At 33.7% G+C, this 57,671-nt stretch carries 58 protein-coding genes, 2 tRNA genes and 11 pseudogenes (2 of these 71 only partly in view); 53 read left to right on the forward strand and 18 right to left on the reverse strand.

Annotation, left to right across the window (positions count from 1 at the left end):
• Positions 1-680 carry the beginning of a murein transglycosylase D gene (gene mltD, locus AC01GB_RS07575; RefSeq protein WP_474451318.1) on the reverse strand. It extends 685 nt beyond the left edge of the window, so 680 of the gene's 1,365 nt are visible here — the first part of the coding sequence; the start codon lies at positions 678-680; the stop codon falls past the left edge of the window.
• An 89-nt stretch (positions 681-769) separates the two neighbouring features.
• A complete protein-coding gene (gene gloB, locus AC01GB_RS07580; RefSeq protein WP_474451319.1) occupies positions 770-1,522 on the reverse strand; it encodes a hydroxyacylglutathione hydrolase in 753 nt (250 codons plus the stop codon).
• A 44-nt stretch (positions 1,523-1,566) separates the two neighbouring features.
• Between gloB and AC01GB_RS07585 the strand changes: the two genes are divergently transcribed.
• Positions 1,567-2,283 (forward strand): methyltransferase domain-containing protein, encoded by a 717-nt coding sequence (locus AC01GB_RS07585; RefSeq protein ID WP_474451320.1) that lies wholly within the window; start codon positions 1,567-1,569, stop codon positions 2,281-2,283.
• Here AC01GB_RS07585 and rnhA read toward each other — a convergent pair.
• Positions 2,280-2,750, reverse strand: a complete 471-nt coding sequence (gene rnhA / locus AC01GB_RS07590) for a ribonuclease HI (protein WP_474451321.1) — start codon at positions 2,748-2,750, stop codon at positions 2,280-2,282. The two genes, AC01GB_RS07585 and rnhA, sit on opposite strands and share 4 nt — an antisense overlap.
• 59 nt (positions 2,751-2,809) lie before the next feature.
• Here rnhA and dnaQ point away from each other — a divergent pair, with 59 nt between their 5' ends.
• The 6 genes and pseudogenes from dnaQ (at position 2,810) to fbaA (ending at position 9,774) form a co-directional block, all read left to right on the forward strand.
• On the forward strand, positions 2,810-3,574 hold the full coding sequence (gene dnaQ / locus AC01GB_RS07595; RefSeq protein WP_474451323.1) for a DNA polymerase III subunit epsilon: 765 nt from the start codon (positions 2,810-2,812) through the stop codon (positions 3,572-3,574).
• A gap of 117 nt (positions 3,575-3,691) precedes the next feature.
• A tRNA-Asp gene (locus AC01GB_RS07600) sits at positions 3,692-3,768 on the forward strand.
• 328 nt (positions 3,769-4,096) lie between these two features.
• On the forward strand, positions 4,097-6,091 hold the full coding sequence (gene tkt, locus AC01GB_RS07605; RefSeq protein ID WP_474451324.1) for a transketolase: 1,995 nt from the start codon (positions 4,097-4,099) through the stop codon (positions 6,089-6,091).
• A gap of 269 nt (positions 6,092-6,360) precedes the next feature.
• Positions 6,361-7,393, forward strand: a pseudogene (gene epd, locus AC01GB_RS07610) (erythrose-4-phosphate dehydrogenase).
• Positions 7,394-7,469: 76 nt separating this feature from the next.
• Positions 7,470-8,633 carry a phosphoglycerate kinase gene (gene pgk, locus AC01GB_RS07615; protein WP_474451326.1) on the forward strand — a complete coding sequence of 388 codons (1,164 nt, stop codon included), beginning with the start codon at positions 7,470-7,472 and terminating at the stop codon, positions 8,631-8,633.
• A 61-nt stretch (positions 8,634-8,694) separates the two neighbouring features.
• Complete coding sequence (gene fbaA, locus AC01GB_RS07620; protein WP_474451328.1) at positions 8,695-9,774, forward strand: class II fructose-bisphosphate aldolase; 1,080 nt, start codon at positions 8,695-8,697, stop codon at positions 9,772-9,774.
• A gap of 641 nt (positions 9,775-10,415) precedes the next feature.
• Here the strand turns inward: fbaA and AC01GB_RS07625 are convergent.
• Positions 10,416-11,234, reverse strand: coding sequence for a hypothetical protein (locus AC01GB_RS07625; protein WP_474451329.1), 819 nt, complete (start codon positions 11,232-11,234; stop codon positions 10,416-10,418).
• Between the two features lie 399 nt (positions 11,235-11,633).
• Between AC01GB_RS07625 and AC01GB_RS07630 the strand changes: the two genes are divergently transcribed.
• Positions 11,634-11,837, forward strand: coding sequence for an asparaginase domain-containing protein (locus AC01GB_RS07630; RefSeq protein ID WP_474452347.1), 204 nt, complete (start codon positions 11,634-11,636; stop codon positions 11,835-11,837).
• 190 nt (positions 11,838-12,027) lie between these two features.
• Here AC01GB_RS07630 and AC01GB_RS07635 read toward each other — a convergent pair whose 3' ends face one another.
• From AC01GB_RS07635 to AC01GB_RS07645, 3 genes and pseudogenes are all read right to left on the reverse strand, one after another.
• Complete coding sequence (locus AC01GB_RS07635) at positions 12,028-12,573, reverse strand: disulfide bond formation protein B (protein ID WP_474451330.1); 546 nt, start codon at positions 12,571-12,573, stop codon at positions 12,028-12,030.
• A gap of 10 nt (positions 12,574-12,583) precedes the next feature.
• On the reverse strand, positions 12,584-12,739 hold the full coding sequence (locus AC01GB_RS07640; RefSeq protein ID WP_474451332.1) for a DUF5993 family protein: 156 nt from the start codon (positions 12,737-12,739) through the stop codon (positions 12,584-12,586).
• Positions 12,740-13,050: 311 nt separating this feature from the next.
• Positions 13,051-14,515, reverse strand: a pseudogene (locus tag AC01GB_RS07645) (NAD-dependent succinate-semialdehyde dehydrogenase).
• 789 nt (positions 14,516-15,304) lie between these two features.
• Here AC01GB_RS07645 and AC01GB_RS07650 point away from each other — a divergent pair.
• A complete protein-coding gene (locus tag AC01GB_RS07650; RefSeq protein ID WP_474451333.1) occupies positions 15,305-17,416 on the forward strand; it encodes a hypothetical protein in 2,112 nt (703 codons plus the stop codon).
• A gap of 523 nt (positions 17,417-17,939) precedes the next feature.
• Here the strand turns inward: AC01GB_RS07650 and AC01GB_RS07655 are convergent.
• A complete protein-coding gene (locus AC01GB_RS07655; protein ID WP_474451335.1) occupies positions 17,940-18,965 on the reverse strand; it encodes a hypothetical protein in 1,026 nt (341 codons plus the stop codon).
• 363 nt (positions 18,966-19,328) lie between these two features.
• Between AC01GB_RS07655 and AC01GB_RS07660 the strand changes: the two genes are divergently transcribed.
• The 4 genes from AC01GB_RS07660 (at position 19,329) to AC01GB_RS07675 (ending at position 24,392) form a co-directional block, all read left to right on the forward strand.
• Complete coding sequence (locus AC01GB_RS07660; RefSeq protein ID WP_474451336.1) at positions 19,329-19,529, forward strand: hypothetical protein; 201 nt, start codon at positions 19,329-19,331, stop codon at positions 19,527-19,529.
• Positions 19,530-19,864: 335 nt separating this feature from the next.
• Positions 19,865-21,577 (forward strand): phosphoethanolamine transferase CptA, encoded by a 1,713-nt coding sequence (cptA, locus tag AC01GB_RS07665; RefSeq protein WP_474451337.1) that lies wholly within the window; start codon positions 19,865-19,867, stop codon positions 21,575-21,577.
• Positions 21,578-22,238: 661 nt separating this feature from the next.
• Entirely contained in the window at positions 22,239-23,534 is a 1,296-nt protein-coding gene (locus AC01GB_RS07670; protein WP_474451338.1) for a dicarboxylate/amino acid:cation symporter, read from the forward strand.
• A gap of 366 nt (positions 23,535-23,900) precedes the next feature.
• Entirely contained in the window at positions 23,901-24,392 is a 492-nt protein-coding gene (locus tag AC01GB_RS07675) for a hypothetical protein (protein WP_474451339.1), read from the forward strand.
• A 622-nt stretch (positions 24,393-25,014) separates the two neighbouring features.
• Here AC01GB_RS07675 and AC01GB_RS07680 read toward each other — a convergent pair.
• Both AC01GB_RS07680 and AC01GB_RS07685 read right to left on the reverse strand, forming a co-directional pair.
• A complete protein-coding gene (locus tag AC01GB_RS07680) occupies positions 25,015-26,430 on the reverse strand; it encodes a M10 family metallopeptidase C-terminal domain-containing protein (protein WP_474451341.1) in 1,416 nt (471 codons plus the stop codon).
• A gap of 50 nt (positions 26,431-26,480) precedes the next feature.
• A complete protein-coding gene (locus tag AC01GB_RS07685) occupies positions 26,481-26,723 on the reverse strand; it encodes a hypothetical protein (protein WP_474451342.1) in 243 nt (80 codons plus the stop codon).
• A gap of 210 nt (positions 26,724-26,933) precedes the next feature.
• On the opposite strand from AC01GB_RS07685, the gene hcp reads away from it, so the two are divergent.
• Positions 26,934-28,586, forward strand: a complete 1,653-nt coding sequence (gene hcp, locus AC01GB_RS07690) for a hydroxylamine reductase (RefSeq protein WP_474451344.1) — start codon at positions 26,934-26,936, stop codon at positions 28,584-28,586.
• 688 nt (positions 28,587-29,274) lie between these two features.
• A complete protein-coding gene (gene crcB / locus AC01GB_RS07695) occupies positions 29,275-29,586 on the forward strand; it encodes a fluoride efflux transporter CrcB (protein ID WP_474451346.1) in 312 nt (103 codons plus the stop codon).
• Positions 29,587-29,687: 101 nt separating this feature from the next.
• Here the strand turns inward: crcB and hemB are convergent, their stop codons facing one another.
• From hemB to AC01GB_RS07715, 4 genes and pseudogenes are all read right to left on the reverse strand, one after another.
• On the reverse strand, positions 29,688-30,665 hold the full coding sequence (gene hemB, locus AC01GB_RS07700; protein ID WP_474451347.1) for a porphobilinogen synthase: 978 nt from the start codon (positions 30,663-30,665) through the stop codon (positions 29,688-29,690).
• A 142-nt stretch (positions 30,666-30,807) separates the two neighbouring features.
• Positions 30,808-32,226: a Na+/H+ antiporter NhaC family protein gene (locus AC01GB_RS07705; RefSeq protein ID WP_474451349.1), complete on the reverse strand. Its 1,419-nt coding sequence runs from the start codon at positions 32,224-32,226 to the stop codon at positions 30,808-30,810.
• A 26-nt stretch (positions 32,227-32,252) separates the two neighbouring features.
• A pseudogene (locus AC01GB_RS07710) lies at positions 32,253-33,113 on the reverse strand (trans-sulfuration enzyme family protein).
• 15 nt (positions 33,114-33,128) lie between these two features.
• Entirely contained in the window at positions 33,129-33,299 is a 171-nt protein-coding gene (locus tag AC01GB_RS07715; protein ID WP_474451350.1) for a hypothetical protein, read from the reverse strand.
• A 1,630-nt stretch (positions 33,300-34,929) separates the two neighbouring features.
• Between AC01GB_RS07715 and AC01GB_RS07720 the strand changes: the two genes are divergently transcribed.
• From AC01GB_RS07720 to AC01GB_RS07895, 37 genes and pseudogenes are all read left to right on the forward strand, one after another.
• Positions 34,930-35,379: a winged helix-turn-helix domain-containing protein gene (locus AC01GB_RS07720; protein ID WP_474451351.1), complete on the forward strand. Its 450-nt coding sequence runs from the start codon at positions 34,930-34,932 to the stop codon at positions 35,377-35,379.
• 138 nt (positions 35,380-35,517) lie between these two features.
• A complete protein-coding gene (locus tag AC01GB_RS07725; RefSeq protein WP_474451353.1) occupies positions 35,518-36,306 on the forward strand; it encodes a helix-turn-helix domain-containing protein in 789 nt (262 codons plus the stop codon).
• Positions 36,278-36,472 (forward strand): hypothetical protein, encoded by a 195-nt coding sequence (locus AC01GB_RS07730; RefSeq protein WP_474451354.1) that lies wholly within the window; start codon positions 36,278-36,280, stop codon positions 36,470-36,472. Before AC01GB_RS07725 ends, AC01GB_RS07730 begins: the two co-directional genes overlap by 29 nt.
• 15 nt (positions 36,473-36,487) lie before the next feature.
• A pseudogene (locus AC01GB_RS07735) lies at positions 36,488-36,667 on the forward strand (EscC/YscC/HrcC family type III secretion system outer membrane ring protein); the annotation flags it as partial.
• A 32-nt stretch (positions 36,668-36,699) separates the two neighbouring features.
• Positions 36,700-36,990: a hypothetical protein gene (locus AC01GB_RS07740; RefSeq protein ID WP_474451355.1), complete on the forward strand. Its 291-nt coding sequence runs from the start codon at positions 36,700-36,702 to the stop codon at positions 36,988-36,990.
• 52 nt (positions 36,991-37,042) lie between these two features.
• Positions 37,043-37,198, forward strand: a pseudogene (locus tag AC01GB_RS07745) (hypothetical protein); the annotation flags it as partial.
• 97 nt (positions 37,199-37,295) lie between these two features.
• Entirely contained in the window at positions 37,296-37,742 is a 447-nt protein-coding gene (locus AC01GB_RS07750; protein WP_474451356.1) for a hypothetical protein, read from the forward strand.
• A gap of 235 nt (positions 37,743-37,977) precedes the next feature.
• Positions 37,978-38,178, forward strand: coding sequence for a hypothetical protein (locus tag AC01GB_RS07755; protein WP_474451358.1), 201 nt, complete (start codon positions 37,978-37,980; stop codon positions 38,176-38,178).
• 139 nt (positions 38,179-38,317) lie between these two features.
• Positions 38,318-38,776, forward strand: coding sequence for a type III secretion system gatekeeper subunit SctW (sctW, locus tag AC01GB_RS07760; protein WP_474451360.1), 459 nt, complete (start codon positions 38,318-38,320; stop codon positions 38,774-38,776).
• A 226-nt stretch (positions 38,777-39,002) separates the two neighbouring features.
• Positions 39,003-41,032, forward strand: a pseudogene (locus AC01GB_RS07765) (EscV/YscV/HrcV family type III secretion system export apparatus protein).
• A gap of 17 nt (positions 41,033-41,049) precedes the next feature.
• A pseudogene (locus AC01GB_RS18100) lies at positions 41,050-41,259 on the forward strand (InvB/SpaK family type III secretion system chaperone).
• 191 nt (positions 41,260-41,450) lie between these two features.
• Entirely contained in the window at positions 41,451-41,819 is a 369-nt protein-coding gene (locus AC01GB_RS07770; RefSeq protein ID WP_474451361.1) for a hypothetical protein, read from the forward strand.
• Positions 41,820-41,873: 54 nt separating this feature from the next.
• Positions 41,874-42,604 (forward strand): annotated as a pseudogene (locus AC01GB_RS07775) (hypothetical protein).
• 187 nt (positions 42,605-42,791) lie between these two features.
• Positions 42,792-43,190 carry a hypothetical protein gene (locus tag AC01GB_RS07780; RefSeq protein ID WP_474452348.1) on the forward strand — a complete coding sequence of 133 codons (399 nt, stop codon included), beginning with the start codon at positions 42,792-42,794 and terminating at the stop codon, positions 43,188-43,190.
• A complete protein-coding gene (locus tag AC01GB_RS07785; RefSeq protein ID WP_474451362.1) occupies positions 43,159-43,947 on the forward strand; it encodes a FliM/FliN family flagellar motor switch protein in 789 nt (262 codons plus the stop codon). The genes AC01GB_RS07780 and AC01GB_RS07785 overlap by 32 nt, the downstream gene beginning before the upstream one ends.
• Positions 43,948-43,981: 34 nt before the next feature.
• Positions 43,982-44,356: pseudogene (locus AC01GB_RS07790) on the forward strand (EscR/YscR/HrcR family type III secretion system export apparatus protein); the annotation flags it as partial.
• 24 nt (positions 44,357-44,380) lie between these two features.
• Complete coding sequence (locus AC01GB_RS07795; RefSeq protein WP_474452349.1) at positions 44,381-44,635, forward strand: EscS/YscS/HrcS family type III secretion system export apparatus protein; 255 nt, start codon at positions 44,381-44,383, stop codon at positions 44,633-44,635.
• Positions 44,636-44,727: 92 nt separating this feature from the next.
• On the forward strand, positions 44,728-45,039 hold the full coding sequence (locus AC01GB_RS07800) for a flagellar biosynthetic protein FliR (protein WP_474452350.1): 312 nt from the start codon (positions 44,728-44,730) through the stop codon (positions 45,037-45,039).
• On the forward strand, positions 45,002-45,274 hold the full coding sequence (locus AC01GB_RS07805) for a flagellar biosynthetic protein FliR (protein WP_474452351.1): 273 nt from the start codon (positions 45,002-45,004) through the stop codon (positions 45,272-45,274). The genes AC01GB_RS07800 and AC01GB_RS07805 overlap by 38 nt, the downstream gene beginning before the upstream one ends.
• Before the next feature lie 149 nt (positions 45,275-45,423).
• On the forward strand, positions 45,424-45,534 hold the full coding sequence (locus AC01GB_RS07810) for an EscU/YscU/HrcU family type III secretion system export apparatus switch protein (RefSeq protein WP_474451363.1): 111 nt from the start codon (positions 45,424-45,426) through the stop codon (positions 45,532-45,534).
• Positions 45,535-45,713: 179 nt separating this feature from the next.
• Positions 45,714-45,794: a hypothetical protein gene (locus AC01GB_RS07815; protein ID WP_474452352.1), complete on the forward strand. Its 81-nt coding sequence runs from the start codon at positions 45,714-45,716 to the stop codon at positions 45,792-45,794.
• A 190-nt stretch (positions 45,795-45,984) separates the two neighbouring features.
• A pseudogene (locus tag AC01GB_RS07820) lies at positions 45,985-46,044 on the forward strand (hypothetical protein); the annotation flags it as partial.
• Between the two features lie 9 nt (positions 46,045-46,053).
• Positions 46,054-46,239: a hypothetical protein gene (locus tag AC01GB_RS07825; RefSeq protein WP_474452421.1), complete on the forward strand. Its 186-nt coding sequence runs from the start codon at positions 46,054-46,056 to the stop codon at positions 46,237-46,239.
• Positions 46,209-46,346 carry a hypothetical protein gene (locus tag AC01GB_RS07830; RefSeq protein WP_474451364.1) on the forward strand — a complete coding sequence of 46 codons (138 nt, stop codon included), beginning with the start codon at positions 46,209-46,211 and terminating at the stop codon, positions 46,344-46,346. The genes AC01GB_RS07825 and AC01GB_RS07830 overlap by 31 nt, the downstream gene beginning before the upstream one ends.
• Positions 46,331-46,549 carry an EscU/YscU/HrcU family type III secretion system export apparatus switch protein gene (locus tag AC01GB_RS07835; protein ID WP_474451365.1) on the forward strand — a complete coding sequence of 73 codons (219 nt, stop codon included), beginning with the start codon at positions 46,331-46,333 and terminating at the stop codon, positions 46,547-46,549. Before AC01GB_RS07830 ends, AC01GB_RS07835 begins: the two co-directional genes overlap by 16 nt.
• A 99-nt stretch (positions 46,550-46,648) precedes the next feature.
• On the forward strand, positions 46,649-47,179 hold the full coding sequence (locus tag AC01GB_RS07840; RefSeq protein ID WP_474451366.1) for a SycD/LcrH family type III secretion system chaperone: 531 nt from the start codon (positions 46,649-46,651) through the stop codon (positions 47,177-47,179).
• Positions 47,180-47,209: 30 nt separating this feature from the next.
• Positions 47,210-47,569 (forward strand): hypothetical protein, encoded by a 360-nt coding sequence (locus tag AC01GB_RS07845; RefSeq protein ID WP_474451367.1) that lies wholly within the window; start codon positions 47,210-47,212, stop codon positions 47,567-47,569.
• 367 nt (positions 47,570-47,936) lie between these two features.
• A complete protein-coding gene (locus AC01GB_RS07850; protein WP_474451368.1) occupies positions 47,937-48,209 on the forward strand; it encodes a hypothetical protein in 273 nt (90 codons plus the stop codon).
• Positions 48,210-48,711: 502 nt separating this feature from the next.
• Positions 48,712-49,188: a hypothetical protein gene (locus AC01GB_RS07855; RefSeq protein ID WP_474451369.1), complete on the forward strand. Its 477-nt coding sequence runs from the start codon at positions 48,712-48,714 to the stop codon at positions 49,186-49,188.
• On the forward strand, positions 49,137-49,475 hold the full coding sequence (locus AC01GB_RS07860; protein WP_474451370.1) for a hypothetical protein: 339 nt from the start codon (positions 49,137-49,139) through the stop codon (positions 49,473-49,475). The genes AC01GB_RS07855 and AC01GB_RS07860 overlap by 52 nt, the downstream gene beginning before the upstream one ends.
• An 84-nt stretch (positions 49,476-49,559) precedes the next feature.
• Complete coding sequence (locus AC01GB_RS07865) at positions 49,560-49,784, forward strand: hypothetical protein (RefSeq protein WP_474451371.1); 225 nt, start codon at positions 49,560-49,562, stop codon at positions 49,782-49,784.
• Between the two features lie 57 nt (positions 49,785-49,841).
• A complete protein-coding gene (locus tag AC01GB_RS07870; RefSeq protein WP_474451372.1) occupies positions 49,842-50,321 on the forward strand; it encodes a hypothetical protein in 480 nt (159 codons plus the stop codon).
• A gap of 107 nt (positions 50,322-50,428) precedes the next feature.
• Positions 50,429-50,635 carry a hypothetical protein gene (locus AC01GB_RS07875; protein ID WP_474451373.1) on the forward strand — a complete coding sequence of 69 codons (207 nt, stop codon included), beginning with the start codon at positions 50,429-50,431 and terminating at the stop codon, positions 50,633-50,635.
• A gap of 18 nt (positions 50,636-50,653) precedes the next feature.
• The gene (locus AC01GB_RS07880) at positions 50,654-51,634 is read left to right on the forward strand and encodes a hypothetical protein (RefSeq protein ID WP_474451374.1); all 981 of its coding nucleotides are present in this window, start codon (positions 50,654-50,656) and stop codon (positions 51,632-51,634) included.
• A 5-nt stretch (positions 51,635-51,639) separates the two neighbouring features.
• Positions 51,640-51,978 (forward strand): pentapeptide repeat-containing protein, encoded by a 339-nt coding sequence (locus AC01GB_RS07885; RefSeq protein WP_474451375.1) that lies wholly within the window; start codon positions 51,640-51,642, stop codon positions 51,976-51,978.
• A gap of 41 nt (positions 51,979-52,019) precedes the next feature.
• The gene (locus AC01GB_RS07890; protein ID WP_474451376.1) at positions 52,020-52,766 is read left to right on the forward strand and encodes a pentapeptide repeat-containing protein; all 747 of its coding nucleotides are present in this window, start codon (positions 52,020-52,022) and stop codon (positions 52,764-52,766) included.
• Between the two features lie 78 nt (positions 52,767-52,844).
• Positions 52,845-53,612: a hypothetical protein gene (locus AC01GB_RS07895; RefSeq protein WP_474451377.1), complete on the forward strand. Its 768-nt coding sequence runs from the start codon at positions 52,845-52,847 to the stop codon at positions 53,610-53,612.
• Between the two features lie 619 nt (positions 53,613-54,231).
• On the opposite strand, the gene AC01GB_RS07900 is transcribed toward AC01GB_RS07895, so the two are convergent.
• From AC01GB_RS07900 to mutY, 4 genes and pseudogenes are all read right to left on the reverse strand, one after another.
• Positions 54,232-54,307 (reverse strand) — tRNA-Phe (locus tag AC01GB_RS07900).
• A 182-nt stretch (positions 54,308-54,489) separates the two neighbouring features.
• Positions 54,490-55,456: pseudogene (locus AC01GB_RS07905) on the reverse strand (murein transglycosylase domain-containing protein).
• A 63-nt stretch (positions 55,457-55,519) separates the two neighbouring features.
• Positions 55,520-55,792 carry an oxidative damage protection protein gene (locus AC01GB_RS07910; protein ID WP_474451378.1) on the reverse strand — a complete coding sequence of 91 codons (273 nt, stop codon included), beginning with the start codon at positions 55,790-55,792 and terminating at the stop codon, positions 55,520-55,522.
• Positions 55,793-55,817: 25 nt separating this feature from the next.
• Positions 55,818-56,858, reverse strand: coding sequence for an A/G-specific adenine glycosylase (mutY, locus tag AC01GB_RS07915; protein WP_474451379.1), 1,041 nt, complete (start codon positions 56,856-56,858; stop codon positions 55,818-55,820).
• Between the two features lie 245 nt (positions 56,859-57,103).
• Here mutY and trmB point away from each other — a divergent pair, with 245 nt between their 5' ends.
• Positions 57,104-57,671 carry the 5' portion of a tRNA (guanosine(46)-N7)-methyltransferase TrmB gene (trmB, locus tag AC01GB_RS07920; protein ID WP_474452353.1) on the forward strand. It continues 152 nt past the right edge of the window, so the window shows 568 of its 720 coding nt (coding positions 1-568); it begins with the start codon at positions 57,104-57,106; its stop codon lies beyond the right edge, outside the window.

The following is a 57,671-nucleotide window of genomic DNA, read 5'->3' on the forward strand; positions in this document are numbered from 1 at the left end:
AGAGCCAAAATTTTTGGTACATAATTCATTGTTTCTTTGGGGAGTGATAACGACCAATAATTAGTAGGTAATCCCAGCTCTTCATTTTTCTTGATGGCATTAAGCACACAACCTTCGCCACAATTATAAGCAGCAAGTGTTAGAGGCCAATCACCGTCGAATAGGTTATTTAATCGTTCAAGTAAATTTAGTGCTGCACTAGTCGAGGCAGCGACATCTCTGCGTTCATCAACCCATTTATTTTGTTTTAATCCATATGACTGACCAGTCAATGGAATAATCTGCCATAAACCTGTAGCCTGAGCCTGTGAGGTCGCATGGGGATTAAAAGCACTTTCAACGATAGGAACCAGGGCAAGCTCCATTGGCAGGTGGCGTTGATCAATTTTTTCAACAATCCAGTACATATAAGGCTCTGCGCGTAATGTCACATTCCGCAAATAGCTTTCTTTGGCCAAATAAGATTTGATTTGATTTCTGATCCTGGCATTATCAGGAATATCCATTTTCAGCTCATTACTAATATAACCCCACAAATCATTTTCTATTAAATAGGTTGATTCCCAAGTGGTAGTTTCAATATCTTGATTGGCTGGAGACGGATCTGGTGTTTGCTCATTGGGTGTCATTTGACAACCAACAAGCAGAACAGAGGCGAATAGTATCGCTTTTGTCTTCATTAATGTAATCTATCCTAGGTTGTTATTTATTCAATTGTTTAATAAAGAGGGAATGATACTGATCTCGTTAGCTAATGACAACTATCAATTTAAAAGCGATCTTTTAGTTTGCGAATTTTGGCAAATACATCACAATTTGAACAAGTAGCAGGAGAAAACCCCAATACTTTTTGTAAGTAAGGATCGTCATATCTTAAGAAGATATTGATCTTTTTTTCTACTTTAAGTTGTGATGGCAGTGTGGATTGTTTTTGGGCTCGTTTTTGATTCACGGCTAAAATATAAGCTTTTATTGCTTCATCGTGGGGTAGCAAATAATTGGCAAATACCATATTCGCAGCGGTATATTCATGTGAGCAACAGACTAGCGTCTCATCAGGTAAAGCTTTAAGCGTTTCAAGCGAATGATACATTTGTTCAGCTGTTCCTTCAAAAATACGGCCACAACCACCAGAAAATAGGGTATCACCGCAAAATAGATATGGTTTTTGATAGTAAGCAACATGTCCTAAAGTATGTCCAGGTACGGCAAAAATTTGCCATGAAAAGCCGGCAAAATTTAGCTGCTCTCCACCTTTTATGATACATGTTGCTCCTTTGCTGCTGGTTTCCATTGGACCATAGACGACTAATTCGGGATAATATTTTTGTAATTCTTTGACGCCATCGACGTGATCATGATGGTGGTGAGTAAGTAAAATAGCGACCGGTTTTATAGCATTTTGTTGCAAAAATTGCTGCACTGGCTTAGCAGTACCAGGATCGACAATAATACAGTTACCTTGATAGATTAATAGCCATATATAATTATCAACTAAGGAAGGAATTCTGATAAGCTCCATAATATAATAATGCCTCATAGCTAAAGGGTTAGAAGGATATTACAATGAAGTCAGCTCGTATTGCCCAACGCTCTAAAATGCCTGACTCCTGGGAAGACATTCCATGGGGAGAGTATTATCGTATTGCATTGAACCAGCAGCTACAACCATGGTGGCCAAAAATATTTGGTTTCCATTTATTAAAAATTGGCCAATTGAGTTTACAGATTGATACCCAAGCATCGCTCATTACCCATCAATTTAGCATGAATATAGCTGGAAGTAACTGTCAATTATTAGGTGATCCTAATGAAATACCTTTCGAGGACAAATCGATCGATGCCTGTCTTTTGATACAACAACTATCTTACAGTACTAACCCACATCGGTTATTGCGTGAAGCTGATAGGGTTTTGGTTGATGATGGTTGGCTAATTTTATCTAATTTTAATCCTTTTAGTTTGTTAGGGTTAGGGAAATGTATTCCTCTTTTGCGTAAGCGGCAACCCTATCGTAGTCATATGTTTTCGACCTGGCGTCAACTTGATTGGTTGAGCTTATTGAATTACGAAGTACTGCAGCGACAAAGTTTTCAAATTATACCCTGGATAAATCCTGATCATTTTATCAATAGAAATTTGCAATTTGCCGGTTGTATCAATCTTATCATTGCCCGTAAAAGAACGTTACCGTTGACGCCAACACCCATAAAATTTATGCGAACCAGCATGAAAATAGGTAACACAATGGGGGTTGTTAAGTGTTGGCGCAAACGTCATTAATTTTGTTCCGTTTGGTAGCCGCTATCCTCTTCTGTTGGTGAATTTGCCGCATTTCTTGCTAATTCATCGCATCGCTCATTTTCTGCATGTCCAGCATGGCCTTTGACCCAGTGCCACTCTATTTGGTGTCGAGAAATTGCTGCGTCTAATCGTTGCCATAAATCAACATTCAAAACATGTGATTTATCTGCGCGTCGCCATTGGCGATTTTTCCAGTTGTGGATCCATTGGGTGATACCCTGACGGACATATTGACTATCAGTCGTTAGAATAACCTGGCAGGGTTGTTTAAGCGTTTCCAAACCAATAATGGCAGCCATTAATTCCATACGATTATTGGTGGTACGAAAATACCCTTTGCTTAATGTTTTTTCATGTTTATTATAACGCAGTAAAATACCATAACCGCCTGGGCCTGGATTGCCTAAGCAAGAACCATCGGTGAAAATTTCTACCTGTTTCGTCATTTCTGATAAACTCATTTTATTCGTGATTTATAACCCTAAGTCTGACATAAAAAGGCACTATGAGCACTGTGATTACACGACAAATTGTTCTTGATACGGAAACTACTGGTATGAATAAGCTAGGGATCCATTATGAAGGACATAATATTATTGAAATTGGCGCGGTAGAAGTGATCAATCGCCGCTTAACTGGTCGCCATTTCCATGTTTATATAAAACCAGCACGATTAGTTGATCCTGAAGCTTTCGAAGTTCATGGAATTAGTGATGAGTTTTTGCAAGATAAACCAACTTTTGCTGAAATAGCCGATGAATTTTTAGATTTTATTCGCGGCGCTGAGTTAGTCATCCACAATGCCCCTTTTGATATTGGGTTTATGGATTATGAGTTTTCCAAGTTAAATAGAGATATTCCACCGACAGCAAACTTTTGTCAGATCACTGATAGCTTGGTATTGGCCAGAAAGCTGTTTCCGGGAAAACGGAATAATCTTGATGCTTTATGTGATCGTTATCATATCGATAATTCAAAGCGTACACTCCACGGCGCATTGCTCGATGCAGAGATCTTGGCCGAAGTCTATATGGCAATGACCGGAGGACAAACCTCGTTAGCTTTTTCAGTTGATTCAGAGCCAGGTAGTGAAACCTATACCGATGATATTAAACGAATAGAACGCTCAGCAATGGGATTAACCGTGATTTATGCTAATCAAGAAGAAATTACTGGCCATGAAGCAAAACTGGATCTGATTGAAAAGAAAAGTGGAAAGATTTCACTTTGGCGTTCCGATGATTGCGAAAAGGATCAGGTTAAACATTAATCATTGTTACACTTTTAGCTGAAAAAATGCGCAAATAGTGATTTTTTTTCTAAAAAATATTGACGTATAGATTGCTGATTCGTAGTATCATGGCCGTTCTTAAATCGATTATACCGTGGTGCGGTAGTTCAGTTGGTTAGAATACCGGCCTGTCACGCCGGGGGGCGCGGGTTCAAGTCCCGTCCGCACCGCCAATATTATAAAACCCTGAGTATAAGCCTCGGGGTTTTCTGTATTTTAAGATAATAAACATTCTTTTTGCCAGAAAATCATATCCAATCTCACAGCCTTTTTGCTTAGAAAAAATTATGATATTCGTGTTTTGATTTTCGCTATAGTACAAACAGTGATTGTTATTATTGTTTCATTCACTTATTTTTAATTCTTTTGCTATTGATTAAAATTTTGTTACCGCTGATTATTTAGGGCAGATACCTAGATTAGATTTTAACTGTTAAGATGGCAAAACGACCTTGAGAAAATCAGTATCAAATTTGCTATTTATTCGATTTGGAGTAAACAATGATCACTCGTAAAATCCTTGCTAATGCTATCCGTTTCCTCAGTATGGATGCGGTACAGAAAGCAAAGTCAGGGCATCCAGGTGCGCCAATGGGAATGGCGGATATTGCTGAAGTACTCTGGCGTGACTATCTGGATCATAATCCTGCTGATCCTGATTGGGTAGATTGTGACCGTTTTGTATTATCTAATGGTCATGGTTCTATGATACTTTATAGCTTGCTGCATCTTACCGGTTATGATTTACCGATCAAAGAATTAAAAAATTTTCGCCAACTTCATTCCAAAACACCGGGACATCCCGAATATGGTTATACGCCAGGTGTTGAAACCACGACTGGCCCGCTGGGACAAGGAATTGCAAATGCTGTAGGGTTTGCTATTGCCGAACGAACGTTAGCTGCTCAATTTAATCGTCCAGACCATACTATTGTTGATCATTATACCTATGTATTTATGGGTGATGGTTGCATGATGGAAGGCATTTCGCATGAAGCTTGTTCACTGGCTGGAACATTGAAATTAGGTAAATTGATTGCTTTTTATGATGATAATGGCATTTCAATCGATGGAGAGGTGGAAGGTTGGTTTACAGATAATACTGCTGAACGTTTTGCCGCTTATCATTGGCATGTTATCAAAGGTATTGATGGACATGATCCTGAACAAATCAAGTCAGCAATAGAACAAGCCCGTAAGGTTACCGATAAGCCCTCTCTATTAATCTGCAAAACGATAATTGGTTATGGCTCGCCACGTAAGGCAGGTTCCGAAGAAGCGCATGGTTCACCATTAGGTGAAACTGAGATCGCTGAAACCCGGGCAGCACTAGATTGGTCATATCCACCTTTTGAAATACCAGCAGATATTTATCAAGCCTGGGATGCCCGCGAAATTGGTCAGCAAAAAGAAGCTACCTGGCGTGAAAAATTTGCTGAGTATCAACGGGCTTTTCCGCAACTTGCCGAAGAGTTTATCCGTCGGACCAAAGGTGAATTACCGACTAATTGGCAAGCTGTTGCAAATAATTTGGTTGTGGAATTACAACGGAATCCTGCTAATATTGCCAGCCGTAAAGCCTCACAAAATACGTTGGAGGTTTTTGGTAAGGTATTGCCTGAACTTTTAGGCGGCTCCGCTGATTTAGCTCCCAGTAATTTAACTATGTGGTCAGCGTCTAAGTCAATAAAAGATTCTCCAGCAGGTAATTATATTCACTATGGTGTACGTGAATTTGGTATGTCGGCTATTATGAATGGTATTGCCTTGCATGGTGGTTTTATACCCTATGGTGCAACCTTTTTAATGTTTGTTGAGTATGCACGTAATGCAGTACGCATGGCTGCGTTAATGAAGATTCGCAGTATTTTTGTTTATACTCATGATTCTATTGGTCTGGGTGAGGATGGTCCAACCCATCAACCTGTTGAGCAATTAGCCAGTTTGCGCCTGACGCCTAATATAAGTACTTGGCGTCCTTGTGATCAGGTTGAATCGGCTATTGCCTGGCAGTATGCGATTGAGCGTAATGAGGGGCCAAGTGCGTTGATTTTTTCCCGTCAAAATCTTGAACAACAACCACGTGATACTAAACAGTTAGCCAATATTATTAAAGGGGCTTATGTGCTCAAAGATAGCGAAAAAACACCCGCGCTTATTTTGATTGCAACTGGCTCTGAGGTTGGATTAGCGGTTAGCGCTTATGAAAAATTGACTGCCGAAGGCTATCAAGTACGAGTGGTTTCTATGCCATCAACGGATACTTTTGATAAACAGGACGCCGCTTATCGTGAGTCTGTATTACCCTCTTCAGTTACTGCACGATTAGCTGTTGAGGCGGGTATTGCCGATTATTGGTACAAATATGTTGGCACAACCGGTGGGGTTGTTGGTATGCATACTTTTGGTGAGTCAGCACCGGCAGAGGTTTTATTTAAAGAGTTTGGTTTTAGTGTGGAAAATGTGATAGAGAAGGCTAAAGCTTTATTGCCGTAATTGATGAAAATGATATGAGCGTATTGATCAGCTTTATATGATTAGATACGCTCTTTTTATTTCAGCAGATAATCATGCGCTATTGCGATCTTTTTTTTATGTTGTAGTGCATTTAAATTAAGCTGAAACGTTTCATTTTGGCAAAATTGCTAGATTTATTGATCAAAAGCACACTTTTTATGATTGACGACAAAAATCCTCAGTACAAAAGCTGTAATTATCGGTATTCTTAGCCATTAACAAATCAGTTGTTATATTGAAGGACGAGTATGGTAGTTAGAGTGGCAATTAATGGTTTTGGGCGAATAGGGCGTAGCATCTTAAGAGCGCTTTATGAATCAGATCACCGAGCTCAAATTGCTGTTGTTGCAATTAATGAAATTGCTACTTCGGAAGGAATAGCGCATTTATTAAAGTATGATTCTAGTCATGGCCGATTTGCTTATGATGTGCGCCTGAATAACGATTTGTTAGTTGTAGGTAATGACAGTATTCATCTTTTTCATCAATTTGAGATTGAAAAACTACCATGGCGAGCATTGGATATTGATGTAGTACTCGATTGTACCGGTGTTTATGGCTCAAAGGCCGATGGCTCTGCGCATTTATCAAGTGGCGCAAAAAAGGTGCTATTTTCTCATCCGGGAAGTACTGATCTTGATGCAACTATTGTTTATGGGGTTAATGAAACCAGTTTGAAAAATAGCGATCAACTGGTATCAAACGCATCTTGTACCACAAATTGTATTATTCCTGTGATTAAAATATTAGATGATGCTTTGGATATTGAGTCTGGTACAGTGACAACGATTCACGCTGCAATGAATGATCAGCCGGTTATTGATTCTTATCATCAAGATCTACGTCGTACACGCGCCGCTAGCCAATCTATTATTCCTGTTGACACCAAATTGGCTGCTGGGATCACACGAATATTTCCAAAATTCAAAGATCATTTTGGAAGCGATATCGGTTCGCGTACCAACTATCAATGTAACGGCGATCGACCTCAGTGTGACGGTAAGATCTAAAGTAACGGTAGCTAAAGTCAATCAGCTGTTGCAACAAGCAGCAGAAGGTTCATTTCGTGGTATAGTTGATTATACTGAATTGCCGTTAGTATCAACAGATTTTTATCATGACCCACATAGTGCTATTGTAGATGGTACGCAAACACGAGTTAGTGGGCAACACCTAATTAAGATTTTAGTTTGGTGCGATAATGAGTGGGGTTTTGCCAATCGTATGCTTGATACGACATTAGCAATGGTTGCTACTGGTTTCAACAAATCTATCTGTTGACAGACAGTATGGGGAATATTGCTCTCCATGCACAGCAGAAGATTAATAATTTAGAGAATCAACGAGAGGATTCACCATGTCTGTAATTAAGATGACCGATTTAGATCTAGCGGGTAAAAAAGTATTTATCCGGGCTGACCTAAACGTTCCTGTCAAAGATGACAAAGTTACCTCTGATGCACGGATCCGTGCTTCTTTACCGACGATTGAAACCGCTTTAAAGCAAGGCGCAAAGGTAATGGTAACGTCTCATTTAGGTCGCCCGATTGAAGGTGAGTATAATGAGGAATTTTCATTGAAACCCGTTGTAGACTATTTAGCAGATAAGCTCGACTATCCTGTTCATTTAGTAAAAGATTATTTAAATGGAGTTGAAGTTGCTAATGGCGAGCTGGTGGTTTTTGAGAATGTACGCTTCAACCGGGGTGAAAAAAAGGATGATGAAAATTTATCTAAGCAATATGCTGCACTTTGTGACATCTATGTAATGGATGCATTTGGTACGGCGCACCGTGCTCAGGCATCAACCCATGGTGTGGCAAAATTTGCTCCTATAGCATGCGCTGGGCCGCTGTTATTTGCTGAGTTGGACGCATTAGGTAAAGCATTGAAAGAGCCTGCTCGGCCAATGGTTGCAATCGTTGGTGGTTCAAAAGTTTCGACTAAATTAACTGTCTTGGATTCTTTAGCAAAAATTGCCGACCAAATTATTGTGGGAGGCGGTATTGCCAATACTTTTATCGCAGCTGAAGGTCATAAAGTCGGCCGTTCTTTATATGAAGATGGCTTGATCCCAGAAGCAGAAAAATTATTATCTACTTGCGATATTCCTGTACCTACTGATGTTCGTGTAGCGACTGAATTTTCTGAAACAGCCGAGGCGGTAATGAAATCTGTCAATGATGTTAAAGATGATGAGCAGATTTTGGACTTAGGCGATGAAACGGCTGAACGTTTGGCGGGTATTCTTAAAAAAGCAAAAACGATTTTATGGAATGGTCCGGTTGGGGTTTTCGAGTTCCCTAATTTTCGCCACGGCACCGCAGTGATTGCCCAAGCGATTGCAGAAAGTGAAGCTTTTTCTATTGCAGGTGGTGGTGATACATTAGCGGCGATTGATCTGTTTGGTATTGCGGATAAAATTTCTTATATTTCTACTGGTGGTGGTGCTTTTCTTGAATTTGTGGAAGGTAAAAAATTACCTGCAGTTGTTGTGTTAGAAGAACGAGCAAAACAGTAATTATATCTGAAGAAAATGACAGGTAGCACTGTTCACCTGTCCAATAATAGGATTTTATCTCATGTCTAAGATTTTTGATTTTGTAAAACCAGGTGTTATTACCGGCGATGATGTGCAAAAAGTTTTTGCCGTTGCAAAAGAACATAAATTTGCGTTGCCGGCAGTCAATTGTGTCGGTACAGATTCGATTAATGCTGTTTTGGAAACCGCTGCTAAAGTTCGTTCTCCGGTAATTGTCCAATTTTCTAACGGTGGTGCTGCGTTTATCGCCGGTAAAGGTCTAAAAGCAGAAGGTCAGCAAGCTGCGATTTTAGGCGCAATATCAGGTGCTCATCATGTGTATCAATTGGCAAAACATTATGGTGTCGCTGTTATCTTACACACTGATCATTGTGCACGTAAACTACTGCCATGGATTGATGGCTTGCTAGATGCTGGCGAGGAATATTATAAAACCACCGGTAAGCCACTGTTTTCATCGCATATGATCGATTTGTCTGAAGAGTCATTGGCGGAAAATATTGAAATTTGCTCTCAATATTTGCAACGGATGAGCAAAATGGGCATGACATTAGAAATTGAGTTAGGTTGCACTGGTGGTGAGGAAGATGGTGTCGATAACACTGGCTTAGATAGCTCATCGCTTTATACACAGCCTGAAGATGTCGCTTATGCTTATGAGCAATTGAGTAAAATTAGTCATCGATTTACTATTGCGGCATCTTTCGGTAATGTGCATGGTGTTTATAAGCCAGGCAACGTTCAATTAACACCAAAAATTCTACACAACTCACAACAGTATGTTGCGCAGAAATTTAATTTGCCAGCGGAAAATAATATGAATTTTGTTTTCCATGGAGGTTCAGGCTCTACTGCTGAAGAAATTAAAGAAGCAGTCAGTTATGGTGTGGTAAAAATGAATATTGATACTGACACCCAGTGGGCGACCTGGGAAGGCATTTTGAATTATTATAAGAAAAATGAAGGTTATCTACAAAGCCAACTGGGTAATCCAGAAGGTGAAGATAAACCTAATAAAAAATATTATGACCCTCGTGTTTGGCTGCGTGCGGGTCAGACTTCCATGATTGAGCGTTTAGAACTTGCATATAAAGAGTTAAACTGTATCAATGTGCTGTAATTAAACGCTATTTTATTTTCCTAGTTCTCAACCCTGTGGTTCACCATAGGGTTTTTTATTATCCGACGTAAGTTTTGATAAAAAAGATGTTTTAGGTATAAGTGAGATATCAATTTTAACAAAACTAATAGAATATTATACGGTTAAAGATATTACAGTTGGATAGAATAAATAATTAACCATTCGGGTAAAAACAGAACATCGACATATTAAGCGACGAATACCAGCTATGCTGGTATTCACATCATTGCCGTGTACTCAAACTTTGCTTACAGATATCGAATTGATAAATATGCTAAACAAACAGCAGCTTCAACATCCGCAAAGGGATGACCTGTTGTTGGCCAACCGATTTTATCTGTTAGCCAGCTAAAAATAACAGAGCAACTTTTACTGAAATGCTAGCGGGTTTCCAAAAAACGCATCCCCCTCATTGTGAGCATGCCATTTTTATCAAGGTAATTATTTAGCGTAGTTAAATTGACGTTATATTGTTCACTGAGCCCTGTTAGTCCACCGGCCTTTGTAAACTCTTCGGCATCTAATGACGCTATTGTTTCTAATAGCTCTGGGGTTAATTTACTGGATTTGTCGCCTAAAAAATTTTTTCCGTTAACCGTAAGTGTGCCATCCGCATGGAGCTAATTATTTAAAGTACTCAAATTCACATTATATTTTTCACTGAGCCTTGTTAGTCCACCGGCTTTTGCGATCCCTTTTGCACCTAATAACACTATCTCTTTTAATATCTCAGGGGTTACTGATCTTATTTTTTCTCCATTTACCATCGTGTGAGCTAGATGAGTATTTTCAGTGAGTGAATTATGAGGAATGTTATCGGACTCGACTTTTCTTTCTAAATTACCATTAGTTATCTGCTGTTGTGTAAGTTCATTGTCTATAAAATATGAAGATAAAGCCTCATATTGGGGATAGAGACTGAACCAGATATCAAAAGTACTGTGGTTAGAGGAATTCATATATTTATTTACTACTTGTTGATAAGTTCGTGAAAGATTTTCAGCCACTTCTGGTTGTAAAGTATTAAGATTACTGTAGGGTGCATGCAATAAAACCACTCGTTCTGGATCTACCGGGCCTAAGATATGTGTTTCATCAAAACTTATTGCTCTTTCTAAACTCCCTGTTACAGAAAATAGCAACGCTATAGCACTAGTATCAGGATCATCAAAATTCTGTTTCAATGAAACCGCTGGTAATCCAAGCGCGGCAATAGCAAAAACCGCATAGGCTTGATTGCGGGATACATATCGTACAATTTCATCATAATTTCCTGTGAGAATGGTTGTTTCTCTTCGTTTTCCAATCATTGGATATAAGGAATTAAAGTCATGTGAAGGTTGAAATCCATTTATTTCAGGCTGTTCATTTACCGGATCGAGGACAACCTGAAATAGTAACGGAAAATTATCGCGAGCATTTAGTCCGTTAGGAAGCAAGCGAGTTTCCCCTTGAATATATGAGCAGAAGATGATATTAATTGCTGCAACAGCATGTTGGGTGGATCATTTTTATTGAGCAAAGCAACATGAGCAACCGTTGATAAATTACTTATTGGAAACACGTCACAAACTCCATAAAAAAATAGAATATAAATAAAGAATCAAGCATAGAAGAAAAATAATTATTGTAGTAATCCAAATTTGATCGGATAGTCAGCCACTTTATTGACGCAGGATTCTATATTGCGTTGTTATTATCAACAAGACTTAAGTGGATATCATCCAGATTAATGGAGTGACGATAGGTAAATTTTATAGATGCTCCCACGGTATGTTTAGCCAATATGTTTTTTGCCTAATTTGCCGTTGCTAACAAAACAAGACTTTTAATTTAGAATAACTCATGGTAGCGATACTAATGAGGAAATCGCCTATTTGCTAAACTTGATGGTAAAGGGTGAGAAAGCTGCTGTGCTGATGGGTGTGATGTGTCCGGTGACTGCATTTATTTCTGACGCGCCGGCAAACTTGCACGACGCAATTGTGACGGTAGCGCCACCAGACAACGTCAGGCAGGGTGTGATACAAATACATCCTTGACGCGCTGGACATGACGCAGATAGGGCTTTGTTATCGTGAGCATAGACAATAGCAAAACGCATTAAATATCTGTTTAATCGATTTAAACACAACGAATATTTTTTATTTTAAAAACGATTTAACAGACATTTTTAACTGTCGAAAATTTATACTATAACTGCGAATTTTCAATTGATAATAAATTAGATTTTTAATTTAATAAGTTATAAAATATTGGATTATCAACACATTGTGTCAGCCCACACTCCAATATTGTGGATATAAGGTTAGCGAGTATTAAAAATACAAATAGATAAATCGCTATTTCTCTGGCAGGGGATTTTGCTACTTGTATTTCAGCGCTATTGAATAACATTAATACACAAACGAACAGAATGATGGCTAAGGAGAAAATTAGCGACCAAGTATAAAGATGCAAACCGAAGACTGTAGAATAATATTCAGGATCACCTGGCAGAATATGAATTAATACTTGGCGGGTTGCAGTGATACATGTGGTGATAGAACTAAGAATAATTATACTATAATGACGCTGATTAATACCAAAGATAAGATTAAATAGAAAACCGATACCTATCATTATAATACCCACTCGTTGTAATAAGCATAGTGGGCAGGGTATTTCATGTAATATAATTTGATAATAGAATGCAACGATTAATGTTACAGATATTCCTAATAGTCCTAGAATATTCAGATTAGAAATAACTTTTGTTGAAGATAGTGTTTTCATCATAATTCTCTAACTAAAACGATAAGTTGATATTATCGCTTGCATGATATTTAGATAATAAGATAGTTATAATAAACAGCATTAATAAAAGGATATAACTTAGTTTTCTCTGTTTGAGAATAAGTGAGATAGTGACCAGAAAAGCGATGAAAAAAGGTAAAAACATCATAAGATCCTATTAGCATAACATTAACTATTCGATTTTATATGCACAATAATATTATCAATATAAATAATATATTTTATAATAATATATTAAAGTGATATTATAAATTATAGGTGTTAACCAATTGTTGTCAAAAGTTGTTAATAATCTGCATTTATTAGCAAAAAGCAATCCAATACAAGATCATCTAGTATTAAATTAAAATTCTATAGAGTTTTAAAACACAGAGGGTCAATGCGACTAATTTTATCAGGTTAACATTACCCTCAAATTTTCATTCTTTATGAAAATTATTAATATTTCATTAAGTTAAATTATATAGTCGTTTTAATATTACCAAAACAGAGATATTTTATTTCTAAAAATTCATCGATACCATAATGGGAGCCTTCGCGCCCGAGTCCTGATTGTTTAATACCACCAAAAGGCGCCATTTCATTAGAGATGAGTCCTTCATTAATGCCAATCATACCTGTTTCCAATGCTTCCGCAACTCGATAGATACGGCTAATATCGCGTGAATAAAAATAGGCAGCTAAGCCAAATTCGGTTTCATTAGCTAACTGAATTGCTTCTGATTCGTCAGCAAATTTAAATAATGGGCCAAATGTCTCTTCTTTAGCGACTTTCATTTGGTTATTTACATCAGTCAATATCGTTGGTTCAAAGAATAATTTTCCTTGTGAGGCAACATTGCCGCCGGTTAACAGGTGTGCCCCATGCGCGATAGCATCCGCAATATGTTGTTTTACTTTGTCGATGGCTTGCTGATTAATTAACGGTCCTAGTTGAGCATCTTTTTGACTTGCTGGCCCGACGCGCAGAGTTTTTACAGTTGCACTAAGTCTTTTTGCGAATTCGTCATATATAGTTGCTTGAACCAAGATACGATTAGCACAAACGCAAGTCTGTCCACTATTGCGAAAATTTGCTGCTAATACACCTTGAACTGCCGCTTCTAAATCAGCATCATCGAAAACAATAAAAGGTGCATTGCCGCCTAACTCTAATGAGATCTTTTTGACTATATTAGCACACTGCGCCATTAATAATTTCCCCCACTTGCGTTGAGCCAGTGAAGGTTAATTTGCGGACTATCGGGCTTGCTGTCATAACCGAACCAACTGTTTTTGCCTCGGTACTGGGTACAATATTTAAAACACCAGCAGGAATACCTGCTTTCTCAGCCAGTACTGCTAATGCTAAAGCTGATAGAGGTGTTTCAGCCGCGGGTTTTATAATAACGGTACAGCCAGTAGCCAGGGCAGGGGCAACTTTTCTTGTGATCATGGCATTGGGAAAATTCCATGGCGTAATGGCAGCTACGACACCAACCGCTTGTTTGATAGTCATTATTCGGCAATCAGCGACAGGAGAAGGAATTGTTTCACCATAAGTTCTCTTTCCTTCTTCCGCAAACCATTGGATAAAACTAGCGCCATAAGTTATTTCACCCATTGCTTCGCTGTGGCATTTACCTTGCTCCAGGCTCAATATTTCTGCTAAGGCTGTCTGATTTTCCATAATCAGATAAAACCATTTATTTAAAATCTGACTGCGTTGTTTTGCGCTCATTGCACGCCATGCGGGTAATGTCTTGTCAGCGGCATCGATAGTTTTTTGTGTTTAGATTTTGCCTAAATCACTGACTTTAGCAATTACATCACCATTAGCAGGATTGATAACATTAAATGTTGAATGCTTATCAGCATCGACCCATTGACCGTTAATATAGGCTTGTTGACGGAAAAGGGGAGAATTAATGAGATTATTTTCCATTGATTTTTCTCCAGAATTTATGGATGGTATACCATTCGATATTTATCTTTAATTTGATTTTCAATTGCGGCTAACTGCTGCAAAAATAAAAAAGAACAATTGCTAGCTGATTTAAATCTGCGCAAATGCAAGTCATCACCATTATTAGGATAGATTTTGATTATAATTTAGAAAAATACAATAATAACTTCTGAACAAAATAAAATAAATTTTATTGAAAAAAATGATGATAAAGTGGGGAATAATTTTGTATTGTCAGGCCAATTTTATCTGTTAGTCGCTTAAGAAACAGCAGCGTAACCTTTACTCGACTGCTGGTGTTAATGTAATAAAATAACAAAATTTAATTAGTTGCTGTAAAAAATAAACTCTACTATAACTTAATTTTATTCAGGCTTACCAAATAATAGTTTGCCAGAAAATCGATTATTTTTGTTGTTATTCATAAAAAATTTTTAATACCATTCAGTTTTAATACTTAATGAAGTAAATAATCATTCAATTCTAATAATTATTAGACATCTCTTAATATGTAATTAAAGGCACAATATACATTTAACAAATCGTTATTTGATTTGTTAAGGAGATTTTCTGCTATTGTCTATTATTAAAAAATTCTTTTATGCTTTAATTGCCAAAAATCATTCCATTCTAGCAAAATAAATTTCTTATTATTAATGTGATAGAGCCAAAAGTTGGCAATAAAAAGCTACCACCAAGACCAAAAAAATTGATATTATAAATGATATTGTTTATCAATATCATTTAAAGCGATGTAAAGGACATTATATGTTTTCTATCTCCTCTACCTTTTTCTCTAATTCTATTAACCCTACTAATTGTTTGGAAAAAATATCAGAACCTAAAAATGATATAAGTCAATCACCTTTTTCGTCTATGATAAGTAATGTTAGTAATTCTAATCAAAATATAAATAATGATTCGATACCATCTATTCTTGTGCAGTCAGGGGATTTAGATAAACAAAAAAATATATTAAGTAATACAAAAAGTTTTTGTAATAAAATAGCAATGTCAGCATATAATTATTTGCGTTCTATTGATGGAATTGATGAATTTACCGGAGCGACAGGACAAATTTTACCACAATTTCATCAGTCATTATTATCGTTAAGTATATTACTACCAGCTATTCCTTTGGTTGGAATAGGTGCAAAAGGCGCTTTTGATGAATCAGTAGAAAGTTTTAAAGATATTTATCCTACATTTATGAATGATATTAAGGAAAAAAAACAAGAGATATTAAAAATATTACAACAAAATTTTGCTGAAGATGATGTCAATAAGAAGCTTTTTGAAGAAAAAATTAAACCATTTTTTGATGCTTGGATTAATTGGTTACAAGGTGGAAGTGAAAAAGAAAATATCGAAAATTTACAGCAACTGTGTACTACTTGGAAGTATTTGCAAGAAAAATCACAAGAACAAGGTAATTCTACCGCTAAAACACTTTATATGGCTACCGAATATCAACGTATGCAACAAGAAGTGCCGGCAGTAAAAATTGACCGTAATTCTTCTCCATTACAAGCAGCGGCGATGAGTTTAATGACAGGTGGAATGATTGGATTGTCTGCCAAATCAATCGCAGATCTAGTGATGTCCCAAGGTATCAGTGGAGCAGAAGCCGTCAGTGATTTAGCCGGAATGGTCAGTAATACTCTGCTTTTGCCAGCACAAATCATGATGACTGGGTATGGAATTTCGCAAACCATTTCTGGACACCAGCGGGATACGCTACTGCGAGCAGATCGTTCCTTATTAGTAAAGAACCAGCAACTAGATATTATTAAAGAAAATATTGCACAATTAAAAGAAATAGCTGACCGTAAAATACATTATAACTATAAGCAAAGAATAGAGTATGGTACTGTCACTGCTGTTGGCCAGGCAGGGATGGCATTAAGTTCATTAAATGCAATTACTGGAATTGGCAGCGCGGTAGGTTTTGTTCCTGCTTTAGTCGGGGCGCCAGCTACTATTTATGGATCTTATATTCGTACAAGAACTAGGGTGCAAGAAGGAAAATATTTAGGTGCTAGAGATGCTCAAAATATAGCTGATAAAAGATTAAATTTCGATGAGTTGGCGAAACATACAACTGAAAAGTCTACTGGCACAAATCAAGCAACACAATCAACTGTAACAACGATTGATACCTTTAATACGGTTGTTAAAGTGGCAACCAATACAATGGTGCAGCAGCAAAAAGTTTTAGCAGAAGCAAAATTACTCTCATTAATTCAAAAGACGATCGATAAAGCAAATAAAAGTAATATTCAACTAACGGTAGAAAAATTGCATCAACAAGTTGATTCTAAAGTAAATAAATTACTTGATAAAATAATAAATAGCCAAAAAAAATTTATAAAACAACCGGGTAAGTATTTTATTCGACAACGTACCTCTTTACTATCAGATGATCTAAAAATAATAAAGGGGATGCTTGACGATGGTGAATATAGCATTGACCGTTTGGGAAATAAATTAGACAAGCAACAAGGAAGTTATAGTTTAATATCTAGATTGGAGTATGTAAAAGAAAGTTATAATATATCTCTATCAACCAAGACAAAAGAAAAAGTATTAGAATCTAGTGTGCAAGATCTTTTAAAATTAGCAAGTGAAAATAAAACAATTAAACAAGCACTAAAACATCAAGATAGTATTTCTGACAAAACTTTTAATTGGAATGATTTGCAAAAACTCATCCAGCATGATGAACAAGCAAAAGCTATTTACACGCAACATCATAACCATTATTTTATTAAGCAAATGAAAAATGAAGGTAAATCTCTGAGAGATGATGCTTATAATAATATCATAAATGGATTAGCAGCTAAATCAGCGACTGAACGAAATATAAATAAAGTAATATAATCAAACACATGTTTAGCTTTAATTATTTCTTGATATATATTATCAAATTTGAGGAATAATATTCTATATAGCAATATATTAAATAGTAATCTTAATTCTATTATATACCTCGATTTTATAGAAATTGAGCTAAACATGATTTTAGTTATAGGTTATAGGTTATAGGTTATAGGTTATAGGTTATAGGTTATAGGTTATAGGTTATAGATTGTACTTATATTAAATACATCCCAATTTGGGAAAATTTAGAAGAAAAAAATAGTAAAATGATTTTAACAATATGATTAATTTGACAGTATTTATCACTAAAACAGTTTAAAAATGGAATTTATGAAAAATATTTTATGTGCCAAGGCAGGTATATGAAAAAGTGTTGTATTGCTATCTGATAAAAATTAGCAAAATATTTGACAGAGAGGGTATATAAACGCAATTATTTTTTAATAAAAATAATATTTTGTTAATATTTTAGCCATCGCTGGTAAGCTGCTTTCTTCTATTTGCGTTAAAGGTCGATTGGGTTTTACTGATATTGTATATATAAAGGTTTTGGTTTTAAACTAAGAATTTCTTTCTTAGATAGGAGTCGATGAGGAGGCGAGATTAAATCATTTTTATAAAATATTTTTATGCCTAAATATTTAATACTGTATTCTGAAGATATAACTTGGTTGTACTTAAGTTTTTTTAGCGAAGGAGAACCAAAACCATCCATATTTAAAACAACTTGGACGTTTTTCGAATTCTTCACTTTTTCAAAACCAATAACCATTCTTTTGGTAAACCGATGAATAATTAAAACTTTAGGTGGTAAATTAAACTGTTCAATCAGGTTTGATAAATAATCAATAATATAATTGATATCAACATAAGATATTGATCCTATTACTTTACCTGGTATATTTCCATTGTGCACCATAAATTCTGGATCTATACCTAAATGAACATTTGGCATTTTTAAATAAGGACTAAGTCCTATAACCTCATTCCTTAAATTACTCAATCCGGGTTGGATGTCTAAAAATAAAATAGTGTTTTTTTCCATACCTGCGATTGAAATCGCCTTTTCTATTTGGTATTTGTTCATTCTATTAATATATTCACCATCGTAGCCTGGATTATTGCTGGCAACGATGGCTATATAGTGCAAAGCCATTATCACTGGTGTTGTTGGGTCGGCTGCATTCCATTCTGCGGCTTCATTTTTTAATTTACTCCACATTACTAAAGGGGAATACTCGCCTAATACTCCCATTTTTCTTGAGTCAAAATTACCATAATAAGCAACGATTCTTCTATCTGGAAGTATGTATACATCTGAAGAATTAACATCTTTAATTAATTTATTTTTATGAAAAGGAACCTCATTAGTATTTTCTAAACCATAGCTTTTAGTACTCGACTCACAATAGAACAGAGCGATAAATACAATAATATTATACATGCATACCTTGATCCCGATATTTTTTTCATCTCTTCGATAGTGCAAAGTATTCACTCCAATATTGCCGAATCGTTTGCTCTCTTTGTTGCTATCAGTCTCTTCCATTTACTGGTTATTTTCGACTGATAAACGCTTTACTTCGCTTGCATTGATTTCTTTATATCTGATAAGTATAGGATAGGTGTTTTTTTCTATAGATTTTTAAGTTAATTTTAATCTGGTTGTTATTTTATAAATGGTCTAATAATTTGATAATTGAATATTAAAATCCATTTTAATGCTATTAAAAGATATTTATCAAAATGTTTAAAATCCTTACATCAAAGTTCCTAAATTTTAGCCATTATTAGCGAATCGAGTGATATTTAAAAATAAGCAAATATCTGGTGGTGAATTTGTAAAAATAAAAGAATGTAATAAACTTTTATAATTTGTCAAGAAAATTAAGATTTGAAAGTCGGAGGGGATATGGGGGAAAGTTATAGACATATTAGAATAAATTATAATAATTCTAATCCATCAGATACTCGACATACATTACCTACTTCAGCTCAGGCTCCAGCGGTTAATCATTCTGCTAGTTCAATCGCATTACCGGCTAGCGAGCGCACAATGCCGATGTCGGCTTCGCAGCACAACTATGTCGCCGACTTCACATACAACGATTAAGATGCCTGATGCAGGTGTAAATTTAAGCTATTACTTAACATATCCGATCCGGCACCGACATTATCGCATCCAACAACGACGTCGCCAATTGCACATGTAAAAATTAAGATACCGGGTTCAAATGTAGATTTAGACTATAATTTAATAATACTTCTTTCCAACCAAAAAACTAGCAACATATTTCCAACAATTGCTTAAAGGTAACAATATTTTTGTTGCAATTATTTCTATTTCGTTTAATGTTCAAAAAATTATCAGCCGTCAAAATAGCTGATAATGAAAATAATACATAACACCTTATGTTAAAAAAACCAAAATTGATGAGCATAAATTATATGTTTAATTCCTCACCAAATAAAAAAAATAACTTAGTAGCCTTTATCTGGTTGCTTGTCTTTTTTCTCTATTTTTCTACAGTTATTCAAATCATTGTTGTAACAACCGGTCAAAGTAATACCATTGGTCTAAGAGATTCCCTTTTATACAGCACTCTTTGGCTCATTCCTGCACTGTTTTTTTCTCGCCATATCAAATTGATTGTCGCCATTATAGGCATTTTTCTCTGGCTATCTTCTGCCATCGCCTTGGCCTATTATATTGTTTATGGCCAACAGTTTTCACAAAGTGTCATGTTTATCATGTTTGAAACAAACACACATGAAGCAAGTGAATTCTTAACCCAATATTTAAGTATTAAAGTTATCGCAAGCCTATTGGTTTATACACTTATCGCTATTTTTTTATGGACACGCATAAAACCTATTCATATTTCCGTTTCAGCCAAAGTTATATTGACAACAATTATTATCGGTATTCTTTTTGGTGCCCCTTTTTACAAAAAAGTCATCAAATCAAACGGTGATCTTGATGACCTAATGCCATATTTAAATGCCAGGATGGCTTATGCTGCTCCTTGGCAATTTATTAGCGGTTATTTTCTTTATCAAAATCAGCTTACTAATATGGAAGCTATTTTAACCCACAATGCTAAAATACCCCCTTTAAAAAATTTGATTGATAATAATGGCGCTACTCCAAGAACATTAGTGTTAGTCATTGGTGAATCGACAAGTCGAAACCGTATGAGTTTATATGGATATGGCCGCCTAACAACACCACAATTAAGCACATTAAAAGCACAATACCCAAATAATTTCAAAGTATTCAACGACGTAGTTACCTCACGCCCTTACACTATCGAAGTGTTACAACAAGCATTAACTTTTGCCGATCAATTACACCCAGAACTTTATAAAACAGCTCCTTCGTTAATGAATATGATGAAGCAGGCAGGTTATAAAACTTTCTGGATCACCAATCAGCAAACCATAACTCAACGTAATACGATGTTAACCGCATTTTCGCGCCAGACCGATAAACAATATTATCTAAACAACGATATGGCGCAAAGTTCACGCCAATATGACACATCAGTATTAGCTCCATTCAATGAAGTATTAAAAGATCCAGCAGAAAAGAAATTCATCATTGTCCATTTACTTGGCACCCATATGAAATATGCCTATCGTTACCCTAAAGATGAGGGAATATTTGATAATAAAACAGATACTATGCCCACCAATTTGGCTAAAAGTGAGCAAGCCGATTATAACGACTATGATAGTGCACAACACTTCAACGATAAGGTAGTGGCAACACTAATACGAGATTTTGCTGCATCTAACGAAAACGGTTTTTTGGTCTATTTGCCTGATCATGGCGAAGAGGTTTTTGACACACCGCCACACCATATTTTAGGTCGTAATGAAGCAGCACCAACCCGCCCTATGTATGAGATTCCTTTTATTATCTGGCAATCAACCCAATGGATTAATACTCTCCAACGCCATTTAGATACCATGGTAAATAGGCCCTATAGTATTATGCATTTGATCCATACTTGGTCAGATTTAGCCGGGCTTGATTATGATGGATTGGATGTCAGTAAAAGTGTCATTAACAAGGATTTTCAACCTTCTCCCCGTTATATTGGTGATCCTTATAACAAACAACAACCACTAAAAACCTATGATCAACTAAAAAAATAGTCCTTTCATTTATTTCTCTTCCCGGGTTAATTCTTAGGGGAGAGTTACACCATTAATCATAAAATTTATAGATACAAATTATATCTGATAACCAGTTTTAAACTGGCCATTTTTCAAACAATTAGTTAGTAACGTACTTTTGTTTAAGATATCAATTAATCAATAACTAAAAAGCTAAATTATTAGTTAATAACGGTAAAAAAAGTCGAATAGCCGCTATTACTAGAACATTTTATTAATTAAATAAACTAATAATATCAGCTTGTAAGTCACAAAATTTAAAATTATTCATTAAATTATATGGTTTGTTCACTTTAATACTGTTATGGTTATCATTCTACACTGTAGTATTGCAGACAAAATAAAAATACTAACGTGCCTAATAATAAATAACGTAAATCATTTTTGACATGAAATTTAACACTTAATTAAATAACAAATAATCAATATAAACATTCATTTAACTTGATACTAAACATGTGTCTATACCAGGATATTGTATCAATTTCGATAAAAACAAATCGATATTATTTCTCATTTAAATACATTTATTTAATACAATTAAAGGAAAGGATAACTTAGGTAATAACACTGAAATACTAATTCAGGGCTTGTTAAATAATATGAGATCTAATACCGGCCTGACTAAAATGGAATCATTATGAAATCGAAAAGTTTAACCACTTGGATTATTGTAGGCCTGATCGCCGGGATAATAGTTGGATTTGCATTAAATTCATTCACCAATCCAGAAATAACGGCCAGCTACGCCAAAAATATTTCGATCATTACAGATATTTTTTTGCGTTTGATTAAAATGATTATTGCACCATTAATTATTTCAACCTTGATCGTCGGGATCGCCAAAATGGGTGACGCCAAAACCTTAGGGCGTGTTTTCTCAAAAACATTGTTACTCTTCATGGTTGCTTCTTTCATTTCAATTACCATTGGCCTGGTTATTGTTAATATTCTTACACCAGGAGCAGGTATCAATTTCGTGGCAGAGACCAATTCAACGGTGACAAATATCGAACCAACCACCTTTTCTTTCCATAATTTTATTGCCCATGCTATACCTACTAGTATCATTGATGCGATGTCGCGTAATGAGATTTTACAGATTGTAATTTTCTCAATTTTTATGGGATGCAGCATATCTGCCATAGGTAAAAAAGGTGAACCGATTATTAAAATTCTAGATTCACTGGTTTACGTAATGTTGAAGCTGACAAGCTATGTTATGCTTTTTGCCCCTATTACTGTTTTTGCTGCTATCTCAGCCATGATTGCTGAACGCGGATTGAGTGTACTGATCAGTACTAGCATTTTTATGGGAGAATTTTACTTTACTCTAGCGTTACTCTGGGTGATCTTAATTGGGGTATCCGTGTTAATCGTTGGCCCATGCATTTTACGCTTAGTCAAAAACATCATGGAACCGGCTTTACTCGCTTTCACCACCTCAAGTTCTGAAGCGGCTTTTCCGGGTACTTTAGAAAAACTGGAACAGTTTGGTATTTCTAATAAGATTGCTAGCTTTGTTTTACCAATTGGTTACTCATTCAACCTTGTTGGTTCAATGGCTTATTGTTCATTTGCAGTTATCTTTATCGGTCAAGCATGTAATATCCATTTAAGTATGGGTGAACAAATCACTATGTTGTTGATTTTGATGCTGACATCTAAAGGTATGGCTGGTATACCACGGGCATCGTTGGTCGTTATTGTAGCGACACTAAGCCAATTTAATATTCCAGAATCCGGCTTAATTTTATTAATGGGTATTGATCCTTTCTTAGATATGGGACGTTCAGCAACGAATGTCATGAGTAATGCCATGGGATCGGCACTGGTTGGTCGCTGGGAAGGTGAACACTATGGCGACGGTTGCCGAGGCACACCGAAAGAAAAATCTGATAATCTTTTTACTGATAAAATTAGTTTGAAATCTTAATAATAGATAATATTCCAGCCAAATAACACAACAAGACGCGCCTGTAGGCGCGGCTTATTTACTTAAGATATAATATGCTTGATTGATTTTAAGTATTTAATTAATTGAACTTAAGAAGGATTAGCCATTTTCATTTTTAGTATAATTACTGATGGTAATTTTTTTTCATTCCTCTAATTCTCATCTATGCTTAATGGATAACGGACATAAGCTACAGAGTTATACATATCAAGTTGTTATGTTGTTAAAATATTATATCCAGTCTTATGTCTTTATCTAATAGATGTATCTATAATGTTAAAGTCTTTTTTATTGATTATACACTTATTTATGATTGTCCATGCATATATAGAAAGGAACCTATCAATGAACAAAAAAATTCTAAGCATGCTAATCTTGGCGGGTATAATAACTGCTGTTACTGCTTGTGATGAATCACCTAAAGTAGACTATGCCATCCAACAGACCAAGGAAAGCGCTGAACAAATAAAACAAGCTGGGGCAGAAAAAGCTAAACAAGTGGTTGATGATGCGAAAGAAGCTGCAACCGATATAAAAAATAAAGCTGCTGAAGAAGCTGATAAACTATCAACAAAAGCAGATCAATTAAAAGAAACAACCAAACAAAAAACATCAGAGTTGCAACAAAATATTTCAGATAAATCCACTGAAGCCACAAATCAAGCCAAAGAAAAAGCGACCCAAGTTAAAGAAGGGTTTAATTCTAAAGTCCAGACATTATCTGATAAAGCAGCAGCGGCTAAAGAGGATCTAACCAATAAGGCAAACACTTTAAGTGAAAGCGCTAAAGAAAAAGCGGTAACCATGCAACAAAATTCTCAACCACAAAAACAATAAAATTCAATTAGTTTAATGAATTAAAAGAAAATATTGTTAAAAAGTTAATTGTAGTTAGAACCATCGAAATAAGAATAATATTGTTTTACACTTCCTTCTAACCTGATAAGGCCAGTATTTCTGGCCTCTTTTTTTAACCTGGCAAGATTGATCATATAAAATTTATAATAATTTGAAATTAATGCTGTGACATGTTGATTAAAATAGTTGCCAGATTTATTACACCAAAAACGGTTTACCAAAATAGTATATTCGCAATGTCTTTACCCAGAGCCCAAATTGGCGGTAATAGCTGCGACATAAATAACATGATATTTTCACTAGTCATGATAAGCTATTAGATAAATATTGAATTAACAGAAAAATAAAAATTCATTTTTATACTTTTTAAAACAAATAGTTATTAGAGTATTTATTTTACTATTGTTTATATTGGTAACAGCTAAGCAAATAAAACTGATTCAATTTTACTAAATTAATTAGGCTTAACCAGAAAAGAGTTAATATCATCAGCAAAATATTTTCATGCAATATCACCAATTTACAAAAATAAAAGCCAAGCTAATCATTTGTTCTTGTTAATAATACTAACGTTATTAATTTAAGGACGCCAATATAACTATCATAAAACAATATCGGTTTCTGGTATAAAGGAACCTAAAATGTCTAGCATAAAATCCCCTTCTGAATAGTTATCCCCTTTGATAAAAATACGATGGATATTATCCGAATAATTCATTACCTCGATTTTTCCAACCGTATTGCTAAAGTGTTCAACAACATACTTGCTATCTCTATTTTGTGCCTTATTGCTAATTTTCATAGAGGCAAGATCTATTTTATCAATTCCAGCCTGAAAACCTATAATCAAATCATAGGCTGAGAGTGTAGATTCTTTAGCAGAATGATAAACAAAATAATCTTTTTCGATAATTTCATAATTGTTAACTACGGTTTGCCGATCAACTCTTTGCTGCGTAATCGGTTGTGCGGCCTGCTGTTGAGTGGCAGATTGGTCAGCTTCTGACTCTATTATTCCAACGGCACTAACTGGATCAAATAAAGTTATTTCACGCTCAATAGATTGCAGCTCTTGTGAACTTAAAGAGCCAAAATTAAGCTTCTTTACTCCAATACTTTCAATGGCCCGAGTAAACCGAATCGATTGCGGATTTACGCCATCACCCCAAAGTCGATCAGCACCAAGTCCGCCATAAATATTATCAGAGCCAGCTCCGCCTTTAATATGATTATCTGCATCATTACCAACAATAACATCATTGCCTTTACCGCCGATAACATTTTCAATCACCACTCCAGCAGCAATTGAAAAATTTGCTTTTAAGCCACCAACATCGGAAAATGTTCCACTCTTCAAATTTATTCGTTGGTTTTGATAATATCCTGAAAAATCTAAAGTATCATTTCCTCCAGCATCCCATATACAGCAAACAAGACCTATACGGGCATCATTGGTTGAATAGTAATCTCTGTCAGCATTAGAATTGAAACCATAGATTGTATCCCCAGTCCGAGTATTCATATTCGGCCCATACAACCGTTGAATAGCACTTATATCATCCATCATGGGAGCCGCTGCATAAAGCCCGTGAAAATAAGCCCCGGTGGCACCTTCAGGCCAATAACTTATTACACTAAATTGCCGAGAATCTTCCCTATAACTCGCATCAAACAAATAAGTTATTCTAACACCTTCTTGTGCATTATATTCACCAGGATGATACAAACCTAAGGAATGACCACTCTCATGCGTAAAAGTATGCCGTCCATAATTACCATTCTCTGGATATAAATTTTCTGAATGATTCTGAACATTAAACCAGCATTGTCCTGCAAGAACTCCAGAATTAGGTAAATAAGCGAAAGCTTGACCTTTCGGTTTGTTAAAATTACCAAAATCAAGATTTGTTTGGCTATTTGGCGTTGATATATAGATAAAAGTAATATTAGCGACATCGGCCCAAGATTGTAATGCAAGTAATATTTGCTGCTGTTGCAATTCGCTAAGGCCTACCATCTGATTTGAACCAGGCTCATTCGCCTGACCCCAGTCATAAAAAGAGTAAGTTATTTCAGCATGTTTACCAAGAATATTTTTGCCATTCCAGGTTGAATTTGCTCTGCAACTTTAGCAATATTATAAGAAGGTTTATTCTTGACTCCATAACTATAACCGCCTCTTGCATAATCATTCATTAGCTCAACAATTTGTTTTGACTCTTGTGAACGAGGTAAAAATGATGCTTCCCGTGGGGTTACTGCTGGCTGCGATGGTGGCGGAGTTCTGTTTATTATTAACGTATACCCCAATATCGTTTTTTCTTTTCATTTGCCGCCATAACTTTTGCGTTTCCCGTTGGCAACAGTGGTCAATTAGCGCTTAAGCATAAAACTTAATGATTAAAAGTAGAGGTATTAATTAAAGCGTAAAAATACCATTATGGTTGCATTAATACCCATCGATGAAAATGAAAGTATAGTATAAACATGTATATAAAATGCAAATTTAAAGGAGTCAGAATGTTTTGTGTGCAATGTGAGCAAACGATATGTAGTCCAGCTGGCAATGGTTGTAATTATACTCGTGGTGTATGTGGTAAAACAGCTGAGACATCTGATTTACAAGATCTATTGATCGCTGCGCTAAAGGGTCTATCGGCATGGACAGTTAAAGCTTATCAAAATGGTATCATTGATCATCAAGTCAACCACTTTTCACCGCGTATCCTTTTTTCTACTTTAACTAATGTAAATTTTGACTCTTCGCGTATCATTGCCTATACGCGTGAAGCAATAGCCAAACGTGAGGCACTGAAAATTCAATGCTTAGCTAAAGATCCAACGATTATTATAAATCATCCAATGGCCGAACTGCAGTTATTCAGTGACGATCCTAGCGAGTTACAGTATCAAGCAGCAGAGTACGCGCTAAATAAAGATAAAGCGGTGATTGGTGAAAATATTCTTGGTTTACGTCTGCTTTGTCTGTACGGTTTGAAAGGTGCAGCGGCTTATATGGAGCATGCCAGAGTTCTCGGTCAATACAATAACGATATTTACTACCAATACCATAAAATTATGGCATGGTTAGGTAGCCTGCCATCTGATATGGATGCTTTATTGCAATGTGCAATGGAAATTGGTCAGATGAATTTTAAGGTCATGGGCATTTTAGATACCAGTGCAACTGACACTTATGGCCACCCAATACCCACTCAAGTTAACGTAAAACCCATTGCAGGTAAATGTATTCTGGTTTCTGGCCATGATCTGAAAGATCTACACAACTTATTGCAACAGACTGAAGGTACAGGTATTAATATTTTCACCCATGGTGAAATGTTACCAGCACACGGCTACCCAGGAATACATAAGTTCAAACATCTTGCCGGCAACTATGGAGGTGGCCGGCAGGATCAACAAATCGAGTTTGCCCAGTTCCCCGGCCCCATTATTATGACATCAAATTGTATTATCGATCCATTTGTTGGCAACTATTCCGATCGTATCTGGAGCCGCAGTATTGTTGGATGGCCAGAGATAAACCATTTGGAAGGTAACGATTTTAGCGCCGTGATTGCTATGGCACAGCAGATGGCAGGATTCCCATATAGTGAAATTGAACATCAGGTTACAGTTGGTTTTGGTCGCCGCACTCTGCTGGATGCAACAGATACACTAATTGAGTTAATCACAGTAAAAAAATTCAGCCATATCTTCCTAGTAGGTGGTTGTGATGGATCGCGCCCTAAGCGTAGCTATTTCACCAATTTTTCCACTCATGTGCTAAATGATTGCATAATTCTAACTTTAGCTTGTGGTAAATATCGTTTTAATAAATTGGATTTTGCTGAAATAGCAGGCTTACCACGCTTAATCGATGTTGGTCAATGTAATGACGCTTATGGTGCAATTATTCTTGACATCAAACTGGCGAAAAAATTATCGTGTAACCTGAATGATCTACCGCTATCTTTGGTTTTTTCCTGGTTTGAGCAAAAAGCGATTGCTATTTTACTCACCTTGCTGTCACTTGGCATAACTAATATCATAATTGGCCCAACGACACCCGCTTTCTTGACTCCAGATTTGCTCACTATCTTCGAGAAAAAATTTGGTTTAAGAAAAATCACTAATGTGGAGCAGAATATGCGGCAATTGCTGTCTGCATAAGAATAAAAGATATCAATAGATACAATTAATGCCAGGGAACGGCAGCGGGCTGTACCTTTGTTTAACGCTCGCGCCTTCAATTCCTTACCAATGGCGGTAACTTTATTGTTTTCACTTACATTATTATTAATCTTTAATAAATTTTTTTATTATAAATTTCACAATAAAATGTTTTTTATTAATAAATCTATTTTACACAAATAATTATTATTCAATAATATTCTATTTCGCCGGTTTAATTTTTTATTACAATCCCTCTAGTTAAATAGAAATTTTTCTAAACACTAATTATAAATATTCAATTTAAGCTATCAATATATTTAATTCCCCACATTAACCCAATAAATCTTTTAGTTAATACTTTCGGTAAAACAGATAAAAGATACAAAAAAACACTTACTGTTGTTATTATTACCGTATTTTTTATATTTATTATAAAAAAAATAATTGACTATGGTGTTAGTCAAATTAAAATATACACTTTAAGTCATTTTAACTTATCATGATTAAAGCGATCAAAGACGTGAATTTTGGCGGTAGGGTGGCATAATTTCCAGCTACTGGGAATGCTAACAAATTATTATTGTATTATTTACTATTAATTATTTGTTATATCAAGGCGATTGCTACTATAGAAAAAATGGCACAAAATATTGCTGATGATGTGTTCTATTGGATGAAATAATTTATGATTAAAATCTTTTTGGCGATCTCAATAGGCTCTGCGCTTGGTGGTATCTCACGTTGGCTTTTGTCAACCAAATTAAATCCATTAATTGCATTTTTACCATTAGGGACTTATCTGTCAAATGTTATTGCTAGTTTTATATTAGGTCTTGCTTTTGCTTATTTTGCTAACCATTATACCCTATCACCTGAGTGGCGATTGATGGTAATGACCGGTTTTTGTGGTGGTTTATCAACTTTTTCTACCGTTTCATTGGAAGTTATGCTCTCCTTTCAGCAACAGCGCTACTATCATGGATTTTGGAAATTTTAATTCAGGTGGTTAGTACCTTATTGGTAACTTACCTTGGTATAGTGATTTATCAATTAATTCAGAATCACTAGCATCTGACAATTTTTGTCAACCTAAATTGCTTAAAGACACTCTTTTTCTGCTAAATCTAACGCAAAATAGCTCAAAATCAGATTAGCACCGGCACGTTTGATGGCACCTAATGTTTCTAGCGCAACATCGATTTCATTAATCGCGCCTGCTTGAGCAGCAAATTTAATTTGGGCAAATTCACCGCTGACCTGGTAAGCCGCTAATGGTAGTTCAGTTCGCTCACGAATATCACGAATAATATCGAGATAAGCACCAGCAGGTTTTATTATTAAAACGTCAGCGCCTTCTTGTTCATCTATCAATGATTCTCTAATTGCTTCATGACGATTCATTGGATCCATTTGATAACTTTTGCGATCACCAATTAAGCAAGAGCCTGCCGCTTCGCGAAAAGGGCCATAAAGTTTAGATGCAAATTTGGTTGAATAGGACATAATACCGGTATTAGTAAAACCTGCTTTATCCAGAGCTTCACGAATTGCCCTGACTTGCCCGTCCATTGAGGCAGAGGGTGCAATAAAATCAGCACCAGAATTTGCCGCAGTGACTGCTTGTCGGCCGAGGTTGAGTAATGTTGCGTCATTATCAACGCCGTTGCTACCTAAAACACCACAGTGGCCGTGAAAGGTGTATTCACAAAAACAAGTATCTGACATGACTAGCATATTGGGTACGCTATCCTTGCAGGCTTTTGACATACGGGCAACTAAACCATTTTCTTGCCAGCTATCGCTACCTGTTTCGTCAAGATGATGGGAAATACCAAATAACATCACTGACTTGAGCCCGGCTTTAGCGATCCGTTCGATTTCATAAGGTAACTTGTGTTCCGGGATACGAAAAACCCCAGGCATAGTTGCAATAGGCTGATAATCTTTAATTTCTTCTTCCACGAAAATGGGCAATATAAGATCATTTAGCGTTAAAATTGTTTCTTTAAATAAAGCGCGAACTGTTTCTGTTTGACGTAATCGCCTTAAACGACGAATAGGCTGTTGATATTGCACACCTTCTCCTTGCTATTGCTACATAAATTATAATTAATCGTATAATTTTTTTCATAATAATATTTGAAGCGTATTATAAATGCTATTAATTCATCTTACATCTTTATTGATAGCGCTGTTTCTCTATGCATGCCATTTTGTCTTATTGGCTGAACCCTAAATAGAAATAAATAATCAATACGATTATTGCGGTAACAATAGCATAAGGCATCTGGGTTCTGATATGTTCAATATGATCACAATCAGTCGCCATTGAAGCAACGATGGCGTCGCTAGAAATTGGCGAAGTCATATTACCAAAAATCGAGCCGGTAATCGCTGCTCCGATCATTAATTCGGTAGGCATATTAACGGAAAGCGCTAATTGCACGCCAATTGGGATCATGATAGCAAAAGTTCCCCATGAAGTGCCGGTTGCTAATGACATGATAGCGGTGATTAAGAAAATAAAAGCTATCGAAAACCCTTCCGGCAACACGCCTGAAGAAATTTGTGCAATATAAGCACCAGTATTAAGATCGGCAGAAACATTGCCCATTAAAAAAGCTAAAATCATCACTGAGCTAATTTTGATCATGCTGGCGTAACCGATATAAATTTCCTTAAAGAAACTTTCGATCGTCAAAATGCGGTGGGCTAAAAACCAGATAAACGAGACTAAAGTACCAAACATAACTGCCCAATAAAAAGAGGTTGAACCACTGCCTTTAATGAACTCGCCATTACCGGTGATATATAGAGCGATAGGTACCATTAAAACCGTTGCAAGAATAGGAATGAAAAAGTTCAATACAGTGTTGGTTGCTGGATGATCAATGACTTCTTCATCGGCAATGGAAGATGGCTGATGAGATCGATGTTGATTGGCAATCGCTTTTTGTTCAGCTATTTTCATCGGCCCCCATGAATAATCGGTGAGGATATAAAATAGTACTGAAGCTAGTGATAACCAAGCCATAATATTATATGGCATAGCGGTAGCAAGAATTTCGAATGGTTCGCCAGAAATAAAACCTTTAGAGATTTGTACGCCAATAACCCCCATCATGGCTGCTCCCCAACCATTGATCATGACAGAAGAACATACAGAGACACCAGAGGTTTGAATAATATAGGTCATTTTTTCTGCGGAAACACCATAATATCTAGCAATATTTTTAGTGGAAGCACCAGCGACTAATTGATTAATAGAACTCTCAATAAAAATGATTATTGAAATAAACATGGCTAGCAGTTGAATTGCTTTTTTATTTTTTATTAAACGCGTTTTATTGGTTAGTAAATATACTAAACTTCTAACACCGCCGGTGACGCTAATTAATCGCATAATTCCGCCAATTAACAAAATAAAAATAATAGCTTGTGTATTGCCGGGGGAGGCAAAAGTAGCAATAATTCCTGTTAGTGTTGCTTGAATGCCTAACAAAATATTGTGATCGTTAATAACGGTATAACCAACTAAAATACCTATCAATAATGATAAGATCACTTGGCGTGTTATTATCGCGAGTATAATAGTGATAAGCGGCGTAATTACTGTCCAAATTCCGTAGTCATTCATTGCGATACCCTGTCTCTAGCTGAGTATTAAAAATTAAGTGCTTGCTCTAAATCGTTAAGTAGATCGTCAATATCTTCTATCCCTACGGATAGACGTAATGTTGTATCGTAAATGCCCATTTTTACTCTTTCATCTTCAGTCATAGCGGCATGGGACATGGTTGCTGAATGATTTACCATGCTTTCAACACCACCTAATGACTCGGCCAGAACAAAATATTGCAATTTGCTGATAATATTTTTTACGTTATCTCGATTGCCATTAATGTTAATGGTAACAACAGCGCCACCAGTTTTCATTTGTGTCTGACAAATATGATACCGGGATTATCTGATAGCCCTGGATAGTATACTTTTGTGATATTACGATGATTATTTAAAAACTTGGCAATTGTCAGTGCATTAGCGCATTGTCTTGTCATGCGAAGATCTAAAGTTTTTAATCCCCTTAATGCAAGATAAGTCTGAGTGTCCGCCTATGTATTTATTGGTAGACAGCATGGCAATATCAGCGCCTAATTCAAGGGGTTTTTGATTCCAGGCAGTAGCAAAAGTATTATCGACACAGGTTATGATGTTATTTTCTTTTGCCAGCTGACAAATTTTACTGATATTAACAAGTTTTAATAGCGGATTAGTAGGGCTTTCTATCCAAATCAGACGGGTATTATTGCGTAAATACTGTTTGACTAGTTGGAGATTATTGAGATCAATATAATCAACTTGATGACCACTTGTTTCTTTGATTAACTTTTCAAATATACGGTAAGTGCCGCCATAGACCCCTTGCATGGCAATAATATGAGAGTTTTGTGGTAGCAAATTTAATACTAGTAATGTTGCAGCGATACCTGATGCGGTTGCGGTAGCATAAATACCCTTTTCAATATCGGCAAGTAACGTTTAGTATGCATAGCGAGTTGGATTTTTAATTCTTGAGTAGCTAACTTCACCATTTACATCAATATTTTGTTGAATAAAACTACTTGCTGTGGTGATAGTGGGGAAAAGCTCATTATTAGCTTTATCAAGTTGGTTTCCACCATGAATTAAAATAGTTGAAAATTTTGCCATTATAATCCTTATATTTTTTTTAGTCAGTGTTAATTCATTATATGACAATAAGTATAGTTGTATGAATGGGTAGAATTACAATAGATTCGTGTTAACCAAAGGGTCTATTTGATATATTTGTACTGTTATATTTATCCTACACCAATATGCTAAGGAGTAATAGCGTATTTTATAAAATAACAAATATTTTATTTCTCGTTAATATAATATATATTTTGTTTTTATAATACTAAAAATATGGTATTTATAATGGCAGATTGATAAATAAGAAATATTACAACTTAAAAGAAAATATAGACTTCATAATATTCTTATGAATTATTTTTAAAAATAATCCATTCTTTTATTTTCATTACGTCTTGATATTAATTTTTTTATATAAAAATCAACTAAGTATTTCCAAAAAAAATAAAATATTGTTATATTTTATTTTACATAATCATAATGTAAGTTAAATTTTATTGTATAAAATTTTTATTCACAATATAAAATAAATTTCCATTTATCATGTAAGATGAAAGAGTCATATTTTGATTTTATTTTAGTGTTAAAATCTATCAATGATAGCTTATAAAGATAATTAATATCATTAATTAGTGCTTATAGAAAATTAAAAAATAGCTTAAAAATAAAATTATCACTTACAATAAGAGGAAAGTGGCTAGTTGAAGCAGTAAAGAATAGCTAACTTTTATAGAGTGAACTAAATATTAGTTATTAAAATTTAAGTTTATTTTTATACAGCAAAAAAATGAATGATAAGAAAAATTGGAGCATTAAAAGATGATGAATGAATTAGTTGTAAACAAAAGCCTGCAGTACATATCAAATATATATTTATTGGTATAATTTTGTATTGAAAGGGGAAAAGTATCTTATATCTACTTTTGTTTAAAAAAAAACATAAATAGATTGGGATATCATTAAAAATATTTAATAAACTATTTTATTAGTCAATAAATTAATGTTGAGTGTAAGTAATAATAAATTTATAACAGTAGATTTTATTTGATAAAATATTTAGAAATAACAAAATAAATTTATTATCAAATAAAATATCAAAAAAGAATATTTTATTGTGAAAGTTTAAAAAACATTTATTATTAGATAATAAAATGTTTCATTTTAGATAATTTTAAGCATTAAACATTATTGTTAAATTAAAAACACATTGCCTATGTTTATTTTTTGATACATAAATAAAAAATATAATAATATTATTTATTATCAATTAGTTATTAAAATTTTTATTTTTTTGATAGTTTTAGGCTATCAATAATGCGTAAACGGATTGATAAAAACAAATTGCATAATTGAGGTAATATGACTTTAATCTTTTCTTGTAATAGATAACTATTATAATATATTATTATACTTCCTATATATTTTATTATTTAAAAATCATACTGATGCTTGTTTTCATTAGCGGAGTTAAGTAATGGAATTAAAAAATTTAAATTTATTCATATTAGTGGTAAGAGTTGTTTAACCTTCAATCGTTTTATTTAATGTAAATAATAAAAAATCTGTAGAATAACGGATAGTGTAGAGCAATTTTATTATGGATACCCTTTTCAAGGATGGCTATTAATTAGACTATTAAATAAAGTTGTAGAAGAGGATGCTTATTATGAAACATCAAGATTTAGTTTTTCAATTTTTAGATTATCGATTGCATTGCAATGAAATGCTGATGCAAAATGGAGAAATTATTGCAGTACCACCTAAAGAATTAAGGGCATTAAGTTGTCTAGTGGCTAATAGTAAAAAGATTATAAAGAAAGATGATATCGTTGCTTATGTTTGGCAAGGTGGCGAAGTAAAAGATGAATCAGTTGTTCGTTGCATATATTCATTGAGAAAATTGTTTAAACAGGAAAATTTGATTATAACCATTTATGGTAGAGGATATTGTTTTAATAGTGATGTAAAACTTATTGATTTAAATGCGAAGAATGATTATTTATACGAAATTCCTAACCATGATAAGCGGCAAAGTGGGTTTTATATGCAAAGTATTGGCAGAAATATTACCTGTATTCAAAGAGGGTATTTGTTCTTCAAATACAATAAAGGATAGTTTTCAGCGTTTAACATTGAACATTAAATGTAAATAGTCATGATTTCGTCATAATTTGGTTGTGATCTTTGGGTTATTTTAAGGTTTAATGAGATCGTGTTTTTTGCTAGAAGCTGGTTTCATGTTAAGGAGCAAGTTTTGCGGCAGAGTGAATCTATGTGGATAAAATATGACGAAATTTTATTAGAAAATCCAGTCCTTTATTATGTTACGGCAGTAAGTAAAACAGAACTTCGTATTAGTTCAAAAGGAAATCAAGAAATTTGCTGTTTCGATATTGGAGAGAGTGGTATCATGATGATTTTACCTTCTAAAATAGATGTTCTATCGGGTGAAATCAGGTTAAAAAAAGAAAATATCTTACATTTAGCTAAAATGCAGGCTTTTATTGATAAAGCAAATAATCAAATCCATAATTTTAAGAATAATTACCTTTCTGCTTTTATTAATTTTAATTTTGATACTTATAAAAAACAAAAAAATCTTGAATATTGGTTTTTGAGTCAACAAATTAATAAAGAAAAAAAAGCAGAAAGGTTTTCTTCTTTATTACGCCAAAATGAAGAATATCGTATTGTCAGTTTTCTGCTTGAAGAATCGATGTTAGAAGGGAACCAAAAATTACAGAAAATGAGTGTAAAATATGGATTATCTGCTTCTTACTTTAGAAAATTAGCAGGAAATGCATTAGGTAATTCTCCTAAAACTGAGTTAAAAAAATGGCGATTAGTTAATGCGTTATTAGATTTAAACGATAAAAATCATAATATTACACAAATAGCTTTTAAATATGGTTATTCCAATTTGTCTCATTTTTCTGATGAAGTGAAGAGTTTTTTGGGGATAAGTCCGAGCCGGTTAAAAAGATACTATCAAAGGAAAGGATCTAGTGTCACCGATGAAGAAATTACTGATAAGAAAAGATAGCAGTATATTAATTTTTTTAGTGGTTTTAAATTTTATATTATTGCCCAGTTCTAAAGCTGTATCAGAGCAAAATATCGAATCAGGTTATATTGCTAAAAATGAAACTATGCGTGGTGTTTTTGATGCCTTATTTTCGGTTATTAATAAACCAATCGTAGTTAGTTAGCTTGCTGTAAAAAAGAAAATAACTGGCGATTTTGATCTTAAATATCCACTGGATACTTTAAAAGACATTACTCAGCAACTTAATTTGATGTGGTACGATAATAGTCAAGTAATATATATTTGTGATGCAATTGAAATGCGTGATACTGTTATTACTTTACATAATACGACAGTTTCTGAGATAAAAAATTTTTAAAAGATTCAGGTCTGTATGATGAACGTTATCCATTGCGCTCAGGTAGTAACAATCGTTTATTTTATATATCTGGGCCGCCAGTCTATATTGAGACGATAATTAATACTGCTCAGTTTTTAGATGAAGTGACTACAAGCTTTGATGGCCAAGAAAAAATAGCAATTGTGCCATTATATAATACATTTTTAGAGGATCGTCATTATCAATATATGCTTAATGATATTATTATTCCAGGAATGGCATCAATAATAAATAAATTGATGGATGCTTCAAGTAGTAATAATGCAAAATTAAAAACGCATACGCTAAAAAAATCAAGATGATTTAGCTAATCAGAATAATAATTCATCACTAACAGAAGATTTATCGTTAAATAAAGGTGAGGTTTCTATTATATCTAATCCTGGTAATAATAGCTTATTAATAAAAGGTAATAAAGAACAAGTAAATTATTTACGAAAGATTGTAGTACAGTTAGATATCACTAAAAGGCATATAGAACTATCGGTATGGATTATTGATATAGAATGATCAGCTTGGTATAAAATGGAGTGGTGGTGCTAATATTGGGCAAAAATTAGGTATATCGATAAATGCAGGAACAAGCACTATCGATGGAGCTAGTTTTATGGCAGATATATTTGCATTAACAAGGAATGATAAAGCAAATATTGTTTCTCGGCCAATGGTACTAACACAAGAAAATATTCCAGCAATATTTGATAATAATCGAACTTTTTATACTAAATTGATTGGAGAAAGAGCGACAGATTTAAAAAATGTTACTTATGGTACAGCCATTAGCGTATTACCTAGGTTTACTCTTGATAATCAGATAGAAATGATGATTACCGTTCAAGACGGAAGTCGAGGGCAACAGTTAACTGATCATTTACCAGAAATAGGACGAACAGATATTAGTACTATTGCTAGAGTACCTCAGAATAAAAGCTTATTAATTGGTGGTTATACTCGTGATGAACATAGAAATATAGAAGAAAAAATACCATTACTGGGAGATATTCCTTATTTAGGTAATATATTTCGCTATACTACTGAAAAAAAGATAGTTTAGTAAGAGTATTTCTTATACAACCTAAAGAGATTATTAATCCTTTAAGTTTGAGAGCGGAAAATATTGCTAAAGAAGTAATAGAAGATAGATTTGATAATAAATTAGAAAATTGGATGTCAAATTTTTCGAGTAATCGTTGATGAGTAATAACATAAATAATTCTTATAATATTGTCCAGTACATGCTGCGTAATAGACAATAATTAATTATGGAAAAAGTGAATACTCAGGAAAAAATGGATCGATACGAGGCACTTAACGATGAAAGCGAGAGCAAAATTGAAGAAAGGCATCAATATAACCAAAAAAAATTTAGTAATGAACAAGGAAAAGCACTATTACTATCGCAAACTAGACAGAGAAGAGATTTAGTTAGAAAAAGTGAATTAGAAAATTGTAATGAATTTGACTATATTTTGGATGATGAAATCGATTAAAAAATCGATAAAGTAGTAAATATTTTATCTGCGTCGAAAATTTCTCCCCAAAATTTAGTAGCACAGCTTAGAAAGTTAATAACTGATGATAGTGATTTAGTAATCGTATTACGAGCTTTAATTAGGCGTAATATGCTACATGAAAAAAAAGAAAAAAATAACAGATGTATTAAGTTATGTAGAACAAACCACGAATAAAAAACGATTAAAATCAGGAATTAATGTTGCTCTCAAAGCACGTATATTTAGCTCTAAAATAGATGTTGAACCCTATTTACTGCGTGAAAGTTATAGACAATTTATTGAAACGGATTTATATGAGATACAAATTTATGGTAACTGGATTTCAACCTATGGAACAGAAAATCGAAAAATAATTTTGCAATTTATCGAAAATGCGACGATTACTGATATTAATTCTAATGATCCCAGTTGTAGCCGAATAGAATTTGGTAATCTTTTGTCAAGATTAAATCAAATAAAAACAATAAAATCATATGATAAATTCTTTATTGTATCTTTAATTAACTATTATAAAAGTAAAGCAATTCCCTTTCAGGAGTTAAACATAGTATTATTTTTTTATTGGTGTACTTGAAGAACCTAATGCTACAGGTGATTTTCTAGATTTATTATTAAAAGTGGATAGTGGTAATGAAGATAAAGGAAAAATAACTCAATTAATTTATAATTTAATAAAAAAATTGCCACTATGTATTTTTATTGATACGAATGATAAAGAAATAATAAAAGAGCAGTTGATAGAAAAATTAAATAATTTTTTCATTTAAGATAGTATAAATCACTATAATATTTGAGTAAATATGAATAAATTTCTAAATGAAATAAAAAGACATTCAGAGTTGTTTGTATTAATTTTAGTTTTTGTCATCATTTCGATGTTGGTAATTCCTTTACCTACATATTTAGTTGATTTTTTAATCGCGTTAAATATTATTTTATCCGCATTAGTATTTTTATCTTCATTTTATGTAAATAGAATACTAAATTTTTCATCATTTCCTGCCATTTTATTGATAACCACATTATTTAGATTATCCCTAACCGTAAGTACAAGTCGATTAATATTAAGTGAAGCTGATGCAGGGGGAAATTGTCGCTGTATTTGGGCAATTTGTTATTGCTGATAATTTAGTGGTTGGGTTTGTCATTTTTGCCATAGTTACTATTGTACAATTTATGGTTATTACCAAAGGTTCAGAACGTGTTGCAGAAGTTGCTGCCCGTTTTTCTCTGGATGGTATGCCAGGCAAACAAATGAGTATCGATGCTGATCTACGCTCTAGTATTATTGATGCCGAAGAAGCTAAACGTCGGCGCAGTGTTGTCGAACGGGAAAGCCAGCTGTATGGATCTTTTGATGGTGCAATGAAATTTATCAAAGGTGATGCAATTGCGAGTATTATTATTATCTTCATAAATTTTATTGGCGGCATTAGTGTTGGTATTAGCCAACATCATATGGATTTTTCGCATGCTTTAGCAACCTATACGATTTTGACGGTCGGTGATGGATTGGTTGCACAAATCCCTGCTTTATTAATAGCGGTTGCGGCAGGTTTTGTTGTTACCAGAGTTAATGGTGATAATGAAAACTTAGGTAGAACGATCATTAACCAGTTATTAACTAATCCTTTAATTTTTTGATTATTTCAGCAATTATTGCATTGAGCATTGGCAGTTTACCTGGCTTTCCTTTTATTGTTTTTTTATTGATTTCGGCAATATTAGCTAGCATGTATTATCTTCAATTCAAAGGAAATAAACCAAATAAAGAAGATACGGCATTGATTGAAAAAAATGAAATAACGGACTTAGAGATAGATAATCAAGGGGTGATTAATAAAAAAACAAATGAAACGATCCCTTTAATTTTGGTTGTTAATAAAAGCGTAATTGAAAATTTAAAAAAAAGAAAATATTTCTGTCAAATTAAAAAAGAAATTTTATCTAGATTATGGAATAAATTTGCCTGATATCATAATAAGTGATTCTGATGATTTAGAAGAAAATACCATAGTGCTGTTAATTAATGAAATAAAAGAAGATCAATTTTATATTAGATACGATGGATATCGTCTTATTAATAAGGCAGATGAAATTGAACATCTTGGGATCGACAAAATTACTATTAATAATGATATTTGGATAAATGAAAAGGATTATGAAAAAATAAAAGAAATAAGCTATTTATGTCGCCATTATATAGATGAAATTTATTTTAATTTAGCCAATATACTCACTCGTTATGTACACGAATATTTTGGTATACAAGAAGCTAAGCAAGAAATTGATAATTTAGAAGAAAGTTATCCAGATCTTATTAAGGAAGTCGTAAGGCATGCAACTATTCAAAGAATAGCAGAAATATTACAACGGCTAATTAATGAAAAAATATCAATAAAAAACATGAAATTAATTATGGAAACTCTTGCACAATGGACGCCAAAAGAGAAAGATGTTATTTTACTTGTCGAACATATTCGTAGTGCATTAGGAAGATATATTTGTCATAAATTTTCGCGAGGAAATAATTTAAACGTTATTTTATTATCAAATGAAAATGAAGAGGTTATTTGGAGTAATATACGAAATACCTCGGCTGGTGCTTTTTTGAATTTAGAACCTAAAGAATCTGAATATTTATTAGATAAAATATCATTAGCATTAGATAGCATGCCGTTATATCTTATAATGATTTTGTTATTTTATGTTCAGTTGATATTAGAAGATTTTTAAAAAGTTTATTGAAAATAAATTTAACAATGTGGATGTTATTTCTTTTGGTGAATTAACAGAAACGGTTTCCGTAAATGTATTGAGAACGATTTAAAACTAAATGGAGAGAGTATGCATATTGATATTGCCTTATTAGTTCGTGATGCGCTGGCACATAGCGGTTGTGATAAAAATTTAATTTCTGATTTTGATGGACATTCAACGATTACATTAGAATTTAGTGATTCATGAGATATCAATATAAGTATTGATGATAATTGTGTATGGCTGTGGAGCCCTCTTTGCGAAGTGAGCAGTAATTTGATTTGTCAATTAAGCTAAAAGATATTAAATAAATTAATGGAAGAATGCCTGTTTACCGTGACAAAACAGTTACAATTAGTTTGTCGTAATCAATATATTAATTTGGCAGGCGTCGTAGCTCCTGCATATTTAGTCGATGGATCCAGCTTTTCTGTGGCGTTAGAGGAATTCTTCCACTTAATAAATAATTATTCAGAGATGCTTTGTTAATGAATGATACTTTAAGCCATAGAATATATAAAATTCAGTCGCTATTAGGAACAGTGATTGAAGCCAATATTGCCGATTGTGAAATTGGTGAAATTTGCCATATTCATAAAAATTGGCGAGACACAAAAATTATTGCTAAGGCACAAGTTCTTGGTTTTCGAAAAGATACTGTAATACTAGGGCTAATTGGTGAATCGGTAGGGATCTCAAAAGAGAGTGTTATTATTCCATCAAAAGAACATTTTACCATAAAACTTTCATCAGATTTATTAGGTTGTGTCATAAATTCAATGGGAGACATTGCTGAAGGTTTTAAAGAAAAAAGTGGTTTATTAACTAATGAAAAGCGTGGGATCAACCAAAGTTAACCAAATTATTTGCAAAGAAAACCAATACAACATCCATTTGTAACCAGTATTAAAGTGATCGATGGGCTAATTACCTGTGGAATTGGTCAACGATTGGGTATTTTTGTTTCTGCTGGATGTGGAAAAACATCACTGATACATATGATGATACAACATGCCAGTGCAGATATTTTTGTTATCGCATTAATTGGTGAACGGGGGCGTGAGTTGACTGAATTTGTCGATACACTGAAACAAATTGGTCATATTGATAAATGTGTTATCGTTTACGCCACTTCTGATTACTCTTCAATAGATCGGGTAAATGCTGCTCTGGTTGCTACAACAATCGTAGAATATTTTCGCGATGCAGGAAGTAACGTAGTACTGTTTTAGATTCAATAACCTGTTATTCCAGAGCATTACGCGACGTTGCATTAGCCGCAGGAGAACCGCCAGCCAGACGCGGATATCCTGCCTCTGTATTTGAAGCATTGCCAAAATTATTGGAACGGCCAGGGCTTACACAAAAAGGGGGAATAAGGGCATTTTATACTATATTATTAGAAAGTGATGATGAACCTGATCCGATTGCAGAAGAGATTTGTTCTATTCTTGATGGACACATTTATTTAAATCGTAAATTGGCAGAAAAGAGTCATTACCCTGCTATTAGTATTCTACAAAGTATAAGTCGTGTAGCTTCTCACATATGTGATCAACAACATTTGAATCATGCCGCTCAAGTTAGAAAAATTTTAAGTAAAATTGAAGAATTGAAAATATTTATTGATTTAGGCGAATAAAAAGAAAGCGAAAACCGTGAAAATGATGAAATGTTATATAAATATAATAAAATAAATAGTTGGCTTATACAATCTCCAGATGAAAAAATCCTTTGAATCAATAAAACAAGAGATGTATGAGATTCTATCGTAATATAAAAAAAAGCATACTTTAATATGTCAAAAAATAAATCAGAACGATATTTGACTGAAAAACTTAGATAATAAAATAATGATAATTGAAAATGAGATAAAGGAAATCAATAAAGAAATTTTATTTATTAATAATTTATTGGCAGATATTAATAACGTAGGATTATTATCAAAAGATGAGTTGTTTTCAATAAAAAGAAAACAAGCGGTATTTAATCATAAATTAATAGATTTAAAATTGGAGAAAGCAAAAAAGCAAGCTGATCATCAACTTGTTATTTTAGAAAAGAAAGAAAAATTAAATACTAAAAAAATTTTACATATGAAAAGCGAAAAGTATATTTTTTTATTGAAAAAATATATGGTTAAAATTATTCAAAGGAAATATCTTATTGAAGAAAATGAAATAAAGGAAATTCTTTATGCCAAAAGTCAGTTCAATAAAAAATTTTAATATACAATCAAAGAAAAATGGAACATGCTCATTAGATGACATTATTAAAGAAAATATAAAAAATAGCAAACCATTATCTAAAATCGATTTGTCAAAAACTAATAATATTAATTTATTATATGATAATACTATATTTCATGATGGTAGATATAGCTATGATCTTGATGAAGTTAACTATCTTAGTGATGTTCATGAAACTGATATCTTAATGAAAAATGAAGAAAAAGATAATACAATAGTAGATAATCAATTTTATAATATTTCTTTAAGATTATCTGATGTTAGCATAGAAAATATTATAATAAGTAATCAGTCAATATTCAAAGCTTCAGGAAATATAGAGGAAGTAAAAAATGATAACTTTAGTAATCATAAAAAATATGTTCCAACTGATAAAAAATCTGGCCAGATACACCTTATAAAACATGAAGATAGAGTTATAAAAAAAGAAAATATTGCCAATAAATTAAGTATTAATAATACAATCAATGACGATGATAATCTAATAGAATCTAGCAATAAGTTAAGCTCTAAAGGTTATATTCCCATTACACTTGAATATATTTTACAGAAAAATAAAATTCCTTTATTAGAATTGGAAAGTATTTTTCAAGGTAAGGTACTACCATGTGACTTAGCCGCAGAAAATAATATTAAAATTGTTGCTAATGGGGTTTTAATTGCAAAAGGAAAGATAATTTGGATTGAAAATAGATTGGGTGTAGAGATCACTGATTTATTTCATAACGAAAAATAAACAATTGTTAATAAAGAAAATAAAAGTAGAAATTATGAATAATGATATTTCTCTGATTACCCTATTGGCATTTTCAGCCTTATTACCATTTATTATAGCGACTGGCACATGCTATATAAAATTTTCTATTGTTTTTATTATGGCTAGGAACGCTTTAGGGCTACAGAAAATTCCTTCTAATATAGTATTAAATGGTGTTGCATTAATGTTGTCATTTTTTGTGCTACTGCCTGTAGTGAAAACCAGTTATCAAGAATTTAATAAGATTAATATAGATTATAAAGATATTGATTCTATTATTAATTCAGTAAACTCTGGATTGGGTGGATATAAAAATTATTTAATAAAATATTCAGATAAAGAATTAGTGTCATTTTTTGATAAGTTACATCAAAAGTCGAATGATGGAAATTATGATCAATATGAAAAGTTTATGAGTAATATAATTTTTGCAAGTAATAAGGTATTATATTTAATATTGATCTTTTCATTATTTCCGGTCATCGTCGCTACTATTATTGGGCTAATTGTTGGGCTTTTTCAGACGATAACTCAGCTACAAGAGCAGACATTGCCTTTTGGATTAAAATTGATTGGTGTAATGGGATGTTTATATTTACTATCAGGTTGGTATAGCGAAGTTCTCTTAAGTTATGCTCATGAAGTTATTAAGCTAGCACTATCGTGATTTAATATTATGCATATAGATACTAATTTTTATTTTAATATATATAATTTTTTGTCTCATTTAGCTGTCGTAGCTTCGCGTATTTTTCCAATATTTTCTATTATTCCATTTTATCTAATAATATTCTATCCTCTACGATTAAATTTCCTCTTTCACTATTTATTGCTATGGGTGTATGGCTATATGATGCATATGATTTACCTCAATTTGAATCGATCAATTATTTAGTCATCTTGCTAAAAGAAATTATTATTGGATTAATGATTGCTATTTTTATTTCTTTACCTTTTTGTGTTTTACAAATAGCAGGAAATATTATTGATAATCAAAGAGGAGCGACATTAGGTAGTAGTATTGACCCTATTAATGGTGTGTATATATCCGAGCTGGCTAATTTTTTTTAATTTATTTTCGGTGATACTATTTTTAGCTAATGGTGGAGTTATAATTATTTTAGAAATTTATAATTATAGTTATCGTTTGTGGCTACCTTTTTCAATGGAATTGCCATCAGTTTCAAATATTTTAACTTTTCTTTCTTATGCAATTTCAAAAGCGATAATGTTAACGAGTCCATTAATTATTATTTTTTTTGCCACTGAAATTATGCTTGGGTTACTTGGTCGATATGCACCTTAATTAAATCCATTTTCTATTGCTTTAACTGTTAAAAGTCTAATTTTTTTTATATACTGATGATCTGTTTTTCTTCATCTTTTAGAGAAACGGTATTAGTCATGCAGCAAATATCTTTTAAATTAATTGAAAACAGTATCTAATGGAATACTATGTCAGCAAATAAAACTGAAAAACCAACGCCCAAGAAGTTAAAAGATGCAGCTCAAAAAGGAAAAATTTTTAAAAGTAAAGATTTAGTTATCAGTTTTTTTATTTTTTAGGTTGTTTATATTTGACAAATTATATTAATTTCACAGCCATAATAGATATTTTGGCGAATACATTAAAAAAATAATCATCGTATTACACCATTAAATTATACTTTTGTCCTTTTATTTTCGGCATTAAAGATTTTTTTACTTTTTCTTTTTTATGTATATTAATTATTATGCTTATGACGATGGCACAGACAGGATTTAAAATTGCAACTAAAGTATTAAAATTAGATTTTAATACTTTAAATCCTATTCAATGGAATTAAAAAAATATTCAATATTAGAACGATAAAAGACTTCATTAAAAAATTTTTATTTATCTTAGTATTTTTTATTGTTACATATATTTATTGGGGTAATAATAAAAAAATTATTTTTGCTCAAATTTATTTAAATATTTAAGATATTTTTTTAGTATGGAAAACGTTATTTATCGATTTTATCGTTATTTTATTATTGTCATCTATTATTGTCTTGATTTTAGATTCTGTTGCAGAGTATTTTATTCATATTAAAGATTTAAAGATGGATAAAAATGAAGTTAAACGTGAACATAAAGAACAGGAAAGAAATCCTGAAATCAAATCAAATCAAATCAAATCAAATCAAATCAAATCAAATCAAATCAAATCAAATCAAATCAAATCAAATCAAATCAAATCAAATCAAAAAGAAAAGAATTGCATATCGAGATTTTATCTGAACAAGTAAAAAGAGATATTAAGAGTTCAAAATTTATGATTGCTAATCCAACACATGTCATTATTGGTATCTATCTAAATCCGCAAATAGTTGCTATACAATGGTCTCAGTATTAGAGAAGAATCAACGAGCACTTGCTGCTCGTGCCTATGCTGGAAAAGAGAGCGTGCCGGTAATAGAAAATATTGCATTAGCGCGTCGAATATATAATACCCATCAACTTTATTCCTTTATTAATTTAGAGGAAATTGGTGAAATAATTAAAATTTTAAGTTGGTTGCAAAAAGTTGAAGATGAGTGGGATAGCGAGGTTACATAAAGAGTTAACATTTTTTATGAGCGTTATTTATGTGAACACGATTTATTTATCTGTTTTAATTGTGAAAATGAATGCTAATAGCAATTCAGGAGATTTACTATGCCCTATAATAATGAAAATATATCTCTTACTCAGAATGAACAAGATAGTTTTGGTCTTGAAGAAACTATTCTGACCGTTATGAATACGGGTGCCACACTAAAAGATATTTATGAAATAGATGAGAATGTTATAGAGAATATTTATGCGCATGCTTATGAATTTTATCAACAAGGTAGGCTTGATGAAGCTGAAAAGTTTTTTAAATTTCTATGTATGTACGATTTAAAAAATTCTGATTATTTCATTGGCTTAGGTGTTGTTTATCAGCTTAAAAAGGATTATGCTAAAGCCTGTGATATTTATGCTTTATCTTACGTAATGGCAAAAAACAATCATTGCCCGGTTTTTTATTCAGGCCAATGCCATTTGCAAATGGGAGATATTGCTAAGGCACTTTATTGTTTTGATTTAGTTTGTAATGAAAGTACCGACGTTAAATTAGTAAAAAAAGCGGAAGTTTATCGAAAAGTTATTAAAGAAGCTAGATTATCAGAAACAGAAGTTAAAACAGAAACTTCAATTTCTTAATTTTTTATATTTTTAATTAGGAGTTATTATATGGGAGAGACAGATACATTTAATATAAGAAAAAATTTTTCTAATAAATTTAATAATGAAAATGTTGATGCTGATCATTTTAATGAAATTGCCATCGTTATTAAAGATAAAATTACTATTTCTCCCAAAGAAAGTATTCAATTAAATAATAAAGCTAAATTAGAATTAATTTTAGCATCAGAGTTTAACAATAAAAATGTATCTGATAATTCAATAGATATTCCGCAGATTAGAAAGCCTAAATTTTCGCTGTCAGAAAAAGGTAATTTATTATTAGTATTAGCTGAAATGCAAAAAATTAGTGTCGATCTTCAAGGAGATAAATTAAAACTCAGAATTGAATTGTTTAATGGTAACTAAAAATAAGCGTTAATGTGTATCTAATTTATTTTAAACAGTATATTAAGACTAGGAATTGCGATAATAATGATTAAATTTCAAATAGAATCTTCTTCGTCCCTATAGAAAAATAAACTGCATCTTTATTTTTCTTTTTAATAACTAATAAATAGTTATTGCCCCATTTCTTCGATAGGAATTGGGGGATTTTTAGTTTTTTTAGCTAAATTTATACTAGTGTATTATGCTATGTTTGACTTAATTGTATAAATTATTTCTATTTTCAGATGCGTATCTGCCATAATAAAAAATAAATATTATTTATGCTATTACTGGTTTTTATTATTAATTATTTAAAAAATTATATATTATAAAGCAGAGAGTATTTATGGAAATAACCTTTAGTAGTGTTGCTAATATAAATCATGTTAAATTAAAAACAGACAATGATAGTGATAATAATAAGCTGAAAAACGATAAATCAGCAAAACAAAGATTAGATGAAAATATGGCAACAGTGGTACCATCAGAGGAAGTGACTGAAATCGCTGCTTATTTTGAAATGATGAATGCAATGAGTGCTCATCGAGCAGAAAATATACGTAATACTCAATTAAAAAAACGATTTCAAGCGAAATTCTTGTTGATGTTCTCAATTTAATTAATGCTGCTGACAATAATATAAAACATCTAAATAATATAACTGGGTTGAGTTATTATCTCACAGTAAAAGATAAAAAAATTACAACTAGACAGTTGTAGACAGCAATTAACGTTATTAAAAACAGATGAAGAGAAATATAAAATAATTGAAAATAAAATAGTTGAGATTGAAAATGATATTGAAGTTTATCGTAAGGTACTGTTGATAGCCGAAAAATCTACTCGTGCTCATCAACTTAGTGCTATAGGTTTTTCAGTAAATACATTTCCTATTTTTAGATTTACTCAAGCGTTAAACAATATAATTAAAAAAAATTTTTATTACTCTCTATCAGACAATAGTAGTAAAGTGTTTATCTATGGATTAGATAACATAATTAATTTAATCGATCAAACGGATAAATATGTTTCTGATCACTACTTAAATATGATTGAAGCCATTATATGAAAATAAATTAAAAAGTATAGTAAGAACACCTATACATTTTAAAAGAGAAGATATGATCCAACATATAATTAGACAGCATGTAGAAGGTTGGCAAAATAAAACTGTTGCAGAAAAAGTAGAATTATATGAAATGATTAATGCATCGGATAGAATAGTAACAAAATTTAACAGTGGTAAATCTGTTATTGAACCAGAAATTGAAACATTAAATATTTATGCAATATCTGTTTTAGCATCTATTTATGAAACCGATTCACATGTATTTGGTAAATTATCATTAGATGATCTTATATCAACAAATTATGTTTATAGCTACAAAGATGAACGAGGCAGAACTCAAGTTGATATAACAACAATTTATGAATATATGTTACGACATATAAAAGAAATTGATTCACCATTATCAAAAAGAGATCATATTAAACTAAAGTTTCCTGCTGAATTTCAACCAGGTTTAATTTCTTATCTGGAAGAAGAGTGCGAAAATATCAAAACGATGAACGGGTTAGATTGTTATGTGGTCTACTAACCGAGGAGGGTTACATTACTTGTCAACCTTGCGATATTATTTTAACCAGTGAGTTGATAAATCATGTCACTGACTATTTGACCCGCTATAAAGATAATGAAGAGAAGATAACCGCCTTTGTCAGGTTATTACTTAAACCCTTAGGGGAATATGGCGCTAATCAAGGTGAAAAAATCTCTTATAGCCGTCAACAGGCAGTTATTACCGATTGGCTACAATATGCAATCTTTGGTGAGTCAATGGATAACTGGCTACTGGCACAGATAGAAAAATATCAAACGCAATAAAAGGCCTTTATTCTGACAGCCAAGTTCACCGATAAACTACACCAAATTATAGCGGGCGGTATTCCATCAGATAGCTGGAGTTTAATGCAGACTGAGCAAACTAAATCGTCAGAGAATTTCCTGTTAGGTCATGAGGATCTGAAAAATGATCACCACAATCAAATCGAATTAACTTTGCCGTATGCGAGGCTTGATGATTATTATCAGCAACAGCTATTAAACCGTATTATGCCAACATTGATGTTGCAGCCTAAAAAACTAGATGAACAACAAAGACTGCAAAAAATGGCGATAAATCAACCAGAGTGAGGTTATCTCCATGCAGGGACAGCATTACTGAGTGAAAGTGGCGCTGATTTTAATAGTATGAGCCTGAATGAGATTATTGATATCGGTATATGGTTAGAAATGATGCTTGCGGAGAAAAAAGTCCCTGCTGAATATGTTCAATACTTCAAATTACCCGCCATGATCCATGACCGATTAAATAAAGAACATACTGCTACCACCACACGGGAAATGACCGACGTTTATCACAATTATTTTGATTATTTCACGCAATATGACCAAAATAATCCCTTTATCAAATTGGTTACTTTATCTCAAAATTGGAAGTCCCGAACAGAGCTTGCCCGCCAACAATTAAAAGCGCATGATGTGGAAGAGAGTTGGTTATATGATTATTTGTATCACAATAGAGAGGTTGACTACCCGAATAAACAGGGAAAGATGACCTCATTAGCTAATATAAATCAAGTTTTTGCCGGACAGAACCAACAAATTGCTAGATTTACCGAACAGGCAGAAAAAATCTTGCTCCCCCTGACGTTTAATTCAATTAGATAGAGCGAACAAAAGTTTATTGAACAGGCGGCATTCAACTGGTAAAGGCCAGATTTGATGCTACCAATAGTTTGTACGGTGTCCCGTTACCGCCATCAGCAAGACAAGGAATGAGAAATTCAGATGGGTTAGTAACCAGGGTACCCGAATCGATTGATTTGTTGCAATGTATGTTTAATGGCGAAAAACGGATGTATGCATTAACCCTGGAGCAGGATATAGGACGTTATAGATTACAACGGGTTGATTTCAATAAAGGTAAAATTCTTGACCTATTTCCGAATGACGGATTAGCTCGCTATGATAATGATTATTAATTAAAAATAGAGACCATTTTGCCCTTAAAAGCAGCAAATGATAAGCCGAATATACTATTCGCAAAGTTGGCTAAACGACATGGTGAAAAATTATGTCAAAAACTGCGAGATGAAGGTTATGAAAAAACAACCCGGCAAAAAGTGGAGGAGTTTTTCTTAAGCCTGATTCCATTCTATACTTGTATTACTGAGGCCCAAAAAGGCGATACTAATGGGGCGATCGAAGCCGGTTTATTCGATATCTTAAGTTTTGTACCGTTTGCTGGCAAAAGTGCTCAAGTAGCTCGTCGGTTTGGTATTGCCGCTAGTGAAGCCGCTATTGATGCACTACGGATTGCGCTAAGACATGCGACGATTGCTGAGGCTTTAAAAGAAGGCGGAAAACAGCTTATCAAATTTGGTCTACCTCATATAATGCAAAGTGTACCAAGAAAAGCTTATGTTGATATAGGTGTAGCGTTTATCCGTTCAGCTGATCCTGGATTTGAACTGTTAGCAACTAGTGGATTAAAAGGTCTCAATAACCTAAAAAATGCCGCTATAAATGTAAAACAGAAAATTAGCGGGTTAACTCCGTTGGTTGAAGCGTTAGATAAGCAAGCTAAAGCGTTATCTATTGCACCAGTTGAGTCTTTCAATACTGAACGTGCTTTTCGCTTTGATCTGGCAAAAGTCGTTCAGGTAGTTAACATTGGCCAGGAACGCGGAAAAGATATTTGGATACAAGTAGATCCTACAACCGGTGCTCTTTTTGGTCGAAAATACCTACGAGATGCTGCCGGTAACCTGGAGTTAGCACCGGTTTTAATACGAGAACGTCTTTATTGGTTAAAAACCCAAGGTATGGGTGGAAAAGGTGCTAATGCAGCCGCCAAAAATTTATCTTCTCAATCCGATACAGTTTCAACTCAATTAGAAAAAATATCGCTTAAGCAATTGGACAAATTATTAGTAAATCGACAAGCTAATACGATTATCGATTTATCCAAAAAAACTTGAGTAACATGAAGCTTTCTCATTGTTTTAATCAAAACATAGACAGCGCTTTTGTTAATCTAAGTGGCTCTAATTTAACTAAGTCTAAATTGATTAAGGCTAATCTAATTCGCATTAAGCTAAATGGCGCCAATTTGACTGAAGTCAACCTGACAAATACTAACTTATATGCCGCGGATTTATCAGAAGCCAACCTGACAAATGCTAAGTTATTAACAGCCAATCTGATATATGCCGATTTAACAAAGGCTAATTTATTAGTCACTAAGCTAAGTAAGAGCAAACTTACTAATGCTAACTTATCCGCCGCAAATTTTAGTAATAGCGAAATGATTGATGTGACTTAAGTGGGGCTAAGCTTAATGATGCCAAAATCCTTCATGCTAATATGCACGGAGCTAATCTGGCAGGGGCCGAACTGACAAAAGCGAATTTAACCGGTACTAATATAATCAATGGCAATCTCAGTAATGCTAACTTGATAAATGTCAGCCTGACAGGTACTAACTTAGCAGGAACTGATTTTAGTGGCGCTTTATTGCGTAGAATTAATTTTAGAGATGCTAATTTGGCGGGAGTAGATATTATAGCTGTTGATTTTTCTGGCGCACTCTTAAACAGCACTCTTACAATTAATCCATTTATTGAATGGAATGACGAGACCTTGGATTTGATACTTAATCATTTTCATAATCTAGAAGGTAGTTTATTAACCAGTATCGATAGCATAGATGATAGATATCGTGAATTAAAAACTAAACTGGCTTTGCAACTTATTCATTCTCTTGACCGTCCTGGCATTAATCTTCTTCAGGTCAGGTTACCATTAATAGAGGTTTTGGGCAGACCTATTTTTATCAATAATCAAGAAATTAACCATTTTATTAATAAAATGATAGAAAATTGTCTAACAGACTCTTCCTTGGGACTACTGAATAACTTTAAATCCCACCCTCAACTAATTAAGCCTTTTTTCAATTATTTCGCCCAACGTCCGCATTTGCTAGCTTCAGTCCACGTTAATAGTGCTTTTATTCAAACCATAATAGCGGCCAGAATGGCTGGAATAAATGTGGTAGAAAATTTGGCAATTAATGAACTATATGAAAAATATTTAAAACTACCTGAAATTTAGCAACAACTGCAACACCCAGAAATTAAATACACTTTTGGTGATTCTGAAGGCAATGCAAACTGGGCAGACAAACATGCAATGAATTATCTATTATTATCACCAAAAAAGCCAGGCAGAGTATTATTGGTTGCTGAAAATGAGTTTATTAATATGCTGCACCCTGATTTGAATACAAGATGGGAGCATATTGTTCTTTTTCAGGATGGCAACTGTTTGAGTCCGACTGAATACAACCTGAGTCGATGTTACAAAGATGATTCTCCGCTTTTTGCCGCGTCTTTTATTAATAGTGAAAATCAGACAACGTTTAATAAATTAATTGAGGCCTTAGATTTAAATGACCAATATAAACAATTTTTCCTTGAGGCTATACAATCCAATGCTTATAGCACAAAGCTGATAGATAGCTCTGCTCAACAGGAGTTAACTAAAATTTTTTCTCGTCTGCTTGATTTTCAACAGGGCTGCACTTTGAAAAAGCAAAATTATGACCAGATCCTCAACTTATACAATTTAACAGAAAGTACAGATAGAGAAAAAGCCGAGCATCTATTCGCGTTATCTGCCGTTTTTACTCATTATTCATCCAGAGCTATTTTTGGAACCGAGTCAGAATCACGGCTAATGCTCAGGTATTATGCATGCGCTTTAATGGAAAAAGCTCACAATCTGGATCAAACACTGATTGGTCAGGATAGACTCAATGATTGGAAAAATCGACTACTAGGAATAGGAACAGAGAACATTTTCACTTGTACTGCGGTTTTATCTAACATAATGACTAAATATGCTTCAGAGCACTGTAATTATGTTTTGCAAAAGATCCAGCCATTGGCCTGGCGTTAAAAGATGCTATTTTATTAATGAAGAGTAATTAAATTTATGCAGGATGGTATGGTTTATTTGATCTTAGCTGCTAGAAAATGCCATCCTGTGTTTTTATTAATCTGTCATCCTCAATGTTTACAAATGTGGTAGTGGGTTAATGCGGCAATAAAGCTGACTAATCAGAACGTACAAGCATTGGCAATAGTCATTACAAGGAAAAATGCCAAATCTGGAAAGTTATTTAAAAATGTATTTGGCAAAGATTAAGTAGAGAGCATATGTTAGTCATACTAACTTAGATGGTTTGGTTAAACTTTGCTATCAAGCTGCCTCAGCTAATTCTGTTGTGAATACGATAAAAAATAATTACTACCCATTTGTTCAAAAAATGTGGATGAATTAGATAAAGATTTATTCTCTAAAATTGATAAGTTAGTAAAGATAAAAAAGCGACTAATGCTGATGAGTCTGCTGAGTTTATGATGGAATTTATTTCTTTAACTAATAATTCTTATGTTTTGTTGGATAAGTTTGTGGGAGTAAGTCTGGATGCAGTAAAATTACTAAATCAATATACAACTGAGTATGATTTCAAAAATAATTAAAATTCTTAGTTTCAATGACTGTGCTAGGAATGTGGTGCCCGGAGGCGGAATCGAACCACCGACACGAGGATTTTCAATCCTCTGCTCTACCGACTGAGCTATCCGGGCAACAGGGCGCATTAAACCTGATTATGATATTTTCGTCAATTAAAATTATTGCAATAAGCTTTCTTATGCTTTTTTTTCAACAATTTAACAACTGGTATATAAAAAGTGTTCGAAGCTTTTTTGCCGATTAGAAATGGTACCCTTTATTATAAGGGTACCAGCTTAACTAAGTAAAAAGGCTGTTAACGATAATTTTTCTGCGCATTATTTACTTTAATCAGATAATTACGTGATTGAGCAGCCGGATGTTTAGTCACTAATGCTTGGTAAACATCACCGTGTGGCATTTGGTTAATAATCTGTGCTGCCAGCTTTTTATCCTTATGGAATACTCTTAATACACTACCGGCTCCACCATTATAGGCAGTGATGATCGCATAGCGGCGCGAGGTAGCATTAGTGATTTCACCTAAATAAGTGTTTTGTAGCAATGATAAATAGGCGGTTCCCAGATCAATATTATTGGCAGGATCAAATAAATAATTGCGGTTTGGTATGCCTGATTTTCCTTGGGCACGAAAAACGTCTTTGCCAGCAGTGTTTGGCATAATTTGCATTAAACCTAAAGCATCAGAGCGACTGACTGCGTAAGGATTAAAACTAGACTCTATTTGCATAATTGCCAAGATCAACGCCATATTTTGCTGCTGACTGACGTCGCTGTAATTTATTTTCTAATAGATAGTCGGCAAATTTTGTTGCTCGCCATTCCCAGCGGATCGGTTGATTCGTATGATCAAGTACTTGTCCATATAAAAATGGCTTTTTACTGATAGCAATATTATTAATATCAGAGTAAAGATCAATGGAGCCTGGCTCATCGCCCATCAATAGAGTAGTAACAATGGCTTTTTTTAAGTATTCCTTTGGCTCTACGCCAGCGATGGTTTCAATTGTGATGCTGCCGCTGTCAAAATTAATATGGCTACGGGTTTGGTATTGATCGGTATATTTGACATAATCTTTTGGCCCAGCAATCAGCACTTCCTGAATTCCCCAAATATTCTCAATATTGTGAGCAAATTGCTGAACTAAAATATCAAATCCATTGGTATCTTTGATGTATTCAGGATGAAATGAGAACTCTTTTTTACTGGAGCAAGCCAGCAAAAGTTGGACAATGATCAGAGGGAGCAGCAGCGTTTTCATATCATTCGCAGTTTGTCAGATAAAAAACCATCAGAATGGAAAAAATTCTGATGGGGTTAATAATTATTTTTCAGGCGGGGTATAGCCTTCAATATGAATTTCTTGCCCCTCAAACAGAAATTTTACCATCTCTTGCTCTAATAGCTTTCGGTCTTCAGGATTCATCGTGCTAAGTTTTTTTTCATTGATCAGCATGGTTTGTTTGCTCATCCATTGTCCCCAGGCTTCTTTAGATATTTGATTAAAAATCCGCTTACCTATTTCACCAGGATAAAGCTGAAAATCGAAACCTTCAGCTTCACGTTGTAAAAAAGTACAAAAAATAGTTCTACTCATTAAGTGGATCCTCAGAACGGTAAAGTTAATATCTAAATTGTTTAAGTAAGTTTTCAACCGGTGCTGCTAAGCCAATTTTTATATCTTGCTGTAAGTTATACCAAAGTCCTTGTGTTTCATCCATACAAGCAGAAAACTGATTAATAGTGACATAAATAGGTATAATATCTAAATGAAAGTGGCTAAAGGTATGACGAAATGTAATTAATTGCTCAATTTTGTTATATACAATACCGGAATTATTAAGCCACTCGTTTAGTGCATCAAGCGTATCAAATTGTGGAAAAATATATAAGCCTCCCCAAATACCAGAAGGAGGACGCTTTTCCAGCCAAATTGAATTTTCATATTGTAGAATCAAAAACCAGCCACATTTGGTGGGAATTTGCTGTTTAGGTTTTTTGGCTGGAAAATTTTGCCAGCTGTGGTTCATAAAAGCATAGCAACCTTTTTGTAACGGGCAGAGTTCGCATTTAGGTTTACTACGACTACAGATCATAGCACCGATATCCATCATCGCCTGATTAAAATATTGAGCATCATTAGCAGGAGTTAACAGAGTACTGATAGCCCATAGTTGGTTTTCAACTTCTTTTTTACCGGGCCAACCATCAATTCCATAATAACGAGTAAGCACGCGTTTTACATTACCATCCAGGATCGGCAAATGTTGGTTTTGGGATAACGATAAAATAGCACCAGCAGTGGAGCGTCCGATGCCTGGAAGTGAAATAACTTGTTCGAATTTATTGGGGAAATGGCCATCATATTTAGCCACAATTTGTTGTGCTGCTTTATGCAAATTGCGGGCTCTGGCATAGTAACCGAGGCCTGTCCATAGGTGTAAGATTTCATCTTGCGGGGCATTGGCTAAAGATATGATGTCAGGGAAATGGCTAATAAATTTCTCAAAATAGGGGATCACGGTAGCGACCTGTGTTTGCTGCAACATTATTTCAGATAACCAGACGTGATAGGAGGATTTTTCTCGTTGCCAGGGAAGTGTTTTGCGCCCATAACGATGATACCAGTTAAGTACAGCTTGCGAAAATTGCAGTGTATCCATATAAAAAGTCTTTACCCTAAACAGTTTTATAAAAAGTAGCTTTTGATATGAGCGCTGCTATCATTGCTAGTTGTTTTTTCCGCAAGGAATAAATATTTACTCTTTAGCCAAATATTAGCTTTGATGAAGCTTTTTATTCCGTCAATAGAGTAATGCTTTTACCTGCAATTTTCATATTCAACTGCTCATAATATAATTATCTCTATTATGAATAGTATTAATTGGTAAAAATAATCTCAATACTTATGATGAAAAATGTTATTACTCCAGAAGTTAATGAAGAGGGCAAAGTAATACGTCGTGTTCGTAGCTTTGTCCGCCGTCAGGGGAGATTAACTCCTCGTCAGGAAAATGCACTGCAAATGTTATGGCCTAAGATGGGGGTAGATTTTACCGGCGAGCCTCTATCATTTGATTCACTATTTGGTAATAATGCGCCGGTGATCCTGGAAATTGGTTTTGGTATGGGGGCATCATTAGTTGCCATGGCCGAACAAAATCCGGCTAAAAATTTTCTCGGTATTGAAGTTCATACACCGGGAATTGGTGCTTGTTTGGCAGCGGCGAAAGAAGCCAATCTGAGTAATTTACGGGTTATGTGTCATGACGCAATTGAAGTATTGGAGAAAATGTTGCCAGATGATTCGTTAAATATGGTACAACTTTTTTTCCCTGATCCCTGGCATAAAGTAAGGCATAATAAGCGCCGAATTGTGCAGCAGTCCTTTGCTAAGCTTGTTTTACATAAATTGGAATTAGGTGGTATATTTCATATGGCAACCGATTGGCAGCCTTATGCCGAGCATATGTTAA

It is taken from the genome of Candidatus Arsenophonus phytopathogenicus, assembly GCF_056113345.1.

Coding starts and splice junctions, on each gene's coding strand:
- gloB (WP_474451319.1), bottom strand. CDS start 1,522: ATGGAGCTTATCAGAATTCCTTCCTTAGTTGATAATTATATATGGCTA.
- AC01GB_RS07585 (WP_474451320.1), top strand. CDS start 1,567: ATGAAGTCAGCTCGTATTGCCCAACGCTCTAAAATGCCTGACTCCTGG.
- rnhA (WP_474451321.1), bottom strand. CDS start 2,750: ATGACGAAACAGGTAGAAATTTTCACCGATGGTTCTTGCTTAGGCAAT.
- dnaQ (WP_474451323.1), top strand. CDS start 2,810: ATGAGCACTGTGATTACACGACAAATTGTTCTTGATACGGAAACTACT.
- tkt (WP_474451324.1), top strand. CDS start 4,097: ATGATCACTCGTAAAATCCTTGCTAATGCTATCCGTTTCCTCAGTATG.
- pgk (WP_474451326.1), top strand. CDS start 7,470: ATGTCTGTAATTAAGATGACCGATTTAGATCTAGCGGGTAAAAAAGTA.
- fbaA (WP_474451328.1), top strand. CDS start 8,695: ATGTCTAAGATTTTTGATTTTGTAAAACCAGGTGTTATTACCGGCGAT.
- AC01GB_RS07635 (WP_474451330.1), bottom strand. CDS start 12,573: ATGATGAAAACACTATCTTCAACAAAAGTTATTTCTAATCTGAATATT.
- AC01GB_RS07640 (WP_474451332.1), bottom strand. CDS start 12,739: ATGATGTTTTTACCTTTTTTCATCGCTTTTCTGGTCACTATCTCACTT.
- AC01GB_RS07650 (WP_474451333.1), top strand. CDS start 15,305: ATGTTTTCTATCTCCTCTACCTTTTTCTCTAATTCTATTAACCCTACT.
- AC01GB_RS07655 (WP_474451335.1), bottom strand. CDS start 18,965: ATGGAAGAGACTGATAGCAACAAAGAGAGCAAACGATTCGGCAATATT.
- AC01GB_RS07660 (WP_474451336.1), top strand. CDS start 19,329: ATGGGGGAAAGTTATAGACATATTAGAATAAATTATAATAATTCTAAT.
- cptA (WP_474451337.1), top strand. CDS start 19,865: ATGTTTAATTCCTCACCAAATAAAAAAAATAACTTAGTAGCCTTTATC.
- AC01GB_RS07670 (WP_474451338.1), top strand. CDS start 22,239: ATGAAATCGAAAAGTTTAACCACTTGGATTATTGTAGGCCTGATCGCC.
- AC01GB_RS07675 (WP_474451339.1), top strand. CDS start 23,901: ATGAACAAAAAAATTCTAAGCATGCTAATCTTGGCGGGTATAATAACT.
- AC01GB_RS07680 (WP_474451341.1), bottom strand. CDS start 26,430: ATGGTAGGCCTTAGCGAATTGCAACAGCAGCAAATATTACTTGCATTA.
- hcp (WP_474451344.1), top strand. CDS start 26,934: ATGTTTTGTGTGCAATGTGAGCAAACGATATGTAGTCCAGCTGGCAAT.
- crcB (WP_474451346.1), top strand. CDS start 29,275: ATGATTAAAATCTTTTTGGCGATCTCAATAGGCTCTGCGCTTGGTGGT.
- AC01GB_RS07705 (WP_474451349.1), bottom strand. CDS start 32,226: ATGAATGACTACGGAATTTGGACAGTAATTACGCCGCTTATCACTATT.
- AC01GB_RS07715 (WP_474451350.1), bottom strand. CDS start 33,299: ATGGCAAAATTTTCAACTATTTTAATTCATGGTGGAAACCAACTTGAT.
- AC01GB_RS07720 (WP_474451351.1), top strand. CDS start 34,930: ATGAAACATCAAGATTTAGTTTTTCAATTTTTAGATTATCGATTGCAT.
- AC01GB_RS07730 (WP_474451354.1), top strand. CDS start 36,278: ATGAAGAAATTACTGATAAGAAAAGATAGCAGTATATTAATTTTTTTA.
- AC01GB_RS07750 (WP_474451356.1), top strand. CDS start 37,296: ATGGCAGATATATTTGCATTAACAAGGAATGATAAAGCAAATATTGTT.
- AC01GB_RS07755 (WP_474451358.1), top strand. CDS start 37,978: ATGGATCGATACGAGGCACTTAACGATGAAAGCGAGAGCAAAATTGAA.
- sctW (WP_474451360.1), top strand. CDS start 38,318: ATGAAAAAAAAGAAAAAAATAACAGATGTATTAAGTTATGTAGAACAA.
- AC01GB_RS07770 (WP_474451361.1), top strand. CDS start 41,451: ATGAATGATACTTTAAGCCATAGAATATATAAAATTCAGTCGCTATTA.
- AC01GB_RS07785 (WP_474451362.1), top strand. CDS start 43,159: ATGCCAAAAGTCAGTTCAATAAAAAATTTTAATATACAATCAAAGAAA.
- AC01GB_RS07795 (WP_474452349.1), top strand. CDS start 44,381: ATGAGTAATATAATTTTTGCAAGTAATAAGGTATTATATTTAATATTG.
- AC01GB_RS07805 (WP_474452351.1), top strand. CDS start 45,002: ATGGTGTGTATATATCCGAGCTGGCTAATTTTTTTTAATTTATTTTCG.
- AC01GB_RS07810 (WP_474451363.1), top strand. CDS start 45,424: ATGTCAGCAAATAAAACTGAAAAACCAACGCCCAAGAAGTTAAAAGAT.
- AC01GB_RS07815 (WP_474452352.1), top strand. CDS start 45,714: ATGGCACAGACAGGATTTAAAATTGCAACTAAAGTATTAAAATTAGAT.
- AC01GB_RS07825 (WP_474452421.1), top strand. CDS start 46,054: ATGGATAAAAATGAAGTTAAACGTGAACATAAAGAACAGGAAAGAAAT.
- AC01GB_RS07835 (WP_474451365.1), top strand. CDS start 46,331: ATGGTCTCAGTATTAGAGAAGAATCAACGAGCACTTGCTGCTCGTGCC.
- AC01GB_RS07840 (WP_474451366.1), top strand. CDS start 46,649: ATGCCCTATAATAATGAAAATATATCTCTTACTCAGAATGAACAAGAT.
- AC01GB_RS07845 (WP_474451367.1), top strand. CDS start 47,210: ATGGGAGAGACAGATACATTTAATATAAGAAAAAATTTTTCTAATAAA.
- AC01GB_RS07850 (WP_474451368.1), top strand. CDS start 47,937: ATGGAAATAACCTTTAGTAGTGTTGCTAATATAAATCATGTTAAATTA.
- AC01GB_RS07855 (WP_474451369.1), top strand. CDS start 48,712: ATGATCCAACATATAATTAGACAGCATGTAGAAGGTTGGCAAAATAAA.
- AC01GB_RS07865 (WP_474451371.1), top strand. CDS start 49,560: ATGCAGACTGAGCAAACTAAATCGTCAGAGAATTTCCTGTTAGGTCAT.
- AC01GB_RS07870 (WP_474451372.1), top strand. CDS start 49,842: ATGAGCCTGAATGAGATTATTGATATCGGTATATGGTTAGAAATGATG.
- AC01GB_RS07875 (WP_474451373.1), top strand. CDS start 50,429: ATGAGAAATTCAGATGGGTTAGTAACCAGGGTACCCGAATCGATTGAT.
- AC01GB_RS07885 (WP_474451375.1), top strand. CDS start 51,640: ATGAAGCTTTCTCATTGTTTTAATCAAAACATAGACAGCGCTTTTGTT.
- AC01GB_RS07890 (WP_474451376.1), top strand. CDS start 52,020: ATGCACGGAGCTAATCTGGCAGGGGCCGAACTGACAAAAGCGAATTTA.
- AC01GB_RS07895 (WP_474451377.1), top strand. CDS start 52,845: ATGAATTATCTATTATTATCACCAAAAAAGCCAGGCAGAGTATTATTG.
- AC01GB_RS07910 (WP_474451378.1), bottom strand. CDS start 55,792: ATGAGTAGAACTATTTTTTGTACTTTTTTACAACGTGAAGCTGAAGGT.
- mutY (WP_474451379.1), bottom strand. CDS start 56,858: ATGGATACACTGCAATTTTCGCAAGCTGTACTTAACTGGTATCATCGT.